Raw genomic sequence first — 56,902 nt, forward strand, 5'->3', positions numbered from 1 at the left:
AACTGGAAGAACGCAAGGCCGTCCGTGACACTCACGAACGCATCGCCGGCGCCGAGGCGCCCTAGTTCCAAGCGGTTGCCTTCCTCGTCGATGTAGATCCACAGCTGCCCCCCTTGAGGATGTGGGACCCGGACCAGTTCCACCTCGTAGGGGACACTCCAGCCCATACCGAAGAGGCCGTCATGGCGTATATCATTGCTGTCGTAACTGCGCGCCCAATCGATTCCAATCAAACCCGGGAGACTGAAGTCAACATCCTCAGGTCCACCGAGCACTTTGCTGCCAGTCGACACGATGACGGGATTGCCTACGCAACGCTTGAACAGCGAAAAGGGAAACATGCTCTTCAAGGGACGGGGACGGAACTTTATTCGTCGTGAAATGAGTATCCCTGCAATAATTCCCGTAAACATTGCAATCTTGCTTTTGCCATTGCGAATGTCACGAACCGTCGCCGTCCCGCCGCCAATTCGCACATTCGGCGACACTTTCTCATTTACATCGATAGTCGCATCACAGGTGGTCTTGTCACCGGATCGCGCTGCAGGCTGACCATTTATGAAAACCTTGTCCGATCCTTGGGCGATATAGTTGTCAGGCAGAGGTGGGTGGCGGCTGCATGAGATCAAATCTTTACTTCGGTCTTGCGCTCCAGGGTTCTTTGGTGTGGAGACGGGCGGGTTGAAGATGTCACGTATCGCCATGCCCAGTCCCAATACCGGCAACAAGTAGGGCGCCGCCGCCATTGCCATGGACCCCACATTTTCCAGGATGGAAGGTTCGGCTTGCTCGCCCTCGGCCGCTCCGCCTCCCGGTGGGCCCGTAATACCCGCTGCGCGGGCGGCAGGCTTGCTGTTGATGAACACGTTGCCTGACCCGCTCTCAATTTTTCCACAGGGATCGGGTGCGTCGACACTGTTGCCAAGCGCGTCGCAGAAGCTGGAGATGGCCTCTCCAATGGTCTGATCTTCGCCGACCGAAAGGGTGCTCGTTGCACCCACCGCTACGCCGGCGACGGCAGCGATGGCGAAGCCGGCTGCGCCGCCGGTCGCTACGGTACCTACAACGGCCAAACTGATGGCGGCGGCAACGGCAGCAGTTGCTGCTGCATAGATGGCGGCTTCGGCGATTGCGCTAAGCATTTCGGCGGCAAGCGACGGGTGTAGGATTGCATCGCCCTCACGGGCTGCATGGACGGTTTGCGCCATAGGTTTCAAGCTCTACGTGGTTAGAAAGGAATTGGGAAGAAGAGGGGCTTAGGCAAATCGGAGCTTTTGTTTGATCCCGCGCCAGTGCTCGATATCGCTGTCACTCAAGGGGCCGGGCTTGCTGTAGTTGAGCACTAGCAAGCGTTGCTGATAGGGCACCAGGCAGGCTGCTTGGAGTTGGAAGTTGGGCTTGTCGCCAACCATGAATTGAATGGCCATTTCGCGAGCCTCCACGAACTGCTCTGCGCCTCCCAGTCGCGCGACCTGGGTGGCGGTGATGGTCATTGCCTTCGATTTTTTGCGAAGTATGTTCAGTTGCTCGTCAATGGCTTCGTCCAAGGTCTGGTTGTGTGTGACTGGGCTGCGGGCCACTACCAATGTCGTTCCTCGGTTGGCGAAGCGCAGCATGTTCAGTGTCAGGTCTTCGGGGGCTTCTTCGCCCAGATCGAGAAGCACATCGTGAGTCAGGTATTCAGTCATGCGCAGGAGTCCTTTCTGGAGTTTTTGTGGTTATTCGAAATGCCCATCCACGTCGGCCCTTAGCCCGCTGGCGTCGCGGCCGTTCGCAGTGGCGCCCGCTTGCCCACCCTCAGGGTTAAGATCCAGCTTCGCTGCGGGTGTACCCGGAAGCAGGGCTTGCCGGCGACAACATCAAGGTGGCGCGCAGCAAGCGCCAGTTGTTCTGGGTAGGGTCCGGGGTCGGGGTGTTGGCCTTGTGCGTCACGGTCGCCAGCTGGCAGCGCTACTTCGACATCAATGCTGCCAAGGCGGCCAGCGTGCTGGCCAAGAGCAGGGAATTCAGCGACCACGAAGTGGACCAACGCCTGGATCCAACCGGGCGCAATTTGCTTGAACCGCTGGACCAGATTCGCGACGCGGTGGCGGTGTTTGGTGATTACCGAGCAGCCTGGCCCGGGGTTGCCGACCTGGGGCTGTACCAGGGCCGGACTATCGGGCCACGGGTCGACGAGGCCTACCTCAATTTGCTTTCCAGGCGGTTCTTGCCAGCGCTGGCCAGTGGCGTGGTCGATGCCATGGACGCAGCGCCCCCGGGAAGTGAGCAGCAAATGGCTGCGCTCAGGGTCTATCGGATGCTGGAGTATCGTCGCAACCGTCGGCCTGAGTGGGTCGAAGGCTGGATGGCCCACCAGTGGCAACAAAAATTCCCGGGGCAAGGGCAGTTGCAGCGCGACCTCATGCAGCACCTGAAGTACGCCTTGGCTTATGCCGATACCGACTTGCCTCAATACAGGCAACGTATCGCCGATGTACAGCAAGCGTTGCGCAAGGTGCCATTGCCCGAGCGGGTTTATGCAGGCCTCAAACAGCAGGCCGAGGAACAGTTGCGCACGGGCTTGAACCTGCGTCATCAAGTGGGGCCGGCTTTCGATGTGGTGTATCGCACCTCCTCCGGCAGCGGGCAGGGGGCGGGCAGCGTGATGCTCCCGTCGATGCTCACCGCCAAGGGCTTCAAGGCCTATTTCGAACCGCGCAGTCAGCACTTCGCCGAGCTGGCCATGATCGATCAGTGGGCACTGGGCGAGCGCGGCCAACTCGATTACTCGGACGCCGACCGGGAGGCGCTGAGCGAGCGCGTACGCAACCTTTACAGCGCTGACTTCATCGACAGTTGGCGCCATGCCTTGAATGCTTTTTCGGTAGCCGATTTCCGCGACCTGGACCATGGTGTGGCAATCCTGCAGCAGTTGACTGGGCCAACAGCCCCGCTGCACCGCCTGCTGGAGACGGTGAAAGACAACACATCGCTTTCGGCGCCCGCAGGCACCGACATCGTCAACCAGGCCGAAACACTGCGCCCGGCAAACAGCCCGCCAGGGCAGCAGCAGGCGTGGGCCATCCAGCGGGCGTTCGCCGGCTTGAGCGCCATGCTGCAGGCGGCGGGTGAAAAGCCGAGCTACTACGACGAAACCCTAGCCGCCATTACGGCCGTTCATGATTACGCCAAGGCCGTGCAAGACAGCCCGGACCGAGGCAGTGCCGCACTCCAGGCTGTTCATCAGCGCTTTTCGATGACCGGGCACGACCCGATCGGCACCTTGCAGCGGGTGGCGAGTGGCTTGCCGGAGCCGATCAATCACCAGGTGCGCAAAGTGGCCGAGCAAACCGCCATGGTGCTGAACGTCGAGGCCCTTCGCGAACTGGAGCGGCGCTGGGATGCCGAGGTGTACAGCTTCTTCCAGCAGCGCCTGGCAGGGCGCTACCCCTTCGTGGTGCGGGCGCCGGATGCCTCACTGGACGATTTCGAAGCCTTCTTTGGGCCCAAGGGGCGGTTGCAACAGTTTCAGGATCAATACCTGAAGGTTTTCCTGAAGGACAACCTCGAGGCATTGAAGGCGGGCCGCCAGGGTGGTTCGCTGATTCGAGCTGACGTGATCGAACAGCTGGAGGCGGCCGATCGCATCCGCGAAACCTTCTTCGACCCACGGGGCAACCTCAGCGTGCAGTTCAGCATCGAGCCTTTGGGGCTGAGTGCCAACCAGCGTACCAGCCTGCTGGATTTGGACGGGCAGCTGATTGCCTATACCCACGGGCCGAGCCAGATCATTGGCGTGATCTGGCCCAATACGCTGGGGCCGCAGGTGCGCAGCAACCTTACGCTGCTCAAGCAAGCCGGCACCAGCAGCAGCCTTGAGTACCGCGGGCCGTGGTCGATGTTCCGCCTGCTCAGCCGCGCAGCGCTGAACGGGCGCACGGCGAGCAGTGTTGACGTGAGCTTCCGCACCGGTGATGGCGTGATGCGCTATCGGTTGAATGCTGAAAAGGCGTTCAACCCCATCACCCAGCAACCGTTCAAGGGCTTCAAGTTGCCGCGGGGCCTGTTGCAGAGCACGGCGTCCAACTGACTGTTGAGCCCCTGAAGGTACTAATACCCGTGACGGACACCGTTGCGGGTATTTTTTTGCCTGGAGGATTTGGCGCCGCCCGCGTCAACCCGGCCAGAGCACACCGTAGGAGCGAGCAAAGCTCGCGATGCAATCTGACGGACGACGCAGGCCTTAAGGGCTCACTCGCGATTGGCAACGCATCGCGAGCTTTGCTCGCTCCTACACAGGTACAGGATTGCAGTACGCGGCGGCACAGAAAGACCTGCATTTTGAGCGATAACATTCGATAAGCCGTGATTATTAAGCCTTAGATTTCACTTGAAAAAAGCCTTCAACATGGTGAAAATTCACCTGTATTTACATATTACGTAACACAATACGAAATCGTAGGAGCAAACATGGCCCGGGGCGGTATCAACAAGGCGGTAGTGCAGCAGGCGCGGCAGGTGCTGATCGCCCGGGGTGAATACCCCAGCATCGATGCGGTACGTATCGAGTTGGGCAACACAGGTTCGAAAACCACCATTCACCGCTACCTGAAAGAGCTTGAAGGCGTAAAACCCGCGGCGTTACAGGGGCAGGCGGCCTTGAGCGAGCCCCTGAGCAAACTGGTGGCGCAACTGGCGGCGCAGGTACAGGAAGAGGCGGATGCGCAGGTTCTGGCGGCTGAAGCGGCGTTCAGCGAGGAACGCGAACAGTTGCAGGCGCAATTGCAGGTGGCCCAGCAGGCACTGGCGGCCGCCCACCAGCAACAGCAGATTCAAGCAGCCGCGCTGGCCGCTGAGTCGGAACGCCTGACTACCACGCAAAACACTCTGCAGGCCGAGCAGTTGCGCAGTGCAAGCCTCAACCAGTCACTCGGTGAATTGCAGCTGCGCCTGGCCGACAAGGACGAGCAGGTCAAATCGCTGGAAGACAAACACAGGCACGCCCGGGATGCGCTGGAGCATTACCGCACCGCCAGCCGCGAACAGCGCGAGCAGGAGCAGCGCCGCCACGAGGCGCAACTGCAGCAACTGCAGGTGGAACTGCGTCAGCTGCAGCAGGGCATGATCGTCAAGCAGGATGAACTCACGCGCCTGCACCGCGACAACGAACGCCTGCTTGGTGAGCACCGCCAGGCCACCAGCGAATGCAAGGTCCAGAATGAACTGCTGGAGCAGCGCGATGCGCAGATTCAAGGCTTGCGTACCATCCTTGCCCAGGCGCAGGGCGCCAGTGACGAGATGCGCAGGCAGTTGCAGGGGCTGGAGCAAGCCCTGGAAGACAAGCGAGCGCTGTATGGTGAGCAAGGCCGACAGTTGCAGCACTTGCAAGAAGAACTGCTCAAGCGTGATGAGGCCTTGAAGGCGTATAGGGACGCCGAACGATAGAGGCGTGTTCCGGCCGCACCGCTGGGCTATAGTCATAGGCGGCGCACGCTCCAGGGGCAGGGAATTGCATGGGTACGGCCAGAAAACAGGACGAAGATGGGCTGTACGCAATCACCGGTGAAGCACGCGCGGTGGCGTTGTTCCGATTGGTGCTGGCTTTCATGGCGGTGGTCATGCTGGCGTTCGTGCTGGTGGAGGGCTGGCGTATCTGGCGCGACTATCGGCACGCCTACAGCAATGCCGAAAACATGGTCACCAACCTGGCCAGGGCCATCGGCCAACACGCCGAGGATGCCATCCGCCAGGTGAACGCCATTACCGCCGCACTCGCTGAGCGCCTTGAAGGCGATGGCTTCGACCACCTCGACCGGCCACGGCTGCAGGCCTTGCTGGCCCAGCAGAAGCAGATCATGCCGCAATTGCACGGCTTGTTCGTGTACGGCCCGGACGGAAGCTGGATCGTCACCGACCAGGCCAGCATCCCGCCCGATGCGAACAACGCCGACCGCGACTATTTTGCCTATCACCGTACCCACACCGAGCGCGCCGTGCGCATCGGTACGGTGGTGCGTAGCCGCTCTTCAGGCGACCTGATCATTCCCATCTCGCGGCGGCTGGATAACCCTGACGGCAGTTTTGCCGGGGTTTTGCTGGGCACCATCAAGGTCGACTGGTTCGTGCGTTATTACGGCGACTTCAAGATCGATGAGCGGGGCGCGTTGGTGCTGGCCATGCGCGACGGCACCATCCTGGTCAGGCGGCCCTTCGTCGAACCCGTGATAGGGCGCAGCCTGGCCAACAGCGAAGTGTTCCGTAACCATTTGCCGTTCGCCAGTGAGGGGTTGGCCGAAGCGGTCGCGGTGGTTGATGGCACCCCGAGGCTGTATGCCTACCAGGCGCTGTCGACCTACCCCTTGGTGGTGGAGGCGGGGCTGTCGCAGGAATCGATCATCGCGCCCTGGCGGCACGATGTAATCAAGTCGGTGGCGGTGCTGCTTATATTGCTGGTGGGCCTGGCCGCCTTCGGTTGGGCAGTGCTGCGCCAGTTGCGCGAGCGGATCGCCATCGAGCGCGCACTGCACCAGGCGCATCAGACGCTCAAGACCTTGGCCCTGACCGACAGCCTCACGGGCCTGGGCAACCGGCGCCGGCTGGACGCGGTGTTCGAGACTGAACTCAAGCGGGCCCGGCGCCAAGGCTACCCGGTGGCGCTGGTGATGTTCGACCTGGACTATTTCAAGCGTTATAACGACCGCTATGGCCACCCGGCTGGTGACCAATGCCTGCGACGGTTTGCCGAGGTGCTGCAGCAATCGCTGAAACGCCCGGCTGACCTGGCGGTGCGCTATGGTGGCGAGGAGTTCACCTTGTTGCTGCCCGGCACCCACCTGCAAGGCGCCGAGCAGATGGTCGAAGAAATCCTGCTACTGCTGCGCCGGCAGATGATGGCGCACGCCGACAGTCCCTTGGGCCGGGTAACGGCCAGCGCGGGGATCGCGGTTGGCCATCCTGCGCGTGATGCGAGCACGTCGGAGAGCCTGATGGCGGCGGCAGACGGCGCGCTTTACGAGGCCAAGCGGCTAGGGCGGGATGGGTATACGGTGGCGGCGCCCCTGCTGGCAATCACAGGGTAATTGTGTCGCTGTCGCGCAGGGAACAGTGCCAGCAGCCGCGCCGCAACCCTCTGTAGGAGCGGGCTTGCCCCGCGAACACCGGCGCCGCCGGTGCCATGCCCCGCGGGACATGCAACCTCCTACTTGCAATGATTGGGTTATAACGTAACACTCAGAGCTCCCGCGTTCACCCGAGCCGCCATGCCATGACCGAAGAAGAACTGCTCCGCCAGGCCCCCGCAGCCTACATGAACGAAGTCCAGCAGCAATTCTTCCGCAGCTTGCTGCTAGGCCAGCGCGTCGACTTGCAGCAGCGTATCGAGCAGGAATTCCGCGCCTTGCGCGAACAAGAGGTGCACAGCGACCCTGCTGATATCGGCAGCGCGGAAGAGGAACGGCAGTGGCAGCTGCGCTCGCTGGAGCGGGAAAAGAAACTTCTGGACAAGATTGACCAGGCGCTGGAGCGCCTGGCCCGCGGTGACTACGGCTGGTGCGAGGAAACCGGCGAGCCCATTGGCTTGCGCCGCTTGCTGCTACGGCCCACGGCCACCCTGTGCATCGAGGCCAAGGAGCGCCAAGAGCAAAAGGAACGCCATCTGCGCGACGAGCGTTAATCCGCCGGCAGCCCCTGCGGCTGCAACTGCCAGCGCACCGAGCTGACCCCTTTTTCCAGGCTCACGCGGCTCACCAGGCGTTCCAGCTGGGCCGGCGCCTTGGGCGTGCCAAGCAGTTCGGCACGCACTTCCAGGCGCGCTGGGTTGGCCAAATCCTCGCTTTGTAGCGATTGCAGGCGCAGTTCCGGGTCATTCAGGCTGTGCAGCATCAAGCTGCGCACCTGAATTTCATCCTCGGCACGGCAAACAATGCGCACCTCGAAATGTTGCTCCACCTCAGTGGCCGGCAGTACTTCCTGGCGGTCGAGCCGCTGGGCGATATCGCGCAGCAGAATGTTGGCGCATAACACCACCAGGCTGCCAAGTGCTGCCTCCAGCAGCAATCCAAGGCTGCACAGCACGCCCACTGCAGCGGTGCACCAGAGGGTGGCGGCGGTGTTCAGGCCACGCACATTCAGGCCATCACGCATGATCACACCCCCTCCCAGAAAACCGATGCCCGACACCACGTAGGCGGCAATGCGCGAGGCATCAGTGGGGGCCATGCCTGGCACTGCCTGGGTCATCAGCACGAACAGGCAGGCACCCGTGCTGACCAAGGCATTGGTGCGCAAGCCGGTCAGGCGCTGACGCAGTTGGCGCTCGGCGCCGATCATGGCGCCCAGCAGCAGGGCGATGCTGACGCGCAGCAGAAAGACTTTCCAATCCATAGCGTACCTCTTCCACGGGCACAGGCCCGCATGATCGCCACATCAGGTGGCGCGGTTGAAAAACCAGAAAATGCGCAGGACCACGGAGGGAAGGAGGGAGGCAGCCTACCTGGGCTACCAGATTCACCGTCTTGCCAATGGCGAGACAGTGGCAGGGGCTGCCGGACTAGCTCGCCGAGTGGGCCTGTCGCAAGCGACTGGGGCTACTGTCCAATGCAGGACTCCTGTAAAGGGTTGCGAAGTTGCGCCGCGGACGTTACGCCCGCACAGGAGCGGGGTCAAGGGTGAAAGCATGACAAGGGATTCATGAGGAAATCCCCTACAACCGGTCACGCCTGCATGGAAATGCCCAGCCAGAATCGTTACCCTTCGCAGCATTCTTTGCCATCCCCGGAACCGTTACATGCTGTTCAATCTCGCCGTGTTGATTGGCACCTTGGTGGCCATGGAAGGGGTCGGCACGTTTGCGCACAAATACATCATGCACGGCTGGGGCTGGTGGCTGCACCGTTCGCACCACGAACCGCAACTGGGCATGCTTGAGACTAACGACCTGTACCTGCTGGCGCTGGCCTTGATCGCCACCGCCTTGGTGGTGCTGGGCAAGGCTGGCCATGCGCCGTTGCAGTGGGTAGGCGGTGGTGTGGCGGGGTACGGCGTGCTCTACGTGCTGGCCCATGACGGCTTCTTCCACCGGCACTGGCCACGCAAGCCACGCCCGGTGAGCCGCTACCTCAAGCGCCTGGACCGTGCCCATCGCCTGCACCATGCGGTGAAGGGGCGTACGGGCAGCGTGTCGTTCGGCTTTTTCTACGCGCCGCCCCTCAAGGTGCTCAAACGCCAGCTGCAGGCGCGGCGCAACAGGCCCTGAAGGCGTCAGTTGGCCGACTCGGCCTGCGCCTGCGCAGCCCCGTGGCCGCGGCTCACCCACCAGCCAAAGGCCGCCGCAGTGAAGAACATGATCAGGCTGTAGAGCGCCGCTGGCACGGCCATCGTGGGGTTGTTCAACAGTGACGGGCTCAACGCCAGGGCGATCGCCAAGGTGCCGTTATGGATGCCGATCTCCATGCCAATGGCAATGGCCTGGCGCTTGGGGATGTTCAGCAAGCGTGGCACCCAGTAACCCGCTGCCAGGCTCAGCACGTTGAACAGCAGCGCCGCCAGGCCCACTACCGGTGCATAGGCGACGACGGTCTGCCAGTCCTTGGCCAGGGCCAGGACGATGGTGAACGCCAGGAACAACGCTGCCACCAGCTTCATCGGTTTCTCCATGCGTGCGGCAAAGCCCGGCGCCCAACGGCGAATCATCATGCCCAGGGCCACCGGCAGCAGTACGATGGCGAACACCTGCAGAACCTTGGCAAATTGCAGCGGGATTGCCTGGTCCGAGGCCATGAACCAGGCCAGCGACAGGTTCACCAGCAGCGGCATGGTCAGGATGGCGATCAGCGAGTTGACCGCCGTCAGGGTGATGTTCAGCGCCACGTCACCGTGGGCCAGGTGGCTGAACAGGTTGGCGGTGGTGCCGCCCGGCGAGGCTGCCAGCAGCATCAGGCCAACCGCCAGGGCAGATTCCAGGCCGAAGCCATTGGCGATCAGGAAACACACCAGCGGCAGCAGCAGGATCTGGCAGCACAAGCCGACCAGCACCGGCTTGGGGTACTTCACCACCCGGGCAAAATCGGCCAGGGTCAGCGACAGCCCAAGGCCGAGCATGATGATGCCCAAGGCCAGGGGCAGGACGGCGGTAAGCAGGGGCGAAGCAGTCATTGGCAAATTCTCGGGCACATGAATGCAAGCAGTCTAGGCCGCCCTTGGGCGCAGGTTGATCGCATTGCGCCAGCACTTGGTAACTTATTGTTACTGGACCTCGGCCCCATCCTGCCGCGCAGCGCGTGCATGCCACATTGCGATAGGCGGTCGGGCGCAGTAGCATTCCCGCTTTTTTACCGAGGATTAGCCTGTCATGCCGTTTCAGCAAGGTCTGCTTGCCACTCCGGTGCCGGCCCATGCCCGCCACCTGTTCTTCTCCCTGCAGTCGCCCGAAGCATTGCCTGCGGCCCTGGATGCGCTGCTGCCCCAGGTAGACGGCCAGCAGCTGGTGCTTGGCATTGGCGCGCCGCTGGTGAAGGCACTGGGCCGTGAAGTGCCGGGCCTGCGGGCCTTCCCGCAACTGGGTGCGGCAGTGGAGAACCCCAGCACCCAGCATGCGCTGTGGCTGTGGCTGCGCGGCAACGAACGTGGCGAGTTGCTGTTGCAGGCCCAGGCCCTGGAAAAGCTGCTGGCCCCGGCCTTGAGCCTGGCCGATAGCGTCGATGGCTTCCTGCACCGCGGCGGCCATGACTTGACCGGGTACGAGGACGGCACCGAAAACCCCGTCGACCAGGACGCGGTAGACGCCGCCATCGTGGTTGGCCAAGCCCCAGGCCTGGCAGGCTCCAGCTTCGCCGCCTTCCAGCTGTGGAAACACGACCTGGCGTATTTCAAGTCGCTGCCCCAGCAAGACCAGGACAACATCATCGGCCGCCGGCTGAGCGATAACGAAGAACTCGACGACGCGCCCGAGTCGGCCCACGTCAAGCGCACCGCACAGGAGAGTTTCGAGCCCGAGGCCTTCATGGTGCGCCGTTCGGTGGCCTGGGCCGACAGCCGTGGCGCGGGCCTGGCGTTCGTCGCCCTGGGCCACAGCTTCGAGGCGTTCGAGGTGCAACTGCGACGCATGAGTGGCCTGGAGGACGGCATCATCGACGGCCTGTACCGCTTCAGCCGCCCGCTGACCGGCGGCTTCTACTGGTGCCCGCCGATGGGCGAAGTGGGCGTGGACCTGCGCCTGCTGCTGGCCTAACTGCAGCTGGAACAACCGGTCGCTGGCGCGCCAAATACTCCCGGGCCGCATATTTAACGCCACCGGTCCGAACCTGTCGCACTAAAACGAATGCATTGATATCGCCGAACTCTCAACCTGTGTACGGCGCCTGTGCCGTGCACTTTTGAAGTCACATGAGGTTAGAAGACCATGGCCAACAAAGAGAACAGCCGTACCGGCAGCCAAGGCAGCCAGGGTGGCAACAAGAACCCGGGCAACTTCGCCAATGACCGGCAAAAGGCTTCCGACGCCGGCCGCAAGGGCGGCCAGTCCTCAGGGGGCGGCAACATGCACCAGGACCGCGAGTCGGGCCGCAAGGGCGGCCGCTCGTAAGTGACGGCGCGCAGTGCCGGGGCGACCTGGCACTGCGCCCATTCGAGCAGGGCTTGCAATCAGGTAGCGATTGCCGACAATGGCAGCGCCCATCGCAAGCCACCCGGACACCCGCGCGCAATGATGCTGATCAAGCAATTCCCTGATATCTCTCTGGACGACACCCTGTTCGTCTTCGCCCTTGAAGCCGAAGCGGGCAGCGTGTTTGCCCACGTCAATACCGTGTTCACCGGCATCGGCAAGGTCAATGCAGCCATCGCGTTGACCAAGGCCATCGCTCGGCGCCGGCCAAAGTTGATCGTCAACCTGGGTTCCGCTGGCAGCCTGCGCCACGGCAAGGGCACCGTCGTGTGCTGCACACGCTTCGTGCAGCGTGATATGGACGTGACCCCGCTCGGGTTCGCCCGCTACCAGACGCCGCTCGCCGATATCCCGGTACTGCTGGAACATGGCCAGGCCATTCCAGGTTTACCGGTGGAAGCCTGCGGCAGTGGCGACAGCTTCGAGATCAACCACGGTGATGCGCCTTACGATGTGGTCGACATGGAGGCCTATGTGTTTGCCCTGATCGCCCGCGAAGAAGGCATTCCATTCGTATGCCTCAAATACATTTCCGATGACGCCGGCTCCGATGCCGCGCAGGACTGGTCGGTGCAAGTGCACCTGGCGGCGCAGGCGTTCGAGCAAGTGCTGTTCACCCAGGTGGATTGAGCCTGCCGCAAGGCTGACGGGGTAAACCTTCAGCGCGCCATGCGGTCGGTTCTGGTAGGGCCCGCCAACTGCCGGGCCGTCCTCGGGAGCTACTGACATGGCCAGGGCAATCTGGAAAGGTGCGATCAGCTTCGGCCTGGTGCATATCCCTGTGTCGCTGAACACCGCCGTACGCAGCGAGCGGGTGGATTTCGATTGGCTCGACAAGCGCAGCATGGAGCCGGTGGGCTACAAGCGGGTAAACAAGGTCACCGGCAAGGAAATCGACAAGGACAACATCGTCAAGGGCGTGGAGTACGAGAAGGGCCGCTACGTGGTGATCAGCGAGGAGGAAATCCGCAAGGCGCGCCCGGAAGCCACCCAGACCATTGAAATCTTCTCGTTCGTGCAAGCCTCGGAAATCCCGCTGCAGCACTTCGATACCCCGTATTACCTGAGCCCCGACAAGCGCGGCGGCAAAGTCTACGCGCTGCTGCGCGACACCCTTGAAAAGACGGGCAAGGTGGCCTTGGCCACGGTGGTGCTGCATACCCGCCAGCACCTGGCCTTGTTACGCCCACTGGACGAGGCGCTGGTGATGATTACCCTGCGCTGGCCCGAGGAAGTGCGTGGGCTGGAAACCCTGGAACTGGACAACAGCGTGACCGACAGCAAGCCGGCCAAACGGGAACTGGACATGGCCCGGCGGCTGGTGGACGACATGAGCGGCCCGTGGGCGCCGGACGATTACCATGATGCGTTTCGCCAGACCATCATGGACCTGGTGCAAGAGAAGGCCAGCAAGGGCAAGATTGCCGTGGTCGACAAGGGGCAAGGCGAGGCGGACGAGAAGGGCGCCGATATCATCGACCTCACCGAATTGCTCAAGCGCAGCCTGGGGGGCAAGAAAGCCGCCAAACGCACGCGCAAGGCCTCCTGAAACCAGGCCCGCTTTTTTGGTAGGAGCGAGCGCAGCTCGCGAAGCGGTGGTTCAGGTGAATTGGGTTTGAAGGCAGTGTATTCCTGGCAAATCGCATCGCGAGCTTTGCTCGCTCCTACGTACGGGATTCATGCGGGATTCGCCACTCAAAGCAACACCAATTCGAACGGCTGCAGCAGGCACTCCTGCAGGTTGACCGGCAGCACCGCCGGGCGAGGGCCGTCCGTTTGCAGTTGGCTGACATGCGCGGCCAGGGCTTTGCGCTTGCGGGCAACGCTGGCCTCGTCCAATTGCAGGCGATGGGCACGGGCCCAAGGCAGACGCGGGTCATCCGGCTGGGCCCAGTCCCAGGCCCACACCGGTACTTCCACCAGTTGCGCCTTGCGCGCCTGGGCCGCCTGGGCTGCAGCACGGCCCACGGCCTCGTGGTCGCAATGGCCGTCGTCGCGCCAGGTGGCCATCAGCACATCATCCGGGCGCAGTACTTGGGTCAGGTGGTTGACCAGGAAGGCCTCCTCGCGTGGCAGGCCGCCGTCCTTGAGGTTCAGCCGGCGCCAGTCCAGGCGCATCAGGTCAAGGTCGAGGGCCTGCAGGGCCTGGCGGCTTTCCAGCGGGCGTTGCCGGCGCAGGCGGTGTTCGGTCCAATGCGCGCAGCCGGGGTGGCTGCCTTCGCCATCGGTGGCGGAGATCAGCACCAGGTCGTCCTCGCGCCCGCGCAGGTTAGCCAGCAAGCCTCCCGCCATCAGGATTTCATCGCCTGGGTGTGGGGCAATCAGCACCAATCGGCGGCCTGCCGGCAACAGTTGCTGCACGTTCATCCAGGTGGCACGGGCCAGATGAGCGCCTTGCTGCCAGGCGGCCCACGGGGTGCCGTTACTGGACTGAATCAGGTTAGGGTTCATAGTCTCCAGGCTCCGGCCGGCATTTGGGCCAACTGATGCTCATGCCAGCCCCATTTGCTTGCGCATGCGCGCGGTGATTGATTGGCGGGTCTTGGCCAGGTCTGCCCAGGGGTCGTCGACTTCGACCAGGCGCTGGCGCAGGTTGCCGATGTGCCACTGGTTGGCGCCCTTGAGCTGTGCCAACTCCTCGCGCCAGATCGGCACCGACACCGGCAGGCCTTCGCGGGCGCGCAGGGAATAGGCGCATACGGTGGTGGCGCCTTTGCCGTTGCGCAGGTAGTCGATGAAGATGCGCCCAACCCGGTTTTTCGGGCCCGATACCGCGCTGAGGCGGTCGGGGAACAGCTCGGCCAGGTAGTTGACGATGGCGTGGCTGAAGGCCTTCACCTCATCCCAGTTGGCGCGCCGGGTCAGTGGAACCACCAGGTGCATGCCCTTGCCGCCGCTGGTTTTCAGAAATACCTTCAGGCCCAGTTCGTCGAGCAGGGTCAGCGTCAGCTGGGTGGCTTCGAGCATGGCTTTCCAGGGCAGCGCCGGGTCCGGGTCGAGGTCAAGAACGAAGCGGTCGGGCTTGTCGAAGTCCTTGTCGGTGGCGTTCCAGGTGTGCAGTTCCAGCATGTTCATCTGCACCGCGCCCAACAGTGTGTCTGGGCGGTTGATGACCATGGCCGCTTGGCCGGCTTCGGCCTTGTCATAGGCCAGCAAGTGGGGGAGGTGCAACGGGTCGGCGTGCTTCTGGAAAAACAGCTCGCCGCCCAGGCCGTCCGGCGCACGCACCAGCGCCACCGGGCGGTGCTTGAGTTGCGGCAGAATCCACGGGCTGATGTCGGCGTAGTATTCGGCGATTTGCCGTTTGCTTGCGCCAATGGTGGCGTCGATCACCCGGTCTGGGTGGGTCAGGCGCAGCTTGCCGAGGCCTTTGGGCAGTGCGTGCGTGCGGGGGTTATTGCCGGGCATGGCATGCTCCAGGTCGATGGCCATGGCTGGCTTGTCATCGCGCAGGCCATGGAACACGGAATGACGCACCACGCCATCGCGGGTCATCTGCGCATAGGCGACTTCGGCCAGCAACTGTGGCTTGAGCCAGTGCACCCCGCGGGCCTCGGCACCGGTTGGCGGCCTGGGTAGGGCAGGCTTGGCGATTTCCAGGGGTTTCAGGCGGGCATGCAGAGTGGCCAGGGTGGTGGCGCTGAAGCCGGTACCGACCTTGCCGGCGTAGCGCAGCTCGCCGCTGTCGGTGTCGTGCAAGGCCAACAGCAGGGCGCCAAAGCCGCTGCGGCTGCCTTTGGGGTCGGTGAAGCCGACGATCACGAACTCCTGGCGCTGCTTGCACTTGAGCTTGATCCAGTCGGCGCTGCGCCTGCCCACGTACGGGCTGCCCGCGCGCTTGCCAATCAACCCTTCAAGTTCCAGGCGGCAGGCGCTGTCGAGCAGGGCATCGACCGGCTGATCGAAGTCTTCGGAAAACCTCAGGGGTGCTGATGGCGCGTGCGCCAGCAACTGGCGCAGCGCTGCCCTGCGCTGCTGCAGCGGCAGTTGGCGAAGGTCTTCGCCGCCCAGATACGGCAGGTCGAACACGTAATAGGTCAGCGGCTCGTCATTGGCGCTGTCGAAGGCATTCTGCAGTGCCTGGAAGTCGGCCTTGCCGTTTTCATCGTTGGCCACCATTTCGCCATCAAGCCACGCCGAGTCGACACCCAGGGCCTGCAAGGCCGCAACCTGGCGCGGCATTTTCGCGCTCCAGTCGTGGCCATTGCGCGTGAACAGGCGCACGTCATCGCCCTGGATGCGGGCCAGGATACGGTAGCCGTCGAACTTGATCTCGTAATGCCACTCGCCGCTGGGCGGCGAGTCGACCAGCGTGGCCAATTGCGGCTGCAGCTGCTTGGGCAGCTCGGCCTTCCTACCGGCACTGGCACGCTTGCGCGCAGTGCGCGGGGCGAGCTTGGCTGCACGTCTGGGCAGCAAGGTACGGTCGCTGAGCACGCTGTCGGGCTGGGCCTGGACGACGCTGTACTGCGCTTCGCTGCGGGCCTCGCCATCCTGGGACTTGACCAGCATCCACTGTTCTTTCTTGCCGGCCAGGCGGGTGCGGAACAGGTGCCACAGGCCACTGAGCTTTTCACCTTGCAGGCGAAAGCTCAGTTTGCCGTGCGCATAGCCCTGGCGTGCATCGCCCTCCGGCACCCAGATGCCCCGGTCCCAGACGATGACATCACCGGCGCCATAATGGCCCTCGGGGATGTGGCCTTCGAAATCGGCGTAGTCCAGCGGGTGGTCTTCCACATGCACCGCCAGGCGCTTCACGCTGGGATCAAGCGAAGGGCCCTTGGGGAGAGCCCAGCTTTTCAGCGTGCCATCCAGCTCAAGGCGAAAATCGTAATGCAGGTGGCTGGCGTCGTGCTTTTGGATGCAGTAGCGCAGGGCATGGGCCTTGCCCCGGCCGCGCTTACCCCTGGGCTCGGGCGAGGCGCCGAAGTCACGCTTGCGCTGGTATTCCTGCAGTGCCTTGGCCATCACGGGCTCCAGGGATAAGGCTCTCTAGAAATGGGAGCGGGTGGCCGCCGGCCGAGTTCAAAAAACTCTGAATCATTGCCCAGGGCGGGGAGTCGACCAGAAGTACCCCATTACCGGAGAGCCGCCATGTCACGAACAGACGAGCACAAGCCCTACACCCCAACCGAGATCGACGACACCGAAGACCGCATGGGCAGCGTCCATGAACTGGACTTCAACGAGCGCCCCGAGGGGCGCATCGGCGATGAGCGCCCAGCTGAAGAGGTGGCCCGGGAGTTTCCAGCCAAACGGGTGGCCGAAAGCGGCATGACCGGTGGCGAGGCACTGAGCGACAGCCTGCATGAGGATGGCGTAACCGATGATGACCTGAGCCCGGACACGCTGCTGGACGAAACCGGTGCGCGCGACCCGCATGAACCGGGCGGCGTGGGCCCATCGGACCAAACCCTGCGCCATGTCGATGCCGAGGAGATAGGCGGTGGCATTGGCCTGGACGAGGCAGAGCTGGCGCGCTCGGCGCCGTTGGATGGCGAACCGTGGACCGATGATGTGGTCAATGACGATGAAGGCAAGGCGCCTGCCAGGCCTGCGGCTGATTAACATTGCTGCCAACTTTGGAGGCGAGCATGGCCAGACACATCATCCATTTCACCGGCCCGATCAACTCATCTACCTGCGGCAACCTGATCAACACCTGTTCGCGTGCGATGCAGCAGGGGGCCGAGGAGATTCAGCTGAACATCGCCACCATGGGCGGGGAGTGCAGCTACGGGTTCACCCTGTACAACTTCCTGCGCTCGCTGCCGGTGCCCGTGCACACCCACAACCTCGGCACCGTGGAGTCGATGGGCAATATCCTGTTCCTGGCCGGCGAACACCGCACGGCGTGCAGCCACAGCAAGTTTCTGTTCCACCCGTTTCACTGGACGCTGCATGGATCGGTGGACCATGCGCGGATGGCCGAGTATGCGATGAGCCTGGACTATGACTTGCGGTTGTATGCGCAGATTGTGGCGCAGCGCACCGAAGGGAGTACAGATGTACTCGATGTGCCGCGCTACCTGATGGCGTACCCACGGATACTGGGGCCTGAGGAAGCGTTGGCGAGCGGGATGATTCATGCCATCGACGAGATGCCCGTGCCGGCGGAGGCGCAACAGTGGAGTGTGCATGCGTGATGAGGTTGGTAGGAGCGAGCGTAGCTCGCGATGGGGCGCGCAGCGGCCCCGGGTTCTCACGCAGAACGGCTTTGCAGCTTGTATCGTCGGGGCTGCTTTGCAGCCCATCGCGAGCTGCGCTCGCTCCTACACGTGCAGCGCCAGGCAGGTGCGTAGTCACCTGCAGCGCCAGGCAGGTGGGTAGTCACGTGTAGCGCCAGGCAAGTGCAGGGTCAGGGTCAGTAAGGTATCGACCCGCTCAGCGATTCGATGGCCTCGACCAGTTCGTCATAGCCCACGGGCTTGTTCAGGTGCCGATCGAAGCCAGACTGGCGCGACTTGTACTGGTCGGCACTGGCGCCGTAGCCGGTGAGGGCGATGGCTGGGGTGTAGCGCAGGTGCGCATGGCCACGCAGGGCTTTTATCAAGGCGTGACCATCCATCACGGGCATGCCGATGTCTGACAGGATCACGTCGTACTCGCCGGCAGCGGCGGCTTCCAGCGCCCTGATCGGGTCACTGAAGGCGGCGACCTCGGCGCTCTCCATCTCCAGCAACTGCTGCATCACCTCCAGCACCTCCACCGAGTCATCCACCAGCAACACCCGTGTACCCTGCAGGCGCCCGTCGCTTTCGGGCAGTGTCGCTTCGGCCTGCGGGTTCCTACCTGGGTCGCACAGGGGCAGCCGTACGGTAAACGTGCAGCCCTGGCCAAGCCCTGGGGAGCTGGCCTCGACGCTGCCACCGTGGGCTTCGGCCAGCTGGCGTACCAGCGACAGGCCGATACCCAGCCCCTCGTGCGTCGGGTTGGCCGCTGCTGGCGCGGCCTGGCTGAACAGGTCGAAGATATGCTCCAGGCTTTCAGGGCCAAGGCCCACGCCCTGGTCGATCACCTGCAGGCAGGCCTGCCCCTCACGGTGGTGCAACTGCAGGCGAATCTCGCTACCCACCGGGCTGAACTTCAATGCATTGTTCAGCAAGTTCCAGATAATCTGCTCAAGGCGCGTGACATCACCTTCGATCATCAGCGGTTGGCCGTCATCGGGCAGTTCCAGGTTCACCGTGCAACCGTGCTGCTCGCTCAGGATCACGCCATGAATACCCTGCAAGATGGCGCACAGGTCCACAGGTTCCGTCTTGAGCTTGAGCTTGCCGGTGCGGATGCGCGCCACGTCCAGCAGGTCGTCGATGATCCGCGCCTGGCTGGACACCGCCTCGCAAATGGTGCCCACCGCTTTGCTGGCAACGCCCAGGCCCTTGATCGAGGGCAGGCGGCGAAGGATTTCGGCATTGAGCTGAATCAGGTTGAGCGGGTGCTTGAGTTCGTGGGACATGACGGCGAAGAACTCGTCCTTCATGTGGCTGCTGCTCTGCGATTCGGCCAGTTGCTGGCTTAACCGCTCCTCGCCCTGGCGCACGCGCTCTTCGGCGGCGTGGCCTTTGCTGATGTCGATGAAGGTCAGCACCGTGCCGTCGATTTTCTGTTCGCTGGAGCGGTAGGGCAGCAGCCTGGCCAGGAACCAGTGGCCGCCCAGGCCGCCGATCTCGCGCTCGATGATGCTTTCGCCCTTGGCCACGGCGCGGGCATCGTCGGCCAGGGCCGGGTAGTCGAGGCGGTGGGTGATGTCGAGCAGCGAGCGGCCGGTATCGACCGGCAGCATGTTGAACAAGTCGGTGGCACGTGGGGTGAACCAACGGATACGCAGGTTGCGGTCGACGAACACCGTGGCGATGTCGGTGGACGCAATCAGGTTGCTCAGGTAGTCGTTGACCTTGTCGGTTTCCTCGACCTTGTTCTTGAGCTCGTAGTTGACCGTCAGCAGCTCTTCGTTGATCGACTGCAGCTCTTCCTTGCTGGTTTCAAGCTCCTCGCTGGCCGAGCGCAGTTCTTCGTTGATGGCCTGCATTTCCTCGTTGGAAGCGGTCAGTTCCTCGCTGGAAACCTCCGACTGCTCGATGGTTTCCTGCAGCTGCAGGCGGGTGCGCTGCAGTTCGCGTTCCAGGTTGTGCAGGACCATGCTGTCGGTCTGGCGAATGACTCCGGGCAACGGTAGCGACGGGTCCGGTGCGCGCAGCTCGAACACCACCAGCAGGCATTCGCTGTTGCCCGCTTCGTCCTGGTACGGCTGCACGGTGATTTCCACCTGCTGGGTGTGCTCGCCGTCTACCAGGTCAACCGGCCTTGAGGTTACCGCGTCAACGCCCTGGCGCGCCTGGAACAACGTGCTGCGCAGGGCCAGGCGCAAGGTCGGCAGCACCAGGTTGAGCAGGCTACGGCTCGGCTCGCCGCTGGCCAACTGCAGGAAACGGCCAATGCCTTCGCTCATGTGCAGGATATTGCCGTCACCATCGACGATCAGGCTGGGCGGCGTGCGCAGGGCCAGGGCACGGTGGTGCATGTCGGCATAGGACGGCTTGCGCCCCGGCTTGGCCTTGGCGGGTACGCCCTGGGCGACGTTGGCAAGGTCGGCCCCTGGCAATTGCCGGCCAGAGCGGCGCCCGGCGGGGTTCGTGTCACGGGCGCGGAAGATGCGGTTGCGCTTGTCCACCGGGGTGAACAGTTCGCCCGCCACGTCGGCCGACTCGGACGAGCCAAGGAACAGATAGCCGCCACTGCGCAGGGAAAAGTGGAACATCTGCAGGATGTCGCGCTGCACTTCGCGGTCGAGGTAAATCAGCAGGTTGCGGCAGACGATCAGGTCGATTTGCGAGAACGGTGGGTCGGAAAGCAGGTTGTGGCGGGCAAACAGCACCTTCTCGCGCACTTCCTTGCGTACCCGGTAATGCTGGTCTTCCTTGATGAAGAACTGGCGCAAACGGGTGGGCGGCACGTCGGTGACGATGGCTTCGGGGTAGGACCCGGCGCGGGCAATGCCGATGGCGCGTTGGTCGAGGTCGGTGGCGAACACCTGCACCTTGCTCGAACGCTGCTCCAGGGCCATTTGCTCGCACACCAGCATCGCCAGGCTGTAGGCCTCTTCACCCGTGGAGCAGCCGGCCGACCAGACGCGGACCTCGTTGCTGGCGCTTTCCTCGCTGACCAATTGCGGCAGCACATGGCGCTCCAGTGCCTCGAAGGCCTCGCGGTCGCGGAAGAAATTGGTCACGCCGATCAGCATGTCGCCCAGCAATGCGTTGGCTTCTGCGGCGTTCTGTTCCAGGTAACGCAGGTAGCCGACCAGGTCGGTTTGCCCGGTGACGTGCAGGCGGCGCTCGATACGGCGCAACACCGTGGCACGTTTGTAGTGCTGGAAGTCGTGGCCGGTGGCGCTGCGCAGGTTGAGCAGGATCTCTTCGAGCAGCGGCTCCGACGCCTGGGGGTTACCGGCGCGGGTGCCAAGCGGCGGCGGCAGGGTGTCGTCCTCGATTTCCGGCAGCTTTACCTGGCGAGCGGTGCGCCACAGCTCCAGCAGCTTCTGCGGCATTTCCGCGGCGGGCAGCACCAGGTCGACCATGCCGGTTTCGATGGCGGCGCGGGGCATGCTGTCGTATTGCGCATCGTCCGGGGTTTGCACCAGGGTGACGCCGCCTTGTTCCTTGATGCGCGAGAGGCCCACGGCACCGTCGGCACCGGTGCCTGACAGCACCACACAGAAGGCGTGGTCCTTGTGCACGTCGGCCAGGTCACGGAAGAACAGGTCGATGGCCACATGGTCGCCACGGCGGCGGTTGGCCGGGGTAACCCGCAGGTAGCCGTCGTTGGTGGACAGGCGGTTGGCCGGGGATATCACATAGACATGGTTGCGCTCGATCGGTACTGGCGAAGTGACCTGGCGCACCGGCATCGAAGTGGTTTCCTGGATGATCCGGTCGGCCACGCTCTGGTGGTCGGGCGACAGGTGCAGCACCACCACGAAGGCCATGCCGCAATCGCCGGGCATCTGCTGGAAGAAGGTACGGATGGCCTCCAGCCCGCCCGCCGAGGCGCCGATGCCGACCACCGGGAAGTCCAGGTGGCTTGGGCTTAGCGCAGGGTTGTGCGGCGATGCGGGTTGCTCGGGGGTCGAGGTCATGGCGAAGCCTTGTGCAGACCGGAAATTTCAGCCCGTTGACGCATCGCCGGGCGCGTGGAAAGCGATTATAGGCCGTTCGTCGGCTCTGCCGCGAGGTGGAGCTGGCGAAGCGCCTTTGCGTTGTGACCTTGGTGGCCTGGGAAAAGTGCCGTCGGCGTATGCAGCGCGCAAACTTTTACCCTGGCGGTGTTTCGTGCCACCGGTCAGCCGTTTGCAATCGAATTGAGCAGATCGGCCCGTTGCCTGTTCGGAACTAAGGCATGGCACCGTTCCATGCGCCCAACCCATCCATTACGCAAGGAGAAAGGACATGGCGGGTGATCAACAACGGACCAGCCAACGCGGCGGCACCAAGGAAACCAACCCGGGCAACTTCGCCAACGACCGTGAGCGGGCTTCGCGCGCAGGCCACAAGGGCGGCCAGGCGTCCGGCGGCAATTTCGCCAACGACCGGCAGCGGGCCTCCGAAGCCGGGCGCAAGGGTGGCCAGAATAGCCACGGTGGCGGGCGGCAGCCTCAGCATCAGCAATAGCTGTGGTGGGAGCAACTCGCAAACATCTGATTTCAAAGAGAACCCTGTAGGAGCGGGCTTGACCCGGGAAGCAGGCGGCGCGGTGTATGGCACCGGCTGCGCCGGTGTTCGCGGGGCAAGCCCGCTCCTACACTCCCACGGGGCATTGAAAGGCCAATTATTTTGAATCTTTCGGGCACGGCATCACTCAATGCAAAGGTCATCCATGGAGAAAAGGAGGGCTGTGTGATGCCGAGTCCCCAGCTGTACATTATCGATTACCTGCTGCACGGCGAGCCGCGCAGTTTCATTATTCGCCTTGAGAAAATCGATAACGCCGAGGCTTGGCACTGGGCCAGTTGCGATGCGGGTATAGGGATCATTCCCAAATTCGGGCGGGAGAAAATCAAGAAGGTGAGCAGGCCCATGGCCGAGCGCTATGGGATAACCGGCGTGAGTTGGCGGCTGTCCGGCGCCAAGCCGAACCAACCGGTGAGTGACAAGACGATTCCAGGCTGACGCCTGCTTTGGCGGGTCAGGTGCCTGTGTACTTGACCGCTGCCGCCGTGCGCGAGGTCACGTTCAGCGCCTTGAGCAGCGACGACACATGAATGCGCACGGTGAACGGCGAAATATCCAGCGCCTTGGCAATTTCCTTGTTGGTCTTGCCCTGGGCAATCAAACGCAGCACCTCGTATTGGCGATGGGTAAGCTGCTCCAGTTCCGTTTCGCTGCCCAGGCTCGGCGCCAGCCCGGCCGGGGTATAACGCACCAACACTTCACCTTCGCGGATGGCCAGGATCGCCGTGCCGACCTCGTCCGGGGCGATGCTCTTGCCAATGAAACCGTCGACACCACAGGCCATCACGTGCTCGATCAAGGCGGGGTCGTCGACCATCGACACGATGATCAGTGTGGTACGGCGCAACTGCTGGCGCAGTTCGGCCAGGCGCTCGATGCTGTCGAGCCCTGGAAAGCGCAAATCCAGCACCAGTGTGTCCGGCGCCTCGCCCTCACGGGCCAAGGCCAGCACTTGCTGCAGGTCACCGGCTTCTTCCAGTTGCGCTTGCGGCATTACCCGCTGCACGGTACGGACCATCGCTTCCCTGAACAATGGATGGTCGTCCGCCACGATGATGCGGCACGTCACGTACTGACACTCCCTGAGGACCCTGGCTCTGCTGAGCATGTTAATTTAGCAGGCGCAAACCTGCGCCGTCGCGCCAGGATGGCCGTAATGCGACCCCGTGCACAAGGATGAGTACCATGGAATACAACAAGAACAACGAATTGGACCAAGCCAACCTGCGGGTTATCGTCGCTTCGATTGCCTTGGTCTATATCACCGTGCTGGGCTTTTTGCCTGGGCATTCGCTGCACAACTACCTGCCGGTGATTTACTACATCATTACCTTCATCACCCTGTCGATCGGCCTGCGCCAAGCCATTGCCCGCTGGCCCGGGCATTACCCATGGCGCCGGGTGCTGGGCATCGTGCACGACTACACCGGCACCTGCTTCGGCCTGGTGCTTGGCGGCGAGGCGGCGCTGCCGTTGTATGCGGTGATGGTGTGGGTGAACCTGGGCAACGGCATGCGCTTTGGCACCCGCTACCTGGCCATCGCCACGGTGCTGGCGCTGACCGCCCTGGTGGCGGTGTACCAGCTCAACCCGTACTGGCAGGCCAACCCGTTCATGGTGTTGATGCTGCTGACCACCAGTACGGTGATCCCGTTCTATGCCCATATGCTGCTCGAACGCACGCGCCAGGCCTCTGAGCGGGCGATGGTCGCTACCCAGGAGAAGTCGCGCTTCCTGGCCCAGGCCAGCCATGACTTGCGCCAACCAATCCACTCCATCGGCCTGTTCACCGCGTGCCTGCGCGAAGCGCCCTTGGCGGAGCAGGAGCGGCGGCTGGTAGACAGCATCGACCGCTCGCTGCTCAACGTCTCCCAACTGTTCCGCTCGATTCTCGACCTGTACACGTTGGACAACGGGCAGGTGCAACCGAAATACGAGGTCTTTTCGTTGCACGACTTCCTCGGTGAACTGTTGCGCCAGAATGCCGAAGCCGCGCGCTGGGCTGGGGTGGAGGTTCGCTTGCATCCCAGCCGCCACTGGACCCGCGCCGACCGCGGCATGTTGGCGACCATGGTGCAGAACCTGTTGTCCAACTGCTTCAAGTACGCCAGCCACAGGCCGTTGCTGATCGGCATACGGCGCCGGGGCGATGGCCTGGCCATCGAAATCTACGACCAGGGCCGTGGTATTGCCGAGGAGCATTGGGGCTTGGTGTTCGACGAGTTCTACCGGGTGCGCCAGGTGCGTGACAAGGACGTCGAGGGGGTGGGCCTGGGGCTGTCGATCGTCAAACGCCTGGGCGGCCTGATGGGCCTGGCGGTGACATTGCGCTCGCGCCTGGGCCACGGCACGGCGGTGAGCCTGCAGGGCCTGCCGCGCCTGGCGCCGCAGCCGGCCACCCGCAGCCATGAGCAGCAGGCGCTGCAGGGTGCGATGCTGAGCGGTTTGCGGGTGTGCCTGGTGGAAGATGACCACAACGTGCTGCGCGCAACCTCGGCGCTGTTGCAACGCTGGGGCTGCGAGGTGGAGGCCCATGGCTCGCCGCTGGGGTTGGCCAGCCAGTGCGACGTGATCGTCGCCGACTACGACCTGGGGCAGGACGCCACGGGCGTCGACTGCATCGACAGCCTGCGGGCGCAGCGGGGCTGGGAAGTACCGGCATTGATCATGACCGGGCATGACCTTGAGAAGATCCAGGCGATGGTACATGGGCGCAGTATCGCCATCCTGTCCAAGCCGGTGCGGCCGGCAGAGTTGCGGGCGGCCCTGCGGGCCTTGCGAGAGGAGCCGGCGGCGCCGGTGCTGGAGCGCGGCGCCTGAGGCAACGGCGGGGGTTATTGCAGGATGATTGCCTGGCCTTCCTTGAGGCAGGACGGGGTGGGCTGGTAGAGGCCCATGCTACCGACCGCGACAATGGCGCCGCTTGGCATCTGGCAGTTGTACTCGCCTTTGGCGGTGGTGGCGGTGTAGTAGGTGATGGTGCTGTCACTGCGCACGTTGGCGACCTTGCTGACCGGCGTGTTGAGGGCGAACTCGGCACGCTCCTTCAGGGTTTGCTCGGAGGGCTTGATGGTCTGGCAGCCGGCGACGGTGAACAGGGCGGCGGCGCACAGCAGGAGTTTGGCGGGTTTCATGGTGGGGGGCTTCCTTGGCGTTGTGGGGTGTGGCGGATGGCCGCACTATAGCGCCGGGGGCGGGATTGGGCAGTAGGGCGGATGTACGAGGTGGCCATGTGCCTTTAGTGTGCCTGTGGGGGCCCTATCGCGACCTTTGGTCGCTCCTACAGGGGCGTGGGATCCCTGTAGGAGCGACCAGAGGTCGCGATGAAGCCCGCACAGGCCTCAGCCTTTTTTTCAACACCAAGGTCAGGATGTCATAGCTGGCCACCAGCTCACCCAGCTGGTTGGTCACCTCCACATCCCATGCCACCACTCCCTGTGGCTGCCCCAGCGGGCTGGTCCTGCCCTGGTCGATCTTGCGTTTGCAGGTCAGCCGCGCCTGGATGGTGTCACCGATGCCCACCGGGTTGATGAAGCGCAAGGTATCGAGCCCATAGTTGGCCAATACCGGCCCTTCGCCCGGCGAAACGAACAGCCCGGCGGCAGCCGACAGCACGAAGTAACCGTGGGCGATGCGCTTGCCGAACTGCGAGGCCTTGGCTGCGATCTCGTCGAAATGCATGTAGAAGTGGTCGCCCGACAGGCAGCCAAAGTTGACCAGGTCGGCTTCGGTCACGGTACGGCGGTGGGTGAGCAGCGATTCGCCGATGCGCAGTTCGTCGAAATAGCGGCGGAACGGGTGCACCTCGGTTTCGATCACCTCGGCGCCACGCACATACTCGCCGGTCACGGCACTGAGCATGCTTGGCGAGCCCTGCACGGCAGCGCGTTGCAGGTAGTGCTTGACGGCGCGCAGGCCGCCCAGCTCCTCGCCACCTCCGGCGCGGCCCGGGCCGCCGTGCTTGAGCTGCGGCAATGGCGAGCCATGGCCGGTGGACTCCTTCGCCGCCTCGCTGTCGAGCACCAGCAGGCGGCCATGCCAGGCGGCTGCCACGGGAATGGCCTTGGCCGCCACGGCGCGGTCAGCCGTTACCAGCGACGCCACCAGGCTGCCTTTGCCACGTGCCGCAAGGGCCAGGGCTTCGTCCAGGTCGTGGTAGGCCATCAGCGTGCTGACCGGGCCGAACGCCTCGATATCGTGGGCGCCACCGTCTGCATGGGGGTCGCGGGCCTGGAGCAAGGTGGGCGCGAAGAAGGCGCCCTCGGCAACGCCCTCGCCGCGCGGGGCAAAGCCGTCGCTGGCGCCGAACAGTTGGTCGCAGCTTTGCAGCAGGGCGCGCACGCGCTCGCCCACGTCACGCTGCTGGTCGTGAGAGGCCAGGGCGCCCATGCGCACGCCTTCGAGCGACGGGTCGCCCACCACCACCTTGGCCAGGCGCTCACGCAGGCCGCTGGCAACGGCGTCCAGGTGCTTGGCCGGCACGATGGCGCGGCGGATGGCGGTGCATTTCTGCCCGGCCTTGGTGGTCATTTCACGCACCACTTCCTTGAGGTAGAGCTCGAACTCCTCGCTGCCTGGGTTCACGTCAGGGCCAAGAATGGCGCAGTTGAGCGAGTCGGCTTCGGCGGTAAACGGTACCGAATGGCGGATCAGGTTGGGCGTGACGCGCAGTTTGGCGGCGGTATCGGCAGAACCTGTGAACGTCACCACGTCCTGGCCCTGCAATCGGTCGAGCAGGTCGCCGGTGCTACCGATCACCAACTGCAGGCTGCCTGCGGGCAGCAAGCCGGATGCATGCATCAGGCGCACCACGGCTTCGGTCAGGTAGCTGGTGGCGGTTGCCGGCTTGACGATGCAAGGCATGCCGGCCAGGAAGGTGGGGGCGAATTTTTCCAGCATGCCCCAGATCGGGAAGTTGAAGGCGTTGATGTGCACCGCAACACCGGCACGCGGCACCAGGATGTGACTGCCGGCGAAATGCCCCTGCTTGCCCAGTGGGATCGCCGGGCCTTCATGTACCAGGTTGCCCGAGGGCAGTTCGCGGCTGCCAATGCCGGCATAGCTGAACAGCGTGGCATTGCCGCCTTCGATGTCGATCCAGCTGTCGGCGCGGGTGGCGCCGCTGTGGTGGGACAGGGCGTAGAGCTGTTCCTTGTGTTCGGCCAGGTACAGGGCCAGGGCCTTGAGGCGCTGGGCGCGTTGCTGGAAGTCCATAGCCATCAGTTCGGCCAGGCCATGGGCACGGGCGAAGTCCACGGCTTCGGCGAAGTCCGGGCGCTCTTCGTGGCTGTAGGCCAGGACATGGCCGTCCAGGGCGCTGCGCAGGGCCTGGGCGCCGTGCTGGCCGATCCAGCGGCCGGCGATGAAACTCTGCAGGGTTGGGGCGTCAGACATGCTGTTCTCCTCGAAGTCGAAAGGGCGCGGTTACCACAGCGCCAGGGTGTAGCCGATGATCAGGCGGTTTTCGTCCAGGGCGTTGGTCAGGCCATTGCCGGAACGGAAGGTGACGTTGCGCCAGCGCAGGCTCACGTCCTTGAACGGGCCGCTCTGGATGACGTAGGTCAGGTCGGTGTCGCGCTCGCGTTCACGGCCGTTGCTGAGCGTGGCGGTTTCGGCGTGACGGCCGTCGGTGTAGCGGGTCATGAAGCTCAGGCCGGGGATGCCCATGGCCACGAAGTCGTAGTCGTAGCGCACTTGCCAGGAGTCGAGCCCGGCGCGGGTGAAGGTGTTGTAGGTCACCAGGTTGACGCTGAACGGGTCGCCGCCGTTGACGAACGGGAAGGCGCTGTCACCGGACATCTGCTGCCAGGCCAAGGTGAATTTGTGGGCGCGTACGCCCAGGGTGAACATGGCGTTGAAGTTGCGGTTGTCGATGTTGCCGGCGCGTTCGGCGCCGTCGTTGCGGCTGTCGAAATAGCGCAGGTCGCTGCGCAGGCTCAGGCCCTCGCCCAGCGGGCGGGTGTCGACCAGGCCGACGAACTGCTGGCGGTAGATGTCCTGCAGCTTGGCGTAGTAGTAGCTGACGCTGGTCTGTGGGCTGAGTGCATAGCTGCCGCCGGCGAAGTCGAGGTGGTCGCTGCTGGCCGCGCCGTAGCCGATGTCGTCGCGCCCGGACGAATCGCGCAGGTTGGCCTGGGTCAGGCGCCCGGCGTTGACGGTGAGCCCGGTGATGTCCTGGCTGGTCAGCAGGCCGCCCTGGAAGGTCGAGGCCAGCAGGCGGGTGTCGTTGTACACCACCACCGGCAGAATCGGCTGCAAGGTGCCGACCCGCAAGGTGGTCTTGGACACGCGAACTTTACCGGTCAGGCCCAGCTCGCTGTAGTCGTCGACGGGCTCATGGCTGTTGGGGCCGAATGGCAGGAGGCCGGTGTTGCGCCGGTCGCGGCTGGAATCGAGCTTGACCCCCAACTGGCCCATGGCATCCACGCCGAACCCCACTGGCCCCTCGGTGAAGCCCGATTCCAGCTTGGCGGTGAAGCCCTGGGCCCACTCTTCGGCCTTGGATTGGGGCGCGTTGCTCTGGCGGAAGTCGCGGTTGATGTAATGGTTGCGCAGCTCAAGCCGTGCGTGGCTGTCGCCGATGAAGTCCGCCAGGGCCGGCAGGGGCAAGGCGAGGGTGGCCAGGCAGGCGGCCGATTTCAGGTGTGTACGGTTCATTGTTGTTATACCCGACATGGTGAGGTTCAGTGCTTGCTGGCGCCAGCAGCGCCGATTCCGGTCATGGAGCGGATGAACTGGGCCAGGTAACGCCCGCGCTCCTGGGCGGCGCGCTCGGAGCCGTCAGTGACCGAGAAGGCCCAGGCGCCCAGGAAGGCCAGGCTCATGGAGAACAGGGCAGGGTTGCTGTAGGGGAACAGCGCGGTTTCGTGGTGCAGCACGTTCACCCATACCGCCGGGCCCAGCACCACCAGCACGATCGCCGACAGCAGCCCGGCCATGCTGCCGCACACCGCGCCACGGGTGGTCAGGCCCTTCCAGAACATCGAGAGCAACAACACCGGGAAGTTGACCGAGGCCGCCACCGCCAGCACCAGGCCGGAGAGGAAGGCGATGTTCTGCGATTCGAACACCAGGCCCAGCACCACCGCGAGCATGCCGATCACCAGGGTGGCAATACGCGACACGCGCATTTCCTCCTGCTCGGTCGCCTGGCCCTTGCGTACCACGCAGGCATACAGGTCGTGGGACACGGCGGATGCACCCGACAGCGCCAGGCCCGCCACCACGGCGAGGATGGTGGCGAAGGCCACGGCGCTGATGAAGCCCAGGAACAGGTTGCCGCCGACCGCCTGGGCCAGGTGCACGGCGACCATGTTGCCGCCGCCAATGATGGCGCCGCTGGCGTCACGGTAAGCCGGTTCGGTGCCGACCATGACGATGGCGCCAAAGCCGATCACGATCAGCAGCAGGTAGAAGTAGCCAATGAATCCGGTGGCGTAGAACACGCTCTTGCGCGCTTCCTTGGCATCGCTGACGGTGAAGAAGCGCATCAGGATATGCGGCAGGCCTGCGGTGCCGAACATCATGCCCAGGCCCAGCGAGATGGCATCCACCGGGTTCGACAGCAAGCCTCCTGGGGCCATGATCGCCTGGCCCTTGGCGTGCACGGCCACGGCATTGGCGAACATCGCCTCGGTGCTGAAGCCGAAGTGCCTGAGCACCATGAAGGCCATGAAGCTGGTGCCCGAAAGCAGCATCACCGCCTTGATGATCTGCACCCAGGTGGTGGCGAGCATGCCGCCGAAGGTGACGTAGGCGACCATCAGCACGCCCACCAGCACCACGGCGTACAGGTAGCTGATGCCGAACAGCAGCTCGATCAGCTTGCCCGCCCCAACCATCTGTGCCACCAGGTACATCAGCGCCACGGCCAGGGTGCCGAACGCCGAGCTCAGGCGCACCGGGGTTTGCGCCAGGCGGTACGAAACCACATCGGCAAAGGTGTACTTGCCCAGGTTGCGCAGGCGCTCGGCGATCAGGAACAGGATGATTGGCCAACCGGCCAGTACACCCAGGGCGTACAGCAGGCCGTCGTAGCCATTCATGAACATCATGGCGGAGATGCCCAGGAAGGAGGCGGCGCTGATCATGTCGCCCGCAATCGCCAGGCCGTTCTGCATGCCGGTGAGGCCGCCGCCGGCGGTGTAGAAGTCGCTGGCCGAGCGGGTGCGCAGGGCGGCCCAGCGGGTCACCAGCAGGGTGAAGCAGACGAACACCATGAACATCGAAATGGCAGTCCAGTTCATGCTGCGCACTCCTGCTTGACCTTGTCGTTGAGCGGGTCGAGCACGTTGTTGGCGCGGTGCACGTAGATGCCGGTGAGGGCGAAGGACAGCAGTACCATGAGCACGCCGACCAGCATGCCAACGGTGGTGACGCCGCCGCTCAGGGACTGGCCCAAGGTGCTGGGGGAGAAGGCCACCAGCAGGACGAAGCCGTAGTAGATCAGCAGCATGGCCAGGGTAAGGCTGCCGTTGAGGCGGCGTTTGCGCCGCACCAGGTGCTGGAAGTCGGGGTGGTTGGCGATGCTTTCGATGTGTTCGGGGGTCATGGCAAGCGATCTCTTGTGTTTTGTAGTTGTTTTCTTGAGGTCACGCGGTTGTTGCTGGGGGCCTCTTCGCGGGGCAAGCCCGCTCCTACACGAACCGGCTTGCCCCGCGAACGCTGGCGACGCGGTCTACAGCTGGTCGAAGTCGAGCACCACCTTGTCGCTGACCGGGTAGGTCTGGCACGACAGCACGTACCCGGCCGCCACTTCGTAGTCCTCCAGCGCGTGGTTGCTGTCCATCTCCACCTCGCCTTCGATCACCCGGCACTTGCAGGTCGAGCACACCCCGGCCTTGCACGAATAGGGCAGTTCGGCGCCGATGGCGTTGCCGGCATCGAGGATGTTCTGGCTGTTGCGTGGCAGGTCGAAGCTCAGTGCCCGCCCGTCGCTGATTACCGTGATATGGCTGAGCGCTGCATCGGTTTGGCGCGCGGCCTCCCGGGCCTCGCGACGGGCTTCGCTGCCGGTGGCGGCGAACAGCTCGAAATGGATGCGCTCGCGGGCCATGCCATTGGCCTGCAGGCTGTGGCGCACGGTTTCGGTCATGGCCTGCGGGCCACAGATGAACGCAGCGTCCAGGCTGGCCACGTCCATCCAGCGGGCGAACAACTGGCCGCATTTGTCGGCGTCGATGCGGCCGTTGTAGAGGTCCACGTCCTGTTGTTCACGGCTGAACACGAAAATCAGGTTGAGGCGGTCGAGGTAGCGGTTCTTCAAATCTTCGAGCTTGTCGCGAAACAGCGCGCCGGAACTGGAGCGGTTGCCGTAGAGCAAGGTAAAGCGGCTGTGCGGCTCGCTGGCCAAGGTGGTGGCGATGATCGACAGGATCGGCGTGATGCCGCTGCCGGCCGCCACACCCAAATAGTGGCCCTGGCGCGCTGGGTCCAGCGGGACGAAGAAACTGCCGGCCGGTGGCATCACCTCCAATTGCTGGCCGGCCTTGAGCACGTCGTTGGCAAAGGCCGAGAAGCGCCCGCCGGGCACGCGCTTGACGGCAACACGCAGTTCGCCGTCCTGCACCGCGCTGCAGATGGAATAGGAACGGCGCACTTCCTCGTCATCCAGTTGAGTGCGCAGCACCAGGTATTGGCCCTGGGTGAAACGGAAGGCGCTCTGTAGGTGAGCCGGCACGTCGAAGGCGATCGACACCGCATCGCGGGTTTCATGGCGCACTTGCTTGATGGTCAGGCTGTGAAACTGGCTCATGGTGATCTCCACGGCTCAAATGCATTTGAAATAATCGAACGGCTCCAGGCACTCGCGGCAGCGGTAAAGCGCCTTGCAGGCCGTGGAGCCGAACTGGCTGAGCAGTTCGGTGTGGGTGCTGGCGCACTGTGGGCAGCACACCTGGGGGGCATCGCCCTGCAGGCTGCGCTTGCTGGCGCTGCCCTGGGGTGGAGCGATGCCATAGGCGCGCAGGCGGTCGCGGCCCTGGGCGCTGATCCAATCCGTGCTCCAGGCCGGGGTGAGGCGGCGCTCCAGGGCTGGCGCGGGGAAGCCGGCCTGCTCCAGGGCCTGGCGGATATCGCCCTCGATCACCTCGGTGGCGGGGCAACCGGAGTAGGTTGGCGTCACCACCAGGTGCAAGTGCCCTGCACGCCAGCCCAGCTCGCGGACGATGCCCAGGTCCACCACGCTGACCACCGGCACTTCCGGGTCCATCACCTGGCCCAGCACCGCCCAGGCCCGGGCCAGGTCGTCGCCCTGCAGCGCCCGGGCACCGCGGTCGCCGGCAATCAGCTCACCAGGTTGCATCGGGGTAGGCCCTTGGCAGGAATTGCATTTCGGCCAGCAGCAGGCCCAGGTGTTCGCTGTGCACGCCCTGGCGACCGCTGAGGTAGAAGTGGCTGGCGGCCTTGGGCAGCGGCAGCTCGACCGACTCGAACGTTGCGCTTACCTGCTTGAGCCAGGCGGCGCCGACGATGGCCGGGTTGGCACCTATGCCGGCTTCGGCCAGGCGCACTTCGTTGTCGCTGCCGCTGGTGAGTTCCACGGTGAAACGCCACAAAAGCGGGATGGCGGCGAGCATGCGCTGGCGGCTTTGCTCGGTACCACCGCCCAGGCGTTGCACCCACTCGCTGGAACGGCGCAGGTGGTAGGTGACTTCCTTCAGGGCCTTGGCGGCGATGCCGGCGATGCGTTCGTCAGCCGATTCGGCCAGCTGTTGCAGCACCGCATGGTGCCAGGCGTCGTAGAAGAACTGCTTGGTCATGGTCACGGCGTAGTCGCCATTGGGCTGCTCGACCAACAGCAGGTTGCGGTAGGCCCGCTCGTCGCGGCGAAACGCCAGGGCATCGGCGTCGCGGCCGTCGTCGAGCAATTCGGCGGCGTAGTCCAGCCAGTTGCGGGCCTGGCCGACCAGGTCGAGGCCAACGTTCATCAGGGCCAGCTCTTCTTCCAGGGCTGGCGCGTGGCCACACCACTCGCACAGGCGCTGGCCCTGGACCAGGGCGCTGTCGCCGAGCAGCAGCAAATACGGAATCAGGTCGTGCTTGTTCATGGCCTGCCTCACATGTGCCCGACTTCGTCGGGCAGTTCGTAGAAGCTGGCGTGGCGGTAGACCTTGTCGTCCGAGGGGGCGAACAGGGGGTCTTTCTCGTCCGGCGAGGAGGCGCTGATCAGGGCCGAGGGTACCACCCACAGGCTGACGCCTTCGCTGCGGCGGGTGTACAGCTCGCGGGCATTCTCGATGGCCATGGCGGCGTCGGCGGCATGCACGCTGCCGACATGCTTGTGGTTCAGGCCGTGCTTGCTGCGCACGAACACTTCGTAGAGGGTCCAGACAGACATTTTCGCTCTCCGCATCAATCGCCGCTCAGGCGGCGTTTTTGTTCTGTTGCTTGCGTGCATAGGCCACGGCGGCTTCGCGCACCCAGGCGCCACCTTCGATGGCCTGGCGCCGGGTGGCGACGCGCTCCTGGTTGCACGGGCCGTTGCCCTTGATGACTTCGTAGAACTCGTCCCACTGGATGTCGCCGAAGTCGTAATGACCGCGCTCGGCGTTCCACTTCAAGTCCGGGTCGGGGGCGGTGCAGCCGAGCAGTTCGAGCTGCGGCACGGTCTGGTCGATGAAGCGCTGGCGCAGTTCGTCGTTGGTCTGGCGCTTGATTTTCCAGGCCATCGACTGGGCGCTGTTGGGGGAATGCTCGTCGCTTGGGCCGAACATCATCAGCGCTGGCCACCACAGGCGGTTGATGGCGTCCTGAACCATGTCCTTCTGGGCTTGGGTGCCCTCGCGCATCATGGTCAGCAGCAGTTCGTAGCCCTGGCGCTGGTGGAAGCTCTCTTCCTTGCAGATGCGCACCATGGCGCGGGAGTAGGGGCCGTAGGAGGTACGTTGCAGCACCACCTGGTTGACGATGGCGGCACCGTCGACCAACCAGCCCACCGCGCCCATGTCGGCCCAGCTCAGGGTGGGGTAGTTGAAGATGCTCGAATACTTGGCCTTGCCGTTGTGCAGCTTGGCGATTTCCTCGTCGCGGTCGGCGCCGAGGGTTTCCATGGCGCTGTACAGGTACAGGCCGTGGCCGGCTTCGTCCTGGATCTTGGCCATCAATTGCAGCTTGCGCTTGAGGCTGGGGGCGCGGGTGACCCAGTTGCCTTCGGGGAGCATGCCGACGATTTCCGAGTGGGCGTGCTGGGAGATTTGCCGGATCAGGGTTTGGCGGTAGGCCTCGGGCATCCAGTTCTTGGCTTCGATCTTGATTTCGGCGTCGATCTTTTCCTGGAAGTGGCGTTCCTCGGCGGACATTTCCTCCAGGGCTTTGACGCGCTTGACTCCGGTTTCCACTAGCTGTGCGTACATGTTCTGACTCCTGCTAAGGCATGAGTCATTTGTAAGCGATACAAAACATAACGTCAAACGGTTTTATGTGTATCGAATGTGATTTGTGTATCGGATTGGGGTGGAGCATGTTCGGCGTGGGAGGGTTGGCGCCTGTGAGATCGAGCGCCGCGCAGGCGGCGCTCGGTCGTATAGGCGCCATACATCCCGCGCCAAACACCCAAAAAAAAGCCCCGGACCATGCCGGGGCTCCTACACCTGCGCCCTGTCAGCCAGCCAACCGCTTGTCAAACACATGGCAAGCCTTGCCCTCTGAGCGCTTGAGCGTGCCACACGGCTGCAGCCGCACCTGTGTACTGATGCCGATGTAGGTCTTGATCTGCCGGGTCAATTCCCCCGTCAGCAACTTGCGCTGCCCCTCGTCCAGCGCCTGGCACTCGGCACGCAGTTCCACATGCACTTCAACGCTGTCCAGGTTGCCATTGCGATACAAATGAATCTCATACATCTCTGAAAGCTGTTTTATTTTAAGCACCTGCTCCTCGATCTGGGTCGGGAACACATTCACCCCACGGATAATCAGCATGTCGTCACTGCGCCCGGTGATCTTGCCAATGCGCCGCATGGGCCGCGCGGTGCCGGGCAGCAGGCGGGTGAGGTCGCGGGTGCGGTAGCGCACCATCGGCAGCGCCTCCTTGCTCAGCGAGGTGAACACCAGCTCGCCCAACTGGCCGTCAGGCAGCACCTGGCCGGTGACCGGGTCGATGATCTCGGGGTAGAAATGGTCTTCCCAGATGGTGGGGCCATCCTTGGTTTCGATGCACTCCATGGCCACCCCCGGCCCCATGATCTCCGACAGGCCATAGATATCCAGGGCATCGATGCCCAGGCGCTGTTCGATGGAGCGGCGCAGTTCATCCGTCCAGGGCTCGGCGCCGAAAATACCCAGGCGCAGCTTGAGGTCCTGTGGGTCGATGCCCTGGCGCTCGATCTCGTCGGCAAGGTTGAGCATGTAGGAGGGCGTGACCATGATGATGTCAGGCTGGAAATCGCGAATCAGCTGCACCTGCTTCTCGGTCTGGCCACCGGACATGGGGATCACCGTACAACCCAGCCGTTCAGCGCCGTAGTGCGCGCCCAGGCCGCCAGTAAACAGGCCATAGCCATAGGACACGTGCACCTTGTCGCCCTTGCGCCCGCCGGCGGCGCGGATCGAACGGGCCACCACGTTGGCCCAGGTGTCGATGTCGTTCTGGGTGTAGCCCACCACGGTCGGCTTGCCCGTGGTGCCGCTGGACGCGTGCAAGCGCACCACCTCCTGCTGGGGCACGGCGAACATGCCGTAGGGGTAGTTGTCGCGCAGGTCGTTCTTGCCGGTGAAGGGGAACTTGGCCAGGTCATCCAGGGACTTCAGGTCGCCGGGGTGGGCGCCGCAGTCGTCGAAGCGTTTGCGGTACAGCGGCACGTTGGCGTAGGCGTGGTTGAGACTCCAACGCAGGCGTTCCAGCTGGTGCTGGCGCAGGGCGTCGATACTTGCGGTTTCCATCGGGTCCAGCAGGGCACGATCGGCATCATGGTACATATTCATGGCTTCACTCGAATTGTTCTTGTACGTCGGCTGCCCGAGGCTCAGGCCGCTTACCGTGAGTGTCATGGGCGCAGCATAACCGGCTGCGCGTTGTTCAGTCACAAGCCTTTGGTCAGAGGCGCTCGATGACCATGGCAATGCCCTGGCCGACACCGATGCACATGGTGCACAGGGCGTAGCGGCCAGCGCCTTGCTCAAGCTGGTGCAACGCGGTGGTGACCAGGCGTGCACCGCTCATGCCCAAGGGATGGCCCAGGGCGATGGCGCCGCCGTTGGGGTTTACCCGCGGGTCATCGTCGGCCAGGCCCAGCTCGCGCAGCACGGCCAGGCCCTGGGCGGCAAACGCCTCGTTCAGCTCGATGACATCCATGTCGGCCAGGGACAGGCCGGTGAGCGCCAGCACCTTGCGCGTCGCTGGCACCGGGCCGATACCCATGATGCGCGGCTCAACCCCCGCCACCGCCATGCCGACGATTCGGCCACGGGCCTTTAGGCCATGACGCTGGGCGGCTGCACGGCTGGCCAGCAGCAGGGCGCAGGCGCCGTCGTTGACCCCGGAGGCATTGCCCGCGGTGACGCTGCCGCCCTGGCGAAACGGCGTGCCCAGCTTGGCCAGTTGTTCAAGGGTGGTGTCGGCCCGCGGGTGTTCATCCTGGTCCACCTGAACAGGAGGGCCCTTGCGCTGGGGGATAGCCACCGGCACGATTTCCCGCGCCAGGCGCCCACTGGCCTGGGCCGCCGCAGCCTTGTGCTGGCTGCGCAGGGCGAAGGCATCTTGGTCGGCACGGGAAATTTTGAACTGTTCGGCGACGTTCTCGGCTGTTTCCGGCATGGAATCGATGCCGTACTCGGCCTGCATGCGTGGATTGACGAAACGCCAGCCAATGGTGGTGTCGTACAACTCGGCGCTGCGGCCAAAGGCCTGTTCCGACTTGCCCATCACAAACGGCGCGCGCGACATCGACTCGACGCCGCCGGCCAGCATCAGCCCAGCCTCACCACAGTGCAGGGCACGCGCAGCGTTGCCGATGGCATCCAGCCCGGAGCCGCACAGGCGGTTGAGGGTGGTGCCTGGGACGGTGATCGGCAACCCGGCGAGCAGGCTGGCCATGCGTGCGACGTTGCGGTTGTCTTCGCCGGCCTGGTTGGCGCAGCCGAGGATCACATCGTCGATGGCCGGCCAATCCATTTCCGGGTGGCGCTCGATCAGGGCCTTGATCGGCACCGCCGCCAGGTCGTCGGCGCGGACACGGCTCAGGGCGCCGCCGTAACGGCCGATCGGGGTGCGCACGGCGTCGATGATCAGGGCATCGAGGGGCGTGTGTTCAGTCATCTGCGTTCTCCTGCGCGAGCACCGTGCCGCGCACTTGGTAGGATTTGCCGTGGAACAGGGCGATCAGCTCGCCGTGCTGGTTTTCGATGCGCACGTCATACAGGCCGGTGCGGCCCTTGCGGCTGAGCTCGACGGCGCGTGCGGTCAGCAGGTCGCCGCACTGCGCCGGGGCGACATAGTCGATGCTGCAGCCCTGGGCGACCGTGGCCTTGTCGTAGCTGTTGCAGGCAAAGGCAAAGGCCGAGTCGGCGAGGGCGAACAGGAAGCCGCCATGGCAGGTGCCGTGGCCCTGCAGCATGTCGGCGCGTACCGGCATGCACAGGCTGGCGCGGCCGGGGCCGGCGTCCAGCAGGCGTATGCCCAGGGCACGGCTGGCCTGGTCGCGGCTGAACAAGGCGTCGGCGCAGGCCTGGGCCAGGGAGTCGGGGGCAAGTTGCAGGTCAGTCATGCAGGCGGGCTCCTTGGGCGACGCTGCGGCGCAGCATCAGGGAAGGGCGGTAGCGGCTTTCGCCGTAACTGCGTTGCAGGTTTTCCAGCACACGCAGGGTGTAGCCGACACCCATCTGCTCGGCCCAGGCCAGCGGGCCTTGCGGGTAATTGACCCCGGCGCACATGGCCAGGTCGATGTCACCCGCGCTGGCCACGCCTTGCAGCACGGCATCGGCGGCCTCGTTGGCGAGCATGGCGACAGTGCGCAGCACCACCAGGCCTGGCAGGTCGGTGAGGCCGCTGACGTTCAGGCCTGCCTGGCGCAACAGCGCCACGGCCTGGTCGAGGGCTTCACCCGTGGTGTCGGCGGACCAGCTGATGGCAATGCGCGATGCGGCCTGGTAGTCCAGGGCAAGGTCCACCAGTACCAGGTTGCGCAGGCCGTCTTCGCGCGCCCGCTGGCTGGCCATGCGGCCATCGGACAGCGCCAGGGTGGCCTCGCCTACGCGGATCAGGCCCGTGCCTGCACGTTCGGTGACGCTCAACCCACGGTCGCGCAACCGGGTTATCAATGGCTGCATCACACCCAGCTGGCCTTCGACCACGCAGCCATCGACCTTGGCTTGGCTGTGCAACGCCAGCGCCTGTGGGCATTCGGCACCGTCGGCATAGCAATAGAAGCCTTGCCCGCTCTTGCGCCCAAGTCGGCCGGCATCCACCAGTTCTTTCTGCACCAGCGACGGCTGGAAACGGAAGTCACCGTGGAAGGCGTCGAAGACTGAACAAGTCACGGCATAGTTGACGTCATGGCCGATCAGGTCGGTAAGTTCGAAGGCCCCCATGCGAAACCCGCCTGCATCGCGCAGCAGCGCATCGAGCGTTGCGCAATCGGCAGCGCCTTCCTGCAGCAGGCGCAGGCTTTCGGCATAGAACGGGCGGGCCACACGGTTGACGATGAAGCCTGGCGTGGAGCGCGCATGCACCGGCTGCTTGCCCCAGGCCTTGGCGGTTTCATAAAGCGTGGTGGCGATTTCGGGGGGCGTGGCAAGGCCGGAGACGACTTCTACCAGGGCCATCAGCGGTGCGGGGTTGAAGAAATGCATGCCCACCACCTGCTGCGGGCGCTGCAGGCCGGCCGCCAGGCTGGTGATCGACAACGACGAGGTGTTGCTGGCCAGGATGCACGCCGGGGCGCACAGGCTTTCAAGCTGGCGCAGCAGCGCCTGCTTGATTTGCAGGTTCTCGACGATGGCCTCGATCACCAGTTGCGCATCGGCCAGTGCCTCGATGGCGTCCACGGGCTGCAGGCGGGCGCTGATGGCTTCACGGTCGGCAGGCTGCAACTTGCCTTTCTCGACCAGGCGCTGCAATTGGCGGTCGATTCCTGCCACGGCCTGGGCCGCAGCGCCAGGGCGGTTGTCGTAGAGCTTCACCGGGTGGCCGGCCTGGGCCGCCACCTGGGCGATACCTGCGCCCATGGCGCCGGCGCCGATCACCGCGACCTGGGCGGTGCTGTGCAGTGCGTGCATGCTCAACGCCCCTTGAATTCGGCTGTACGTTTGTTCATGAAGGCGCTGACGCCTTCACGGTAATCCTCGCTGCGCCCGGCCAGGCGTTGCAGGTCGCGCTCCAGTTCCAGTTGCTGGTCGAAACTGTTGTCGAAGCTGGCATTGAGGCTGCGCTTGATCAGGGCCAGGCCATAGGTGGGCTGGGCCGCCAGGTGGCGGGCGAGGCTGAGGGCTTCATCGCGCAGCGCGGCATCGTCGACCACCCGGTGGATCAGGCCCCAGCGCTCGGCCTGCTCGGCGCCAAGCCGTTCACCCAGCATCGCCAGCGCCTTGGCCCGCGCCATGCCAACCAGCCGTGGCAGCAGCCAGGTGCCGCCGGAATCGGGCACCAGGCCGATCTTGCAGAACGCCTGGATAAAGCTGGCCGAGCGGGCAGCCAGCACCAGATCGCAGGCCAGCGGGATATTCGCCCCGGCACCGGCGGCCACGCCATTGACGGCGCAGATCACCGGCAGCGGCAGGTCGCGCAGGGTGCGCACCAGGGGGTTGTAGAATTTCTCGATCGACTCGCCGAGGTCTGGCATGGCTGCGCCGGGTGCCACATTGCGGTCGGAAAGGTCCTGGCCTGCGCAGAAACCACGGCCCTCGGCGGTCAGCAACAACACCCGCACGTCGCTGTTCTGGCGCACCTGGCGCAGGGCATCGCGCACCTCCAGGTGCATCTGGGTATTGAAGCTGTTCAGTTGTTCGGGGCGGTTCAGCGAGAGGAGGGCGACGCCGTTCTCGATGGAAAACAGGATGTGTTGGAAAGCCATGGCGGACTCGCACGATCGGACGATGGGGGCGGCGCGGTTCAGCAACCTTTGAACTGCGCCGGGCGTTTTTCCTGGAAGGCGCGGATGCCTTCGTCGCGGTCGGCAGTGCCGGCCAGCAGGGTAAAAGCGTGGCGCTCGAAGCGCAGGCCGCTGGCAAGGTCAGTGTCGCCGGCCTTGAGCAGCGCTTCCTTGGCCAGGCGAACGGCCAGCGGCGCCTTGGCGGCAATGCTGGCCGCCAGCTGCAGGGCGCGTTCGACGGCCAGTTCAGGCACGGTGATTTCACTGACCAAGCCGGCCTGCTGGGCATGCCGGGCGCTGATGGCCTCGCCGGTGAGCACCATCTGCATGGCCAGCGGCTTGCCGACTGCACGCAACAGGCGCTGGGTGCCGCCGGCGCCGGGGATGATGCCCAGGTTGATTTCCGGCTGGCCGAAGCGGGCGTCCTCGCCGGCGATGACGATGTCGGCGCACATCACCAGTTCGCAACCGCCGCCCAGGGCGTAGCCATTCACGGCGGCGATCAAGGGTTTGCTGAAGGCGGCGATGCGCTGCCAGTGGGCGACGCGAGGGTCATTGAAGATGCCGACCAGGTCTCGTTCGGCCATCTCGCGAATGTCGGCCCCGGCGGCGAACGCCTTGGGGCTGCCGGTGATGACCACGGCGCGGGTGTGTTCGTCGGCCTCGGCACTTGCCAGCTCGGCGGCCAGCTCTGCCAGCAGCTCCGTGCACAGGGCGTTGAGCGCCTCCGGCCGTTGCAAGGTAACCAGGCGGACGCCGGGGTGGGGCGCCTGCACATTGATGAAACGAGGCATGTTGGAGTCCTCAGGCTGCACGCACGGCACAACGGGTGGCCGGCATTTCTTGGAATTGTCTGCAGGGGCAGTGTTGAAGCCTGCCCAGGTGGAACCAGTATAAGCACCATGCGATACACTAAATCAACATCTAGTTTTGTTTCAGTATCTAATTGTAGATTAGAAAATCTCGCTTTCCCTCCTAAACACCAATGGATAAAGGCTTTTTACTGGGATTGACGCGCCTATCATTTACGATACAAGATCATTGCATGTAATGAATCATTTGAGGACTGTAAGCATGCCTTGCTATCGACTCGACGGCCTGACCCCGGTGGTCGACCCCACCGCCTACGTGCACCCGAGTGCAGTGCTGATCGGCGACGTCATCGTCGGCCCACACTGTTACGTGGGGCCGCTGGCCTCGTTGCGTGGTGATTTCGGGCGCATCGTGCTGGAGGAGGGTGCCAACCTGCAGGACACTTGCGTGATGCACGGCTTTCCCGGCGGTGACACGGTGATCGAGCGCAACGGCCACGTGGGCCATGGCGCGGTGTTGCATGGCTGCCGGGTGGGCGAGGATGCCCTTGTCGGCATGAATGCCGTGGTGATGGATGGCGCGCGCATCGCTGCGCGTTGCATCGTCGGCGCTACAGCCTTCGTCAAGGCGGGGTTCGAGTGCGCCGAGCAAAGCCTGGTCATGGGCGCCCCGGCCCAGGTCAAGCGAGCCCTGACCGAGCAGGAGGTGCAATGGAAGCAGCGTGGCACGGCCGAATACCAGCATTTGGCCCGGCGCTGCATGGCCAGCCTGGTCGAATGCGCACCATTGGCCGAGCCGCAAGCGCAGCGACCACGCATGGGTGACGGTGGCTTCAGGCCCAAGGGCGAGGAGGGTGCATGAGCTTGCCTGCGTCACGCCATGGCCAGGCGACCCGCCGCACAGGTATAGTCGGTGCTTTCTCCGCGCACAGTTCGTCCATGAGCAACCTCGCCCCGCTGAACACCCTGATCACCCGCTTCCAGGAGCAGACCCCGATCCGTGCCAGTTCGCTGATCATCACCCTCTATGGTGATGCCATCGAGCCCCATGGCGGTACGGTCTGGCTGGGCAGCCTGATCAACTTGCTGGAGCCGATCGGCATTAATGAACGGCTGATCCGCACGTCGATCTTTCGCCTGACCAAGGAAGGCTGGCTGACCGCCGAAAAGGTTGGCCGGCGCAGCTACTACAGCCTCACCGGCACCGGTCGCCGACGCTTCGAAAAAGCCTTCAAGCGCGTGTACAGCCCAAGCCAGCCGGCCTGGGATGGCGCCTGGACGCTGGTGCTGCTTTCGCAGCTGGAAGCCGCCAAGCGCAAAGCTGTGCGCGAAGAACTGGAATGGCAGGGCTTCGGGGCGATGGCGCCAAACGTACTCGGCTGCCCTCGGGCCGACCGCGCCGACCTGGCCGCTACCTTGCGTGAGCTTGAGGCCAGCGACGACAGCATCGTCTTCGAAACCCACACCCAGGAAGTACTGGCCTCCAAGGCCATGCGAGCGCAGGTGCGGGAAAGCTGGCGTATCGACGAGCTTGGCCAGCAATACAGCGAGTTCATCCAGCTGTTCCGGCCGTTGTGGCAGAGCCTCAAGGAACTCGATGAACTCGACGCCCAGGATTGCTTCCTGGCGCGCACCTTGTTGATTCACGAGTACCGCCGGTTGCTGCTGCGCGATCCTCAGTTGCCCGACGAGCTGCTGCCGGGGGACTGGGAAGGCCGCGCAGCACGTACCTTGTGCCGCAACCTGTATCGGTTGGTGTGCGCCAAGGCCGAGGCGTGGCTCAACAACGCGCTGGAAACGGCCGATGGGCCACTGCCGGATGTCAGTGAAGGCTTCTACAAGCGCTTCGGCGGCCTGGGCTGACTACCGCTCAAGCGCGCCGGGCCAGCTTGTGCGCCATGAACTGGTGCGCAGGCGAGAACAGACGGTTGAAGGTCAGCAGGACTGCGCTGACCGTACCCAGCGCCGACGCCGCGGCAAGCAGGAACATGATGACGATCTGATAACGCACCGCATCGTCCGGTTGCTGGCCCGCCAGTATCTGGCCGGTCATCATCCCGGGCAGGCTGACGATGCCGACGACCGTCATCTGGTTCAAGGTCGGCATCATGCCGGCCTTGAGTGCTTGCACTGCGGCGGCATGGGCTGCCTCCCAGCGCGTGCCGCCCAACGACAACACCATGTCCACGACATCACGTTGTGCGGTCAGCTCACGGGTCATGCGGTCGATGCCCAGCGCCACGGCGGTCAGGGTGTTGCCGAGGATCATGCCGAGGATGGGGATGGCGTACTGCGGTTCGTACCAAGGGCGAACGCGCAGCACGATGAACAGGCCGATGGCCGTGACCAACCAGGCACTCAAGCCCACCGAGAGCACGCTGTCGGCCAGCAGGCCACGGTGGCGATGCTGGCCGCGCCCGGCGGCGGAAACACCGGCAATCAGGGTCATGGTCAGCATCAGGGGCAGCACGATATACCATTGGGCATGCTGGAATACCCAGCCAAGGATGTAACCAATGGCCAGCAGTTGGGTGATGGTGCGCAGCGATGCCCAGAACAACTGGCGCGCCAGCCCGAGCTTGAGGAGCACCGATAACAGGCCGTTGACCAGAATCATCGCTGCGGCGATCGCGACATCGGCGTAGGCGAGGTTGTGGTAATTCATGCCGGGTTCCCGTCGAACAAGTTGCCTTGGTGCATGGTCAGTGTACGCGTGCCGATGCGCTGTGCCTGCTGGTGGTCATGGGTGACCCAGAGACAGGCGCGAGCCCCAGGGGATTCGTTGAACCAGTTCATGACCAGGGCTTCCACGGCAGTGACCGATTGTGGGTCCAGCGCTGAGGTAGGCTCGTCGAACAGCATCACCTTGGGCGCAAGCAGCAGTGCCCGTACCAACGCCACCACCTGGGCTTCGCCACCCGAGAGGTCGGCACCGTGCTTGTCGATGAAGCTCCTCGGCTTGCCTGCCAGGTCGAGTAGCGCTGTTGCCTTGTGCGCATCGAACGTGCGCTGGCGATTGTGCCGTAGGGAGAAGGGCAGGCGCAGGTTTTCACGCACAGTGCCGTCCACCAGGGCGGCACGCTGCGCCAGGTAACAGACCTGGGCGCGGTAGTCGGGTATAGGCAAGGCAGAGACCGGCTGGCCGAGCCACAGAATGTCGCCGGTACTGGGGGCGTCGAGCAAGGCCAGGGTGCGAAGCAGTACGCTTTTGCCAGAACCTGATGCGCCGATGAGAGCGACACGTTCGCCGGCATTGAGGGAAAGGTCGGTGGGTGACAGTAACGTGGCTTGGGTTGATGGGTCGACTCGGCCCAATTGCCTGGTTTTCAGCAGGGCTGTGGAATCTGGATGGTTGGAGCCCGTAGTCACTGGCGTTCCTTGAGGTGGGTTGAGCAGTGGAGGATTGGCGTTGGAGGGCAGCGTGCGGGCTCGTTTAGATATAACTACGCTAAATAGTCATTTAGTGTAGTTATTCCTTGAATTCATATAATAGGGGCAGGGTAGCTCATCTGTTGAGCTATGGGTAGCTTACCTGGTCAGCTACCTTCAGCGGCAGTCACCATCAAGGAGCACCATTCATGACTCACTTTCCAGGCTGGATGCTTGAAAGCGCCCGCAATTATCTCAAGGCCGCTGAGCTTCTAGACGCCCAAAACCTCCCACATGTCGCCATGGTCAATGCAGCGATCGGTATGGAAATCCTGCTGAAAAGCTTTATTTCCGTGCCACATCAGCACCAAGGTACGTCCGGCGAAACCTACAAGCTCGACCTCGAAGCACTCAAAACGGCTCACCAGCATCTGCAGTCAATCGGCAAGATTCCACCCAAACAAAAGCGTGACGCTCACGATCTGCTGACACTGTTTCACGCGATGCCTGCAGCGATTCGCGAGAGCCTGGCCCTGAACAGCCAGGAACACTCATTCGAGCGGTATCGCGATGTGTTCACCAACAGCCGGTATCAGTACGAGTCGGCCAGCTGGAAATTTTCCGATCCAGTGCTGATGAGGTTGCTGCGGTGGACGCTGGCCAACGTGGTTGGCTACTACAAGGAACGAGGCTCGCAGGATCCGTTCGTGCTGAGTTACATCGCTGAGGTCCAGGCTCGATCTGCGGTGCAGTGATCGAGGTCAGGGGCCTGGCTTCAAATCTGCCCACCCACGGCCCCGTTAGCTCCATACGAATGTGCGCATAATGAGTATTATGTTAAATAATGTATCGCGTCGTAGTCGCTCATGACCTGCTGTCTGGTTCCACCAACCTACGCACTGCGTTTCACAAACCACCGAACTTGATGTGACCGTCGAGAAACAAAGACACTTCCATCCCACTAGCCCCTAAAGCCCTTGCGCTGCAGGGCCTCCAGCGCTTCGGCTTTGCTCAAATATGGTTCGAATCCGACGAAATGCGGACACTTTTGAAATAATGCGCCTCTGCCAATCCTCCGATTTTACGTGGGCTGGGGACGAAACGAGCGTTTGAGGCATGGTAATCATTTCCTCCACTATTTGGACACTCGTGCGTTCTCCAATGCTGGCGGCTATCTAAGGCGCTTCGCAGAGAACGCGCTCACGTACAGCACCTACCGTGGGCACGTTGAACGCCTGCTTCTGTGGTCGCTGATCATCCGTGAGAAACCAGTCAATGCTCATGGTGCAAGCGTTCAAATATGCACCTGCAGTTACACTCCAGCCCTTTAACTACTCCCTTTTGGTATTTGCCTCGCTCATTGGTGTGATCTGGTTCAGCGAGGCATTGGCTTTAAGCCTCATCCTCGGTGCTGTCTTGGTCGTGGCTGGAGGACTGCTTTCCTTGAAAGGCTCCAGACATTTGTAATCACGCCATCCCCATCCCTATCCCCCCAGCATGCCAGGCATGCATTTTTCCTCTCACATTTGCCAAATCTGGCACCTGCGAGGCATGCCTCGCCCATACGTAATCCCGCCAGCTTTTTTCACTCGCCCTGAGCTATTGCTTCAAAGGCTAGCGCACCGTGGTGGAGCAGCCTGCATGCTCACCCGGCTACTGCCGATGAAAAAACGGCTGCACACTATCGTCGTTCAGCGCTTTTGAAGCCCCAATTTCAGGGCATGCGCACACAAAAGGCGCATCGTCCCGGACATCTCCAGCGAAGGTAGAAAAAACACTCTACCTGAGTATTTACAAGGTAGAGTGATCGTTCTACTATCAGCTCACATAGGCGGCTGGCCGTTGTGTCAAGGCGCATGCCAAGCCGTTGCGAGAGCTGCCACAACGAACGATTCAAGGGATCAGCGAAGCGGATGTCAGGTCAGAGCAGCTGAGGTGAGGGTACGCGGCTGCTGAGAGCGCGAAGGCTGCGAGGCCAACCTGCGCTGACTTATGATAGCTGCCGACCTGAAACCTGAGACCAATCGCATGCTGGATACAAAGCAACGCATCGCCAGTGAACTGGAGAGAAGCTTTTCCGAGCAAGGCTTTGCTGAGCAAGGCGTAGAAGCGCTGAGAGCAGAAGCAGACGTATCGCTGCGGACACTCTACAAATACTTCCCGAGTCGGGAAGCAATGATTGTAGGCGCATTAGAACACCGAGATCGGACTTATACCGAATGGCTCTCCGGCGGCCCGGAAGATGGAGTCGAGCATATCCTCTATCCGCTTGTCCGTCTCGGAGACTGGCTCGCTGAGGTCGCCAATACGGGCTGCCTATTTATGAATGCTTTGGCAGAGTACCCAGACAACGAAGCAATCAGCAGCATTGTTCTTTCGCACAAGGCCAGGCTGGCGGATGAGTTCAAACATCGCCTCCAAAAGATTGCGCCGAATCGAGAGGTCGAGCACTTAGCGGAAACATTGTTTTTATTGCATGAAGGCATGACCCAGGCAGCTCGCTTGCAGGGAAGAGAAAAAGCGACCGACACCGCAATCCGTGCAGCTCGCGCGGCACTGGTTGCGGAGAACTTTAACTAGCAGTACGCAATCGGGAACAAGAACAAATGAAGATCCGTGAAATTCACATCTATGCCCATGATTTGCCTGTAAAAAACCCACCCCGCGTGATGTCCAGCGGGACTGTCTGGTCGCTCGATACCACCCTCGTTCGCATCGTTTCCGAGTGCGGCCTAGAAGGCTGGGGTGAGACCTGCCCGGTAGGCTCTACCTATGCGGAAGCTCACGCAAAGGGCGCTCGCGCAGCGCTTGAGGAAATGGCACCTGGCCTGATCGGCGCAGACCTCTGGCCCGTTCAACTGCATCGCAAAATGGAGTCGCTGCTTAATGGTCACCATTACGCAAAAGCAGCGATCGACATCGCAGCGCATGACCTGATCGGCAAAAAACTGGGCGTTCGTGTAGCTGATCTTCTCGGCGGCGTTACCACTGAAAGCGTACCTACCTACTATTCCACTGGCGTGGGCGCTCCAGACGAGATCGCGCGCATTGCCAAGGAGCGCCTTGCCGAAGGCTATCCTCGTATCCAAATCAAGCTGGGCGGTCGCAGCGTAGATGCCGACATCGCTACCCTGCGCAAAGTCTGGGAAGTGATTGGTGGATCGGGTATGCGCCTTGCCGCCGACGGCAACAGGGGCTGGAACACCCGCGACGCGATCCGCCTGAGCCGCGACTGCGCCGATATCCCGTTCGTCCTGGAACAGCCCTGCAACACGATTGAGGAGCTGACCGTGCTTCGCAACGTGATCCAGCACCCTATCTACATGGACGAAAATGGCGTCAACCTCAGCACCGTGATCACGGCTGCCGGTACTGGCCTGGTGGATGGCTTCGGCATGAAGGTCACCCGTATCGGTGGTCTCCACCAAATGCGCACGTTCCGTGACATCTGCGCGGCCCGCAACCTGCCACACACCAGCGACGATGCTTGGGGTGGCGATATCATCGCAGCCGCCTGCGTACACCTCGGCGCTACAGTACGCCCTGACCTCAACGAGGGTGCGTGGATCGCCGCCCCTTACATCGAAGGTCACTACGATGAGAAAGCCGGCATTAGCATCGAAAAAGGGCACATCACACTTCCGGAAGGCCCAGGCCTGGGCATCGTCCCCGACAAAGACCAGTTTGGCGCTCCGGTCGTAAGTTTCTAAGTAAATCCAGTAAACCCGTTGCGAGCAACTACTGACAAAGTCAGTGGTTAGAGGATCTGTTTGCCTGCGCAACGGGCTTTCTGAGTTGATGATGACATTTGGTGATCTGTACGCCTCAGAAAAAATCGATTTTTTCAGTGATAAGCCGTCCTTAGACTGAATCTATGCAGCGGCGAATGGATGGGCTTTCGTTCGAATGCAACGCATTTGAAAATGCTACAGCTGGACGCTCATCGCACGATAGAAAAAACCAGATTTGCCTCGATGTGCTGCGGCACATTGCAATGCGATAAGCTTCGTTTCAGGAGTCGAATAAGAAATGCGCAAATATACCGATGTATTAGACTTGATCAAGCAACGCAAACCCCAACACGGCCTGCCAGGTGCAGCCTACATGGATGCGGGTTTGTATCAGCAAGATTTGGAGCAAATCTGGTACAAGGAGTGGATCTTTGCTGGCCACACCTTCGAGCTTGAGAAACCGGGTCAATACTTAACCCTGCAAATTGGAGAATATCCAGTTGCAGTTGTGCGTGGTAAAGACGGGGAAATTCGCGCATTCCACAACGCTTGCCGTCACCGTGGTTCAAAGGTTTGTACGGAGGCCAAGGGCAAGGTGGCCAAGTTGGTTTGCCCTTACCACAAGTGGACATTCGACCTGGACGGCAAGCTGCTTTACGCCGGCAACATGGGCACTGATTTCGATCAAAGCGAGCACAACCTCTCTCCCGTGCACTGCGAGGTCGTCCACAGCTACATCTACGTCTGTGTGGCCAAGACCGCACCAGATTTCGAAAAATTCCGCAGTGCCGTATCGCCGTTCATCGGCCCCCACTACCTGGAAGACTGCAAGGTGGCTTTCGAAGCCAACCTCACAGAGAAAGGCAATTGGAAGCTGGTGTTCGAAAACAACCGCGAGTGCTACCACTGCGACGGCACCCACCCGGAACTGCTCAGCTCGTACACCGAATTGGCCTCGGTGCAGGGTGTAGGCGCTGAAGACCCCGCGCTTGCCGAGCACTGCGACACCTGCGAAGCCGCAGGCCTTGCCAGCCGCATGGTTGTAGATCCGGATGGCCAGTTCCGGATGACCCGTATTCCGCTGAATCCAGGGGCCAGCAGCTATACCATGGACGGCCAGCCAGCAGTGGCGCGACGCCTTGATCGAAGCGGCGTCGACAACATCGGTGCATTGCTGTACTTCAACTACCCCTCCACCTGGAACCACTTCCTGGGCGACCATGCGCTGAGCTTCCGCGTATTGCCAGTCGGCCCAGGTGAAACAGTGGTAACAACCAAGTGGCTTGTGCACAAAGACGCCGTAGAAGGCGTGGACTACGACATTGATCGGCTGACCAAAGTCTGGATGGCGACCAATGACCAAGATCGTCGCCTGGTGGAAGGTACCCAAATTGGCGTGACTTCTCCGGCGTATGTGCCTGGCCCTTATTCGACCATCATCGAAAATGGTGTATGCCAGTTCGTTGATTGGTATTGCGAATTGATGGCCAAGCGTCTCGACGAAGCATCGTCGCGTATCATTTGATGCGCGCTTGAGGGGGAATCACCCTCCCCCTCTTTTTTATCTACAACCATCTCGTAAAAACAAAAAGCGATACCCTGGTGGATGGTGCGCTTCACACAAGGAAGAATCTTTTTTACAAGGCGATATTTTCTGCGTGCCGGAATGACTCACGTTCATGATTGAACAGACTGCCAAATCACGTACCTGATTGCCTCACGGTGATCTTGAGTGTTGGTTATAAGCATAAAAAAAGAGGTCGTAGTCGTATGAGCCATGCCGATGAAATTCTCTCGGTTAAGAATATTTTCAAAGTTTTTGGCCCTAATCCGGCCATGGCAATGGACATGTTGCGTGGAGGAGCAGATAAAAAGGAAATCTTTAGTAAGACTGGCCATGTAGTCGGCGTATTTGACGCAAGTTTTTCAGTTAAACGTGGTGAGATTTTTGTCATCATGGGTTTGTCAGGCTCTGGCAAATCCACCATGGTGAGGCTTTTCAATCGTCTGATCGAGCCGACATCGGGCAGCATCCATCTGAACGGTAGGGAAATCACCGGCCTATCAGACAAAGCGCTGTTGGATGTGAGACGTAAAGACATGGGTATGGTGTTCCAGTCCTTTGCACTCATGCCCCACATGAGCGTGCTTGAAAACACGGCATTTGGCCTTGAGATCGCAGGTATTTCTGAGTCTGAGCGCCATGCACGTGCCCGGGAAGCCCTTGCACAGGTAGGCCTAGCTGGACACGAGCACAGCTACCCGCACCAACTGTCTGGCGGCATGCAACAGCGCGTTGGCCTAGCCCGTGCACTCGCGAATGATCCGACCATTCTGTTGATGGACGAAGCGTTCTCGGCACTGGATCCGCTGATTCGCAGCGAGATGCAGGGTGAGCTCATCCGTCTTCAGGCTGAACAGCAGCGCACCATCATCTTCATTTCGCACGACATCGAGGAGGCCATCCGTATTGGTCACCGGATTGCGATCATGGAGGGTGGCCGGGTAGTGCAAATCGGTACCCCCCAAGAGCTGATCAACAACCCCGCCAACGAATATGTGCGCACCTTCTTCAAAGGCTTCGATGGCTCGCGCGTGCTCAAAGCAGGCGACGTCGCAAAGCTCGATACCCACTGTGTGTTCAAGGTCAATGGTAAAGCCCCGGTCTTGAACCAAGGCATTCCGTACAGCTACCTCATCGATGAGCACGGCTTGCTCCTGGATGTCGTCGAAACCAGTGAATTCGTACCTCACTCCCCCTCCCGCACAGCGCAGAAGCACTACCACACTCGGGAAAAACAGCCGGTCTACATCGACACCCCACTGCACGAAGTGCTTGGCATCGCAGCTGAGCTGCCCTACCCCGTCCCGGTACTCGACAGATCTGGCGCGCTCAAAGGCACCATTTCTCAAAGCCAGCTGCTGCAGACCCTGAGCCGCGTCTAGTCCGCCGTTAGAAGAGGATCGTAGTGATGTCCGAATTCAGCCTGCTTGACCCGTTCCAAGCCATGGTCATCCCCCTGGGTGACTGGGTAACTAGCGCTCTCAACTTCATGGTGCACAACTTCAGGGATGTGTTCCGCGCCATTCGCTGGCCGATTGACCAAGTGCTCAACGGCATCGAGTTCACCCTCCAGAGCATTCCGCCCTCGATCGGGATCATCCTTTCCTCTCTGCTGGGCTGGCAACTGGCAGGAAAGCGGATGGCCCTTCTCTGCTTCATCACACTCACCCTGCTGGGCTTCATCGGTGTCTGGTCGGAATCGATGACGACCCTGGCTCTGGTACTGACCTCGGTGTTCTTCTGCGCGGTGATCGGTATCCCTCTGGGAATTCTGTGTGCGCGCAGCGACGGGATTGAACGATTCGTTAGGCCCGTACTTGATGCGATGCAGACATTGCCGGCGTTCGTGTACCTGGTGCCCGTCGTGATGCTATTCGGGATCGGTAACGTACCTGGTGTGCTGGTCACGATCGTGTTCGCGCTGCCGCCCCTGGTACGCCTGACCAACCTCGGTATTCGACAAGTGCCCGAAGACAAAATCGAGGCCGCTCGTGCCTTCGGTTGCACACCGCGTCAGATGCTCACTCGTGTCCAACTTCCCCTGGCCACCTCAACGATCATGGCCGGCTTAAACCAGACGTTGATGCTCTCGCTGTCGATGGTGGTGATCGCCTCGATGATTTCGGTTGGCGGACTTGGCCAGATGGTATTGCGCGGCATCGGACGACTGGATATGGGGCTGGCGACCGTTGGCGGCTTTGGGCTCGTCTTGCTGGCCATCTTCCTGGATCGGTTGACGCAAGCCATGGGCGAGCGCACGAACGCCGACCCAAGTCTGAAGTGGTACCACACAGGGCCGGTTGGCGTTGTGCTGCGACTCTTCAGGATCAATCAGCGACCAGACAATCGAAAAACTGCTTGAAGCTCCATCTTTCACACTGCCGAACCCTTAGAACAACAGAAGGTGCGTGATGATGTTGAAGAAATCGTTCAAAGATTCAATGACTCTCCTGGCGTGCGCAATCACCCTGAGCGTCTCGTCCCTGGGCGCTTTGGCCTCCACTGAGAAACCTGGTGAGGGCGTCAAGGTAACGCCGATTTTCCCTCCCATCGCTGAAGAGCGCTTCCGAGGTGAAATCGCGATGCAGGGGCTTCGCGAGCTGGGCTATAAAGTCCAAGAGCCAAAAGAAACTGAGTACGCGGTGATGATGGTCGCCTTGGCCAACGGCGATGCAGACTTCACCGTTCATCTTTGGAATACCCTGCATGACCCGTTCTATCAAAAGGCCGGGGGTGACCGCGACCTGGTGAAAGCAGGCGACGTCATGAACGATGTTGTTCAGGGCTATCTGATTGATAAAAAAACGGCTGACGCCTACAACATCAAGTCGCTCGAAGACTTCAAAAAGCCTGAAATTGCCAAGTTGTTCGATATTGACGGTGACGGCAAAGCCGACCTAACGGGCTGCAACCCTGGTTGGGGTTGCGAAATCACGACCGAATTCCAACTCAAAGAATACGGCCTGAACAAAACCGTCAACAACAACCGTGGTTCGTATTTTGCGCTCATGGCAGACACGATCACGCGTTACAAAGCGGGTCAGCCCATCTTCTATTACACCTGGATTCCACAATGGATCTCCAGCGTGCTGGTCATCGGCAAGGACGTTGTATGGGTGCCCGTTCCATATACGGCGCTTCCAGACGGCAACAACAACGCAGATACAACCTACGATGGCAAGAATCTCGGCTTCGCCAAAGACACCATCAAGTCCGTGGTCAATAAAGAGTTTGCAGAAGAAAACCCTGCAGCGCTTAAATTCCTGTCGGTCTTCAACATCAAACCGGAAGATGAAAGTGCTCAGAACTTAAAGATGCAACAGGGTGAGAACAAGGCTGCCGATGTTACTCGACACGCCAAAGAATGGATCGCCGCACACCGCCAGCAGTTCGATGGATGGCTCCAAGCGTCGCGTGACGCTGCGAGCAAAGCAGGCAAGTAACGGGTAAGACTCACTGGGCTGGCTTGCCGGCCCAGTGTCAAATCGAGGTAAGCGAGTATGGCAACTGCATTTAAAAGTGTGTTAATCAATCAAAACCTCGCACACCTTGATCGCACTGAACGTTTGGCATTCACCGGCGCTAAGAAAGCTATTGGTATTGTACTAAAGGATGGCTTTTCGTTGTCTGCGCTGTCTAGAGTTACAAATACACTGAGACTTGCTAACGGACTCTGCTCATCTGATATTTTCGATATCCATTTAATTGCTCAAAAGTCCTCTGTGACTAGCGATGTCGGCATGATCATTTCCACCAATATGCTGATGGCCGATCTCAATCTGAACGGGCTGGACTGCCTTCTGGTATGCGGCGCGGATAGCGCCCACTTTTCCTTAGATAGCGACTTGAAATTCAAGCTGCGCCAAGCAGCGGGCCTTGGAGTATTGATCGGAGGCCTAGCAAGCGGGTGCCAAGCACTGCTGGAAGCTGGCCTGCTCGATAATCAACAATGCACCGCTAGCCAGAACTCCATTGATTGCTGGCAGCACACATTCAAGAAAGTAGAGTTTCGTTCTATCCCGTATCTTGTTGACGGCCCCAGGATGAGCTGCTCTTCCCCCTATGCAGTGGTTGCCATGATGGTGGAGTTTGTCGGGATCCAGTGCAACGCTGAAATCGCCGAAGCCATTCGCCAAGGCCTGCCGCAAAGCACGTACCTCTCGGATAACGATTCATCGTCAATACCCAGCTTCACGTTACCTAACGCCCCCAGGCCCATTAAAGAAACGATCATGATGATGAGTGCCAATATCGAAAATCCGCTCGACATTACCGCGCTGGCAGAAGGCGCAGGCGTTTCGAGAAGGCACCTGGAGCGACTGTTCAATAAACACCTCAACGCTTCACCCACTCGATTCTACTTAGAGCTACGTTTGACACATGCACGCCAGCTGCTGATGCATACCAGCAAATCGCTAACTGAAATTTCAATCGCCAGTGGCTTCTTGACATTTTCCCATTTTTACAGTCGTTTCAAGGAAACCTTTGGGTATTCGCCAAACCACTTTCGAGGAAACGCCAATGCTATCCCCCGAAGGTTCGGACTGATTTAGTGCATCACCACCAGAGATTGAGTAGATACGCTAGCTTATGGTACACAGACGAATACTGATAACAATAGGTTATCTGTATTTGTCAGCAAAATTCGCTAGTCCTTGGCCGGCTACGCCACTATCCTCGAATGGAGCTGGCAACCCCTTGGCCACGGTCGATTTTGTCACCAGCCTGAACTGTCATAAGTCAGCTTTGCGGTAGTCTGTCGGACATGAAAAATACAACTAGATGTTTTAGCACAAAGTTTGAAGAGCGCAACCTGAGATTTGTTTCCTCAGAAGCGCCAAACAGAACATCTAGGATTGGATTTCTCCTCTTAGAGAACTTCTCCCTCCCAAGCTTCACACAGGCGCTTGACGCCGTTGTGACAGCGAATCTGATTGTACCTGGCACCACCAAAGTGCATGTTTTTAGCCAGACGAATTCTGAAGTGATGAGCGACCTGAGCATTCCCATTCGCCCTGATACGCCTCTCACCGATGTGAGGGTCGCCGATCTCGACCTTATGGTGGTTTGCGGCGGGTTGCGCAGCTCTAGAAATGTACCTGGCTGGCTCAGTACGTTGCTCAAGCGCCTGAGCACCACTTCCATTGCCCTCGGCGGCCTGTGGAATGGTGCGTGGTACCTAGGTCGTGCAGGCTTGCTAGATGGCTACCGATGCGCCATTCACGCAGAGCAGAGAATTGCGCTCTACGAGCGCTCCCCAAATATCAATGTCACCCTGGACTCTATGGTGTTCGATCGGGACAGGCTGACAGCGGCTACACCCACTGGCGCCTTTCAGGCCATGATCAGTTGGTTGCGGGAACGCTGCAATGCACGGCTCGCAGATGCCGTGCTGGATCTGCTGGACTACGACCAATCAAAGTTCAAGAGCATCACCAAGAGCCGTCACCCGAATCTGACAAAGCCATTGAGGGAAGTGGTCACCCTCATGGAGTCCAACTTAGAAGACCCGCTGGATCCAGAGCAAATAGCGAAATGCCTCGGCTTGTCCACCAGGCAAATTCAACGCCAGTTCCGTGAACAGATGGCCACCACCCCTCAAAAATACTACCTACAGTTAAGAATTACTGAAGCACGACGCTTACTCCAAAATTCTAACTTTTCAGTTGCGCAGGTAGGGCTCGCTTGTGGATTCCCTTCCAGCACACACTTCAGTCGATGCTATAGCAGTTTTTTTGGCCACCCACCATCCAAGGAAGTCCGGTATGAAATTTGAGTGGATTTTCTGGAGGTTGAGTGAAGACTTAAAGGTGTTTGGTGGATTTGCATGAACGCTGCCGTTGATTTATCGCAACCGGTTCACGTTGATCGGAAGGCGCTGCTCTACAGTGCGCTGTGCACTCGCATCCTGACGATGGAGATGACTCCAGGCTCGACTATTGTTGAACAAGCATTGTGTGAGGAATTCGGGATTTCCCGCCCCCCTGTTCGAGAACTCCTCCGGCATTTGGCGGCTGAGGGGTATATAGAACTTGAGGCAAACCGCTCTCCGAGAGTCGTGGCGCTCACCTGCCATACGTTGCGGCATTTTTCGCTAGCAGCCCCATTAATCTACTGCTCAGTTGCCCAACTGGCTAGCGTCAGAGCGACACCAGGCGAGATAAAGAGACTACGGGCAAACTTAGCTAATACAGCCATAGCCATTGCAGCCGGCAATCAATCATCGCGAACAATGCTGGAGAATTCTTTCAATTTAGAAATCGGCTTGATTGCAAAAAACCAGTGCCTGCTACCTGCACTGCGCAGAAGCCTCATTGATCACGCGCGAATCCAGAAAATCGTCTTCCCTCGCACCGATGACGAATGCGCTATAGACGACGTGAATACCATCCACAAGAACCATGAAAGTCTTGTAGATGCCATAGAGCGCCGCGCTTGCGAACAAGCCTCTCAAATTGCTCGCGCCAACTTTGAAATTATGCGCAAGCGAATCATTGACTACACCTCTCCAGAGGCTTTAGACGTGGAGATCACTATTTAAGCCGAGCAGAAAACAGATCAACAAATACAAGATTTTCTGTTTTTTCCAGGACACATGAGGCCTGGCTTTTAGGCAACGAAGCTGCCGTGAATTTATATCAGGAGACAAAAATGACAAGTCCTAATATCACAATTGAAGACGTGCCCCTCAACAGGTTTCACAAGCTATTGTCCTACCGTGCGGGTGCGGGAGGTTTCGTGGATGGCTATGTACTGTGCATCATCGGTGTAGCCTTAGGGCAAATCACCACCTCTCTTGCACTCAGCGCATTTTGGGAGGGGATCATCGCTGCATCCTCGCTGATTGGTGTGTTCTTCGGAGGCTTCATCGGTGGCTGGATTACAAACTTCATAGGCAGACGAAGAACCTTCTTCGTTGGGCCTGTACTGTTCATCGCCGCCTCCGTAGCCCATCTTTTTACTGATTCCGCAGTTGCCATTTTTTTGCTCAGGCTGGTCATCGGAATTGCAGTGGGCATCGAGTATCCG

The 56,902-nt window shown here is 61.8% G+C and carries 51 protein-coding genes and 2 pseudogenes (1 of these 53 cut by a window edge); 27 read left to right on the forward strand and 26 right to left on the reverse strand.

Annotated features, from left to right (window positions below; translation table 11 throughout):
* A partial coding sequence (locus F3J45_RS15350) for a PAAR domain-containing protein (RefSeq protein WP_205300533.1) occupies positions 1 to 1,208 on the reverse strand: 1,208 nt, incomplete at its 3' end.
* A gap of 48 nt (positions 1,209 to 1,256) precedes the next feature.
* On the reverse strand, positions 1,257 to 1,688 hold the full coding sequence (locus F3J45_RS15355) for a DcrB-related protein (protein ID WP_167064038.1): 432 nt from the start codon (positions 1,686 to 1,688) through the stop codon (positions 1,257 to 1,259).
* 137 nt (positions 1,689 to 1,825) lie between these two features.
* On the opposite strand from F3J45_RS15355, the gene tssM reads away from it, so the two are divergent.
* From tssM to dksA, 4 genes are all read left to right on the forward strand, one after another.
* Positions 1,826 to 4,072 (forward strand): type VI secretion system membrane subunit TssM, encoded by a 2,247-nt coding sequence (tssM, locus tag F3J45_RS15360; protein ID WP_205300534.1) that lies wholly within the window; start codon positions 1,826 to 1,828, stop codon positions 4,070 to 4,072.
* Between the two features lie 380 nt (positions 4,073 to 4,452).
* The gene (locus tag F3J45_RS15365) at positions 4,453 to 5,427 is read left to right on the forward strand and encodes a DNA-binding protein (RefSeq protein WP_167064041.1); all 975 of its coding nucleotides are present in this window, start codon (positions 4,453 to 4,455) and stop codon (positions 5,425 to 5,427) included.
* Positions 5,428 to 5,495: 68 nt separating this feature from the next.
* Positions 5,496 to 7,061 (forward strand): sensor domain-containing diguanylate cyclase, encoded by a 1,566-nt coding sequence (locus F3J45_RS15370; protein WP_167064044.1) that lies wholly within the window; start codon positions 5,496 to 5,498, stop codon positions 7,059 to 7,061.
* 185 nt (positions 7,062 to 7,246) lie between these two features.
* Positions 7,247 to 7,654 (forward strand): RNA polymerase-binding protein DksA, encoded by a 408-nt coding sequence (gene dksA, locus F3J45_RS15375; protein ID WP_167064047.1) that lies wholly within the window; start codon positions 7,247 to 7,249, stop codon positions 7,652 to 7,654.
* Here dksA and F3J45_RS15380 read toward each other — a convergent pair.
* A complete protein-coding gene (locus F3J45_RS15380) occupies positions 7,651 to 8,364 on the reverse strand; it encodes an MgtC/SapB family protein (protein ID WP_167064050.1) in 714 nt (237 codons plus the stop codon). The two genes, dksA and F3J45_RS15380, sit on opposite strands and share 4 nt — an antisense overlap.
* Before the next feature lie 403 nt (positions 8,365 to 8,767).
* On the opposite strand from F3J45_RS15380, the gene F3J45_RS15385 reads away from it, so the two are divergent.
* Positions 8,768 to 9,235 (forward strand): sterol desaturase family protein, encoded by a 468-nt coding sequence (locus F3J45_RS15385; protein WP_167064053.1) that lies wholly within the window; start codon positions 8,768 to 8,770, stop codon positions 9,233 to 9,235.
* Between the two features lie 5 nt (positions 9,236 to 9,240).
* On the opposite strand, the gene F3J45_RS15390 is transcribed toward F3J45_RS15385, so the two are convergent.
* Positions 9,241 to 10,134, reverse strand: coding sequence for a bile acid:sodium symporter family protein (locus F3J45_RS15390; RefSeq protein ID WP_167064056.1), 894 nt, complete (start codon positions 10,132 to 10,134; stop codon positions 9,241 to 9,243).
* A gap of 196 nt (positions 10,135 to 10,330) precedes the next feature.
* Here F3J45_RS15390 and F3J45_RS15395 point away from each other — a divergent pair, with 196 nt between their 5' ends.
* The 4 genes from F3J45_RS15395 (at position 10,331) to F3J45_RS15410 (ending at position 13,193) form a co-directional block, all read left to right on the forward strand.
* Entirely contained in the window at positions 10,331 to 11,209 is an 879-nt protein-coding gene (locus F3J45_RS15395; protein ID WP_167064059.1) for a Dyp-type peroxidase, read from the forward strand.
* A gap of 171 nt (positions 11,210 to 11,380) precedes the next feature.
* On the forward strand, positions 11,381 to 11,563 hold the full coding sequence (locus F3J45_RS15400; RefSeq protein ID WP_167064062.1) for a general stress protein: 183 nt from the start codon (positions 11,381 to 11,383) through the stop codon (positions 11,561 to 11,563).
* A 120-nt stretch (positions 11,564 to 11,683) separates the two neighbouring features.
* A complete protein-coding gene (locus tag F3J45_RS15405; protein ID WP_167064065.1) occupies positions 11,684 to 12,274 on the forward strand; it encodes a nucleosidase in 591 nt (196 codons plus the stop codon).
* 97 nt (positions 12,275 to 12,371) lie between these two features.
* Positions 12,372 to 13,193, forward strand: a complete 822-nt coding sequence (locus tag F3J45_RS15410; RefSeq protein ID WP_167064068.1) for a Ku protein — start codon at positions 12,372 to 12,374, stop codon at positions 13,191 to 13,193.
* A gap of 146 nt (positions 13,194 to 13,339) precedes the next feature.
* Here the strand turns inward: F3J45_RS15410 and F3J45_RS15415 are convergent, their stop codons facing one another.
* A complete protein-coding gene (locus tag F3J45_RS15415; protein WP_167064071.1) occupies positions 13,340 to 14,095 on the reverse strand; it encodes a PIG-L deacetylase family protein in 756 nt (251 codons plus the stop codon).
* 39 nt (positions 14,096 to 14,134) lie between these two features.
* Positions 14,135 to 16,612 (reverse strand): DNA ligase D, encoded by a 2,478-nt coding sequence (ligD, locus tag F3J45_RS15420; protein ID WP_167064074.1) that lies wholly within the window; start codon positions 16,610 to 16,612, stop codon positions 14,135 to 14,137.
* Between the two features lie 126 nt (positions 16,613 to 16,738).
* On the opposite strand from ligD, the gene F3J45_RS15425 reads away from it, so the two are divergent.
* Both F3J45_RS15425 and F3J45_RS15430 read left to right on the forward strand, forming a co-directional pair.
* Positions 16,739 to 17,212 (forward strand): phosphotransferase system, HPr-related protein, encoded by a 474-nt coding sequence (locus tag F3J45_RS15425; RefSeq protein WP_167064077.1) that lies wholly within the window; start codon positions 16,739 to 16,741, stop codon positions 17,210 to 17,212.
* A gap of 26 nt (positions 17,213 to 17,238) precedes the next feature.
* Positions 17,239 to 17,790 (forward strand): ATP-dependent Clp protease proteolytic subunit, encoded by a 552-nt coding sequence (locus tag F3J45_RS15430; RefSeq protein WP_167064080.1) that lies wholly within the window; start codon positions 17,239 to 17,241, stop codon positions 17,788 to 17,790.
* Between the two features lie 218 nt (positions 17,791 to 18,008).
* Here the strand turns inward: F3J45_RS15430 and F3J45_RS15435 are convergent, their stop codons facing one another.
* Positions 18,009 to 21,782: a CheR family methyltransferase gene (locus tag F3J45_RS15435; RefSeq protein WP_167064083.1), complete on the reverse strand. Its 3,774-nt coding sequence runs from the start codon at positions 21,780 to 21,782 to the stop codon at positions 18,009 to 18,011.
* A 310-nt stretch (positions 21,783 to 22,092) separates the two neighbouring features.
* Here F3J45_RS15435 and F3J45_RS15440 point away from each other — a divergent pair, with 310 nt between their 5' ends.
* Both F3J45_RS15440 and F3J45_RS15445 read left to right on the forward strand, forming a co-directional pair.
* Positions 22,093 to 22,314 carry a general stress protein gene (locus F3J45_RS15440; RefSeq protein ID WP_167064086.1) on the forward strand — a complete coding sequence of 74 codons (222 nt, stop codon included), beginning with the start codon at positions 22,093 to 22,095 and terminating at the stop codon, positions 22,312 to 22,314.
* Between the two features lie 228 nt (positions 22,315 to 22,542).
* A complete protein-coding gene (locus tag F3J45_RS15445) occupies positions 22,543 to 22,812 on the forward strand; it encodes a DUF6555 family protein (protein ID WP_167064089.1) in 270 nt (89 codons plus the stop codon).
* A 16-nt stretch (positions 22,813 to 22,828) separates the two neighbouring features.
* Here F3J45_RS15445 and F3J45_RS15450 read toward each other — a convergent pair whose 3' ends face one another.
* Positions 22,829 to 23,443: a response regulator transcription factor gene (locus F3J45_RS15450; protein WP_167064092.1), complete on the reverse strand. Its 615-nt coding sequence runs from the start codon at positions 23,441 to 23,443 to the stop codon at positions 22,829 to 22,831.
* Between the two features lie 116 nt (positions 23,444 to 23,559).
* Between F3J45_RS15450 and F3J45_RS15455 the strand changes: the two genes are divergently transcribed.
* Positions 23,560 to 25,194, forward strand: coding sequence for a hybrid sensor histidine kinase/response regulator (locus tag F3J45_RS15455; protein WP_167064095.1), 1,635 nt, complete (start codon positions 23,560 to 23,562; stop codon positions 25,192 to 25,194).
* A 14-nt stretch (positions 25,195 to 25,208) separates the two neighbouring features.
* Here F3J45_RS15455 and F3J45_RS15460 read toward each other — a convergent pair whose 3' ends face one another.
* From F3J45_RS15460 to paaF, 16 genes and pseudogenes are all read right to left on the reverse strand, one after another.
* The gene (locus F3J45_RS15460; protein ID WP_167064099.1) at positions 25,209 to 25,508 is read right to left on the reverse strand and encodes a hypothetical protein; all 300 of its coding nucleotides are present in this window, start codon (positions 25,506 to 25,508) and stop codon (positions 25,209 to 25,211) included.
* A 124-nt stretch (positions 25,509 to 25,632) separates the two neighbouring features.
* The gene (paaZ, locus tag F3J45_RS15465; protein WP_205300535.1) at positions 25,633 to 27,768 is read right to left on the reverse strand and encodes a phenylacetic acid degradation bifunctional protein PaaZ; all 2,136 of its coding nucleotides are present in this window, start codon (positions 27,766 to 27,768) and stop codon (positions 25,633 to 25,635) included.
* A 30-nt stretch (positions 27,769 to 27,798) separates the two neighbouring features.
* Positions 27,799 to 29,031, reverse strand: a complete 1,233-nt coding sequence (locus F3J45_RS15470) for an OprD family porin (protein WP_167064102.1) — start codon at positions 29,029 to 29,031, stop codon at positions 27,799 to 27,801.
* A gap of 26 nt (positions 29,032 to 29,057) precedes the next feature.
* A pseudogene (locus F3J45_RS15475) lies at positions 29,058 to 30,617 on the reverse strand (cation acetate symporter); the annotation flags it as partial.
* The gene (locus tag F3J45_RS15480) at positions 30,617 to 30,925 is read right to left on the reverse strand and encodes a DUF485 domain-containing protein (protein WP_167064107.1); all 309 of its coding nucleotides are present in this window, start codon (positions 30,923 to 30,925) and stop codon (positions 30,617 to 30,619) included. The gene F3J45_RS15480 and the pseudogene F3J45_RS15475, both read right to left, overlap by 1 nt.
* A 126-nt stretch (positions 30,926 to 31,051) precedes the next feature.
* A complete protein-coding gene (paaE, locus tag F3J45_RS15485; RefSeq protein WP_167064110.1) occupies positions 31,052 to 32,128 on the reverse strand; it encodes a 1,2-phenylacetyl-CoA epoxidase subunit PaaE in 1,077 nt (358 codons plus the stop codon).
* Positions 32,129 to 32,143: 15 nt separating this feature from the next.
* Positions 32,144 to 32,677 carry a 1,2-phenylacetyl-CoA epoxidase subunit PaaD gene (gene paaD, locus F3J45_RS15490; protein ID WP_167064113.1) on the reverse strand — a complete coding sequence of 178 codons (534 nt, stop codon included), beginning with the start codon at positions 32,675 to 32,677 and terminating at the stop codon, positions 32,144 to 32,146.
* On the reverse strand, positions 32,664 to 33,422 hold the full coding sequence (gene paaC / locus F3J45_RS15495) for a 1,2-phenylacetyl-CoA epoxidase subunit PaaC (RefSeq protein ID WP_167064116.1): 759 nt from the start codon (positions 33,420 to 33,422) through the stop codon (positions 32,664 to 32,666). The genes paaD and paaC overlap by 14 nt, the downstream gene beginning before the upstream one ends.
* Positions 33,423 to 33,430: 8 nt before the next feature.
* Entirely contained in the window at positions 33,431 to 33,712 is a 282-nt protein-coding gene (gene paaB / locus F3J45_RS15500; protein WP_167064119.1) for a 1,2-phenylacetyl-CoA epoxidase subunit PaaB, read from the reverse strand.
* Positions 33,713 to 33,737: 25 nt separating this feature from the next.
* Positions 33,738 to 34,673: a 1,2-phenylacetyl-CoA epoxidase subunit PaaA gene (gene paaA, locus F3J45_RS15505; RefSeq protein ID WP_240158468.1), complete on the reverse strand. Its 936-nt coding sequence runs from the start codon at positions 34,671 to 34,673 to the stop codon at positions 33,738 to 33,740.
* A 301-nt stretch (positions 34,674 to 34,974) separates the two neighbouring features.
* Positions 34,975 to 36,294 (reverse strand): phenylacetate--CoA ligase PaaK, encoded by a 1,320-nt coding sequence (paaK, locus tag F3J45_RS15510; RefSeq protein WP_167064124.1) that lies wholly within the window; start codon positions 36,292 to 36,294, stop codon positions 34,975 to 34,977.
* Between the two features lie 112 nt (positions 36,295 to 36,406).
* On the reverse strand, positions 36,407 to 37,627 hold the full coding sequence (pcaF, locus tag F3J45_RS15515; protein ID WP_167064127.1) for a 3-oxoadipyl-CoA thiolase: 1,221 nt from the start codon (positions 37,625 to 37,627) through the stop codon (positions 36,407 to 36,409).
* On the reverse strand, positions 37,620 to 38,075 hold the full coding sequence (gene paaI, locus F3J45_RS15520) for a hydroxyphenylacetyl-CoA thioesterase PaaI (RefSeq protein ID WP_167064130.1): 456 nt from the start codon (positions 38,073 to 38,075) through the stop codon (positions 37,620 to 37,622). The genes pcaF and paaI overlap by 8 nt, the downstream gene beginning before the upstream one ends.
* Entirely contained in the window at positions 38,068 to 39,585 is a 1,518-nt protein-coding gene (gene paaH, locus F3J45_RS15525) for a 3-hydroxyacyl-CoA dehydrogenase PaaH (protein WP_167064133.1), read from the reverse strand. Before paaH ends, paaI begins: the two co-directional genes overlap by 8 nt.
* 2 nt (positions 39,586 to 39,587) lie before the next feature.
* Positions 39,588 to 40,379: a 2-(1,2-epoxy-1,2-dihydrophenyl)acetyl-CoA isomerase PaaG gene (gene paaG, locus F3J45_RS15530; protein ID WP_167064136.1), complete on the reverse strand. Its 792-nt coding sequence runs from the start codon at positions 40,377 to 40,379 to the stop codon at positions 39,588 to 39,590.
* A gap of 38 nt (positions 40,380 to 40,417) precedes the next feature.
* Positions 40,418 to 41,191 carry a 2,3-dehydroadipyl-CoA hydratase PaaF gene (gene paaF / locus F3J45_RS15535; RefSeq protein ID WP_167064139.1) on the reverse strand — a complete coding sequence of 258 codons (774 nt, stop codon included), beginning with the start codon at positions 41,189 to 41,191 and terminating at the stop codon, positions 40,418 to 40,420.
* A gap of 280 nt (positions 41,192 to 41,471) precedes the next feature.
* Here paaF and paaY point away from each other — a divergent pair, with 280 nt between their 5' ends.
* Positions 41,472 to 42,071 carry a phenylacetic acid degradation protein PaaY gene (gene paaY / locus F3J45_RS15540; protein ID WP_167064142.1) on the forward strand — a complete coding sequence of 200 codons (600 nt, stop codon included), beginning with the start codon at positions 41,472 to 41,474 and terminating at the stop codon, positions 42,069 to 42,071.
* Entirely contained in the window at positions 42,068 to 43,072 is a 1,005-nt protein-coding gene (paaX, locus tag F3J45_RS15545) for a phenylacetic acid degradation operon negative regulatory protein PaaX (RefSeq protein ID WP_167064145.1), read from the forward strand. Before paaY ends, paaX begins: the two co-directional genes overlap by 4 nt.
* A gap of 7 nt (positions 43,073 to 43,079) precedes the next feature.
* On the opposite strand, the gene fetB is transcribed toward paaX, so the two are convergent.
* Positions 43,080 to 43,874 carry an iron export ABC transporter permease subunit FetB gene (gene fetB, locus F3J45_RS15550; RefSeq protein WP_167064148.1) on the reverse strand — a complete coding sequence of 265 codons (795 nt, stop codon included), beginning with the start codon at positions 43,872 to 43,874 and terminating at the stop codon, positions 43,080 to 43,082.
* Positions 43,871 to 44,578: an ATP-binding cassette domain-containing protein gene (locus F3J45_RS15555; protein WP_167064151.1), complete on the reverse strand. Its 708-nt coding sequence runs from the start codon at positions 44,576 to 44,578 to the stop codon at positions 43,871 to 43,873. The genes fetB and F3J45_RS15555 overlap by 4 nt, the downstream gene beginning before the upstream one ends.
* Positions 44,579 to 44,787: 209 nt before the next feature.
* On the opposite strand from F3J45_RS15555, the gene F3J45_RS15560 reads away from it, so the two are divergent.
* From F3J45_RS15560 to F3J45_RS15610, 11 genes and pseudogenes are all read left to right on the forward strand, one after another.
* Positions 44,788 to 45,333 (forward strand): hypothetical protein, encoded by a 546-nt coding sequence (locus F3J45_RS15560; protein ID WP_167064155.1) that lies wholly within the window; start codon positions 44,788 to 44,790, stop codon positions 45,331 to 45,333.
* Positions 45,334 to 46,606: 1,273 nt separating this feature from the next.
* Positions 46,607 to 47,158, forward strand: coding sequence for a TetR/AcrR family transcriptional regulator (locus F3J45_RS15565; protein WP_167064158.1), 552 nt, complete (start codon positions 46,607 to 46,609; stop codon positions 47,156 to 47,158).
* Between the two features lie 26 nt (positions 47,159 to 47,184).
* A complete protein-coding gene (locus tag F3J45_RS15570; RefSeq protein ID WP_167064161.1) occupies positions 47,185 to 48,288 on the forward strand; it encodes a mandelate racemase/muconate lactonizing enzyme family protein in 1,104 nt (367 codons plus the stop codon).
* Positions 48,289 to 48,607: 319 nt separating this feature from the next.
* Positions 48,608 to 49,834 carry an SRPBCC family protein gene (locus tag F3J45_RS15575; RefSeq protein ID WP_167064165.1) on the forward strand — a complete coding sequence of 409 codons (1,227 nt, stop codon included), beginning with the start codon at positions 48,608 to 48,610 and terminating at the stop codon, positions 49,832 to 49,834.
* A 245-nt stretch (positions 49,835 to 50,079) separates the two neighbouring features.
* Positions 50,080 to 51,255, forward strand: coding sequence for a glycine betaine/L-proline ABC transporter ATP-binding protein (locus F3J45_RS15580; RefSeq protein WP_167064168.1), 1,176 nt, complete (start codon positions 50,080 to 50,082; stop codon positions 51,253 to 51,255).
* A 35-nt stretch (positions 51,256 to 51,290) separates the two neighbouring features.
* Positions 51,291 to 52,235: pseudogene (gene proW, locus F3J45_RS15585) on the forward strand (glycine betaine/L-proline ABC transporter permease ProW); the annotation flags it as partial.
* Positions 52,236 to 52,284: 49 nt separating this feature from the next.
* A complete protein-coding gene (gene proX, locus F3J45_RS15590) occupies positions 52,285 to 53,316 on the forward strand; it encodes a glycine betaine/L-proline ABC transporter substrate-binding protein ProX (protein WP_240164616.1) in 1,032 nt (343 codons plus the stop codon).
* A 57-nt stretch (positions 53,317 to 53,373) separates the two neighbouring features.
* On the forward strand, positions 53,374 to 54,426 hold the full coding sequence (locus tag F3J45_RS15595) for a GlxA family transcriptional regulator (protein ID WP_167064174.1): 1,053 nt from the start codon (positions 53,374 to 53,376) through the stop codon (positions 54,424 to 54,426).
* Positions 54,427 to 54,638: 212 nt separating this feature from the next.
* A complete protein-coding gene (locus tag F3J45_RS15600) occupies positions 54,639 to 55,649 on the forward strand; it encodes a GlxA family transcriptional regulator (protein WP_167064177.1) in 1,011 nt (336 codons plus the stop codon).
* Positions 55,650 to 55,700: 51 nt separating this feature from the next.
* Positions 55,701 to 56,414: a GntR family transcriptional regulator gene (locus F3J45_RS15605; protein WP_167064180.1), complete on the forward strand. Its 714-nt coding sequence runs from the start codon at positions 55,701 to 55,703 to the stop codon at positions 56,412 to 56,414.
* 110 nt (positions 56,415 to 56,524) lie between these two features.
* Positions 56,525 to 56,902, forward strand: the start of a protein-coding gene (locus F3J45_RS15610; protein WP_167064183.1) for an MFS transporter. Its footprint extends 951 nt past the window's final position; the window shows 378 of its 1,329 coding nt (coding positions 1–378); the start codon lies at positions 56,525 to 56,527; its stop codon lies off the right edge, out of view.

The sequence above is a fragment of the Pantoea sp. Ap-967 genome (genome assembly GCF_011752565.1).
Taxonomy (GTDB): domain Bacteria; phylum Pseudomonadota; class Gammaproteobacteria; order Pseudomonadales; family Pseudomonadaceae; genus Aquipseudomonas.

Coding starts and splice junctions, on each gene's coding strand:
- F3J45_RS15355 (WP_167064038.1), bottom strand. CDS start 1,688: ATGACTGAATACCTGACTCACGATGTGCTTCTCGATCTGGGCGAAGAA.
- F3J45_RS15365 (WP_167064041.1), top strand. CDS start 4,453: ATGGCCCGGGGCGGTATCAACAAGGCGGTAGTGCAGCAGGCGCGGCAG.
- F3J45_RS15370 (WP_167064044.1), top strand. CDS start 5,496: ATGGGTACGGCCAGAAAACAGGACGAAGATGGGCTGTACGCAATCACC.
- dksA (WP_167064047.1), top strand. CDS start 7,247: ATGACCGAAGAAGAACTGCTCCGCCAGGCCCCCGCAGCCTACATGAAC.
- F3J45_RS15380 (WP_167064050.1), bottom strand. CDS start 8,364: ATGGATTGGAAAGTCTTTCTGCTGCGCGTCAGCATCGCCCTGCTGCTG.
- F3J45_RS15385 (WP_167064053.1), top strand. CDS start 8,768: ATGCTGTTCAATCTCGCCGTGTTGATTGGCACCTTGGTGGCCATGGAA.
- F3J45_RS15390 (WP_167064056.1), bottom strand. CDS start 10,134: ATGACTGCTTCGCCCCTGCTTACCGCCGTCCTGCCCCTGGCCTTGGGC.
- F3J45_RS15395 (WP_167064059.1), top strand. CDS start 10,331: ATGCCGTTTCAGCAAGGTCTGCTTGCCACTCCGGTGCCGGCCCATGCC.
- F3J45_RS15400 (WP_167064062.1), top strand. CDS start 11,381: ATGGCCAACAAAGAGAACAGCCGTACCGGCAGCCAAGGCAGCCAGGGT.
- F3J45_RS15405 (WP_167064065.1), top strand. CDS start 11,684: ATGATGCTGATCAAGCAATTCCCTGATATCTCTCTGGACGACACCCTG.
- F3J45_RS15410 (WP_167064068.1), top strand. CDS start 12,372: ATGGCCAGGGCAATCTGGAAAGGTGCGATCAGCTTCGGCCTGGTGCAT.
- F3J45_RS15415 (WP_167064071.1), bottom strand. CDS start 14,095: ATGAACCCTAACCTGATTCAGTCCAGTAACGGCACCCCGTGGGCCGCC.
- ligD (WP_167064074.1), bottom strand. CDS start 16,612: ATGGCCAAGGCACTGCAGGAATACCAGCGCAAGCGTGACTTCGGCGCC.
- F3J45_RS15425 (WP_167064077.1), top strand. CDS start 16,739: ATGTCACGAACAGACGAGCACAAGCCCTACACCCCAACCGAGATCGAC.
- F3J45_RS15430 (WP_167064080.1), top strand. CDS start 17,239: ATGGCCAGACACATCATCCATTTCACCGGCCCGATCAACTCATCTACC.
- F3J45_RS15435 (WP_167064083.1), bottom strand. CDS start 21,782: ATGACCTCGACCCCCGAGCAACCCGCATCGCCGCACAACCCTGCGCTA.
- F3J45_RS15440 (WP_167064086.1), top strand. CDS start 22,093: ATGGCGGGTGATCAACAACGGACCAGCCAACGCGGCGGCACCAAGGAA.
- F3J45_RS15445 (WP_167064089.1), top strand. CDS start 22,543: ATGCCGAGTCCCCAGCTGTACATTATCGATTACCTGCTGCACGGCGAG.
- F3J45_RS15455 (WP_167064095.1), top strand. CDS start 23,560: ATGGAATACAACAAGAACAACGAATTGGACCAAGCCAACCTGCGGGTT.
- F3J45_RS15460 (WP_167064099.1), bottom strand. CDS start 25,508: ATGAAACCCGCCAAACTCCTGCTGTGCGCCGCCGCCCTGTTCACCGTC.
- paaZ (WP_205300535.1), bottom strand. CDS start 27,768: ATGTCTGACGCCCCAACCCTGCAGAGTTTCATCGCCGGCCGCTGGATC.
- F3J45_RS15470 (WP_167064102.1), bottom strand. CDS start 29,031: ATGAACCGTACACACCTGAAATCGGCCGCCTGCCTGGCCACCCTCGCC.
- F3J45_RS15480 (WP_167064107.1), bottom strand. CDS start 30,925: ATGACCCCCGAACACATCGAAAGCATCGCCAACCACCCCGACTTCCAG.
- paaE (WP_167064110.1), bottom strand. CDS start 32,128: ATGAGCCAGTTTCACAGCCTGACCATCAAGCAAGTGCGCCATGAAACC.
- paaD (WP_167064113.1), bottom strand. CDS start 32,677: ATGCAACCTGGTGAGCTGATTGCCGGCGACCGCGGTGCCCGGGCGCTG.
- paaC (WP_167064116.1), bottom strand. CDS start 33,422: ATGAACAAGCACGACCTGATTCCGTATTTGCTGCTGCTCGGCGACAGC.
- paaB (WP_167064119.1), bottom strand. CDS start 33,712: ATGTCTGTCTGGACCCTCTACGAAGTGTTCGTGCGCAGCAAGCACGGC.
- paaA (WP_240158468.1), bottom strand. CDS start 34,673: ATGTCCGCCGAGGAACGCCACTTCCAGGAAAAGATCGACGCCGAAATC.
- paaK (WP_167064124.1), bottom strand. CDS start 36,294: ATGAATATGTACCATGATGCCGATCGTGCCCTGCTGGACCCGATGGAA.
- pcaF (WP_167064127.1), bottom strand. CDS start 37,627: ATGACTGAACACACGCCCCTCGATGCCCTGATCATCGACGCCGTGCGC.
- paaI (WP_167064130.1), bottom strand. CDS start 38,075: ATGACTGACCTGCAACTTGCCCCCGACTCCCTGGCCCAGGCCTGCGCC.
- paaH (WP_167064133.1), bottom strand. CDS start 39,585: ATGCACGCACTGCACAGCACCGCCCAGGTCGCGGTGATCGGCGCCGGC.
- paaG (WP_167064136.1), bottom strand. CDS start 40,379: ATGGCTTTCCAACACATCCTGTTTTCCATCGAGAACGGCGTCGCCCTC.
- paaF (WP_167064139.1), bottom strand. CDS start 41,191: ATGCCTCGTTTCATCAATGTGCAGGCGCCCCACCCCGGCGTCCGCCTG.
- paaY (WP_167064142.1), top strand. CDS start 41,472: ATGCCTTGCTATCGACTCGACGGCCTGACCCCGGTGGTCGACCCCACC.
- paaX (WP_167064145.1), top strand. CDS start 42,068: ATGAGCTTGCCTGCGTCACGCCATGGCCAGGCGACCCGCCGCACAGGT.
- fetB (WP_167064148.1), bottom strand. CDS start 43,874: ATGAATTACCACAACCTCGCCTACGCCGATGTCGCGATCGCCGCAGCG.
- F3J45_RS15560 (WP_167064155.1), top strand. CDS start 44,788: ATGACTCACTTTCCAGGCTGGATGCTTGAAAGCGCCCGCAATTATCTC.
- F3J45_RS15565 (WP_167064158.1), top strand. CDS start 46,607: ATGCTGGATACAAAGCAACGCATCGCCAGTGAACTGGAGAGAAGCTTT.
- F3J45_RS15570 (WP_167064161.1), top strand. CDS start 47,185: ATGAAGATCCGTGAAATTCACATCTATGCCCATGATTTGCCTGTAAAA.
- F3J45_RS15575 (WP_167064165.1), top strand. CDS start 48,608: ATGCGCAAATATACCGATGTATTAGACTTGATCAAGCAACGCAAACCC.
- F3J45_RS15580 (WP_167064168.1), top strand. CDS start 50,080: ATGAGCCATGCCGATGAAATTCTCTCGGTTAAGAATATTTTCAAAGTT.
- proX (WP_240164616.1), top strand. CDS start 52,285: ATGATGTTGAAGAAATCGTTCAAAGATTCAATGACTCTCCTGGCGTGC.
- F3J45_RS15595 (WP_167064174.1), top strand. CDS start 53,374: ATGGCAACTGCATTTAAAAGTGTGTTAATCAATCAAAACCTCGCACAC.
- F3J45_RS15600 (WP_167064177.1), top strand. CDS start 54,639: ATGAAAAATACAACTAGATGTTTTAGCACAAAGTTTGAAGAGCGCAAC.
- F3J45_RS15605 (WP_167064180.1), top strand. CDS start 55,701: ATGAACGCTGCCGTTGATTTATCGCAACCGGTTCACGTTGATCGGAAG.